57 protein-coding genes (2 of these 57 only partly in view) are annotated in these 57671 nt (G+C 43.8%); 33 read left to right on the forward strand and 24 right to left on the reverse strand.

Going from position 1 to position 57671, the window contains the following annotated elements; genetic code table 11:
* From ACO05V_RS02105 to hepT, 3 genes are all read left to right on the forward strand, one after another.
* Window positions 1-78, forward strand: partial view of an ATP-binding protein gene (locus ACO05V_RS02105; protein ID WP_421847021.1) — the end only. 1251 nt of this gene lie to the left of the window's left edge; 78 of the gene's 1329 nt are visible here — the last part of the coding sequence; its start codon lies beyond the left edge, outside the window; the stop codon is at window positions 76-78.
* Window positions 79-352: 274 nt separating this feature from the next.
* On the forward strand, window positions 353-730 hold the full coding sequence (mntA, locus tag ACO05V_RS02110) for a type VII toxin-antitoxin system MntA family adenylyltransferase antitoxin (protein ID WP_421847023.1): 378 nt from the start codon (window positions 353-355) through the stop codon (window positions 728-730).
* Complete coding sequence (gene hepT, locus ACO05V_RS02115; protein ID WP_421847025.1) at window positions 727-1131, forward strand: type VII toxin-antitoxin system HepT family RNase toxin; 405 nt, start codon at window positions 727-729, stop codon at window positions 1129-1131. Before mntA ends, hepT begins: the two co-directional genes overlap by 4 nt.
* A 13-nt stretch (window positions 1132-1144) precedes the next feature.
* Here hepT and ACO05V_RS02120 read toward each other — a convergent pair whose 3' ends face one another.
* A complete protein-coding gene (locus ACO05V_RS02120; protein ID WP_421847027.1) occupies window positions 1145-1600 on the reverse strand; it encodes an ion transporter in 456 nt (151 codons plus the stop codon).
* Window positions 1572-1976: an ion transporter gene (locus ACO05V_RS02125; protein WP_421847029.1), complete on the reverse strand. Its 405-nt coding sequence runs from the start codon at window positions 1974-1976 to the stop codon at window positions 1572-1574. The genes ACO05V_RS02120 and ACO05V_RS02125 overlap by 29 nt, the downstream gene beginning before the upstream one ends.
* Window positions 1977-2232: 256 nt before the next feature.
* Between ACO05V_RS02125 and ACO05V_RS02130 the strand changes: the two genes are divergently transcribed.
* The 4 genes from ACO05V_RS02130 to ACO05V_RS02145 all read left to right on the forward strand — a co-directional run bounded on the left by ACO05V_RS02130 (window position 2233) and on the right by ACO05V_RS02145 (window position 4364).
* Window positions 2233-2367: an entericidin EcnAB gene (locus ACO05V_RS02130; protein WP_110577088.1), complete on the forward strand. Its 135-nt coding sequence runs from the start codon at window positions 2233-2235 to the stop codon at window positions 2365-2367.
* A gap of 167 nt (window positions 2368-2534) precedes the next feature.
* Window positions 2535-2666 (forward strand): hypothetical protein, encoded by a 132-nt coding sequence (locus tag ACO05V_RS02135; protein ID WP_421847031.1) that lies wholly within the window; start codon window positions 2535-2537, stop codon window positions 2664-2666.
* A gap of 79 nt (window positions 2667-2745) precedes the next feature.
* On the forward strand, window positions 2746-3675 hold the full coding sequence (locus ACO05V_RS02140) for a LysR family transcriptional regulator (protein WP_421847033.1): 930 nt from the start codon (window positions 2746-2748) through the stop codon (window positions 3673-3675).
* A 74-nt stretch (window positions 3676-3749) separates the two neighbouring features.
* Complete coding sequence (locus ACO05V_RS02145; RefSeq protein ID WP_421847035.1) at window positions 3750-4364, forward strand: LysE family translocator; 615 nt, start codon at window positions 3750-3752, stop codon at window positions 4362-4364.
* 22 nt (window positions 4365-4386) lie between these two features.
* Here ACO05V_RS02145 and ACO05V_RS02150 read toward each other — a convergent pair whose 3' ends face one another.
* On the reverse strand, window positions 4387-5196 hold the full coding sequence (locus ACO05V_RS02150) for an AraC family transcriptional regulator (RefSeq protein WP_421847037.1): 810 nt from the start codon (window positions 5194-5196) through the stop codon (window positions 4387-4389).
* A gap of 96 nt (window positions 5197-5292) precedes the next feature.
* Here ACO05V_RS02150 and ACO05V_RS02155 point away from each other — a divergent pair, with 96 nt between their 5' ends.
* Window positions 5293-6495, forward strand: a complete 1203-nt coding sequence (locus tag ACO05V_RS02155) for an MFS transporter (protein ID WP_421847039.1) — start codon at window positions 5293-5295, stop codon at window positions 6493-6495.
* Between the two features lie 4 nt (window positions 6496-6499).
* Here the strand turns inward: ACO05V_RS02155 and ACO05V_RS02160 are convergent, their stop codons facing one another.
* Window positions 6500-7006: a DUF6622 family protein gene (locus ACO05V_RS02160; protein ID WP_421847041.1), complete on the reverse strand. Its 507-nt coding sequence runs from the start codon at window positions 7004-7006 to the stop codon at window positions 6500-6502.
* 23 nt (window positions 7007-7029) lie between these two features.
* Entirely contained in the window at window positions 7030-7890 is an 861-nt protein-coding gene (locus tag ACO05V_RS02165) for an AraC family transcriptional regulator (protein ID WP_421847043.1), read from the reverse strand.
* Window positions 7891-8114: 224 nt separating this feature from the next.
* Here ACO05V_RS02165 and ACO05V_RS02170 point away from each other — a divergent pair, with 224 nt between their 5' ends.
* Window positions 8115-10103, forward strand: coding sequence for an LTA synthase family protein (locus tag ACO05V_RS02170; protein ID WP_421847045.1), 1989 nt, complete (start codon window positions 8115-8117; stop codon window positions 10101-10103).
* 93 nt (window positions 10104-10196) lie between these two features.
* Here the strand turns inward: ACO05V_RS02170 and ACO05V_RS02175 are convergent, their stop codons facing one another.
* Window positions 10197-12071 carry an ATP-binding protein gene (locus ACO05V_RS02175; RefSeq protein WP_421847047.1) on the reverse strand — a complete coding sequence of 625 codons (1875 nt, stop codon included), beginning with the start codon at window positions 12069-12071 and terminating at the stop codon, window positions 10197-10199.
* A gap of 22 nt (window positions 12072-12093) precedes the next feature.
* A complete protein-coding gene (locus ACO05V_RS02180; protein ID WP_421847049.1) occupies window positions 12094-14295 on the reverse strand; it encodes a bifunctional diguanylate cyclase/phosphodiesterase in 2202 nt (733 codons plus the stop codon).
* A 295-nt stretch (window positions 14296-14590) separates the two neighbouring features.
* On the opposite strand from ACO05V_RS02180, the gene gmk reads away from it, so the two are divergent.
* From gmk to ACO05V_RS02200, 4 genes are all read left to right on the forward strand, one after another.
* Window positions 14591-15214, forward strand: a complete 624-nt coding sequence (gene gmk / locus ACO05V_RS02185; RefSeq protein ID WP_421847051.1) for a guanylate kinase — start codon at window positions 14591-14593, stop codon at window positions 15212-15214.
* A gap of 57 nt (window positions 15215-15271) precedes the next feature.
* On the forward strand, window positions 15272-15496 hold the full coding sequence (gene rpoZ, locus ACO05V_RS02190; protein WP_114411399.1) for a DNA-directed RNA polymerase subunit omega: 225 nt from the start codon (window positions 15272-15274) through the stop codon (window positions 15494-15496).
* Between the two features lie 62 nt (window positions 15497-15558).
* A complete protein-coding gene (locus ACO05V_RS02195) occupies window positions 15559-17676 on the forward strand; it encodes a RelA/SpoT family protein (RefSeq protein WP_421847053.1) in 2118 nt (705 codons plus the stop codon).
* Between the two features lie 41 nt (window positions 17677-17717).
* Window positions 17718-18104, forward strand: coding sequence for a RidA family protein (locus tag ACO05V_RS02200; protein WP_072839391.1), 387 nt, complete (start codon window positions 17718-17720; stop codon window positions 18102-18104).
* A gap of 63 nt (window positions 18105-18167) precedes the next feature.
* Here ACO05V_RS02200 and arnF read toward each other — a convergent pair whose 3' ends face one another.
* From arnF to ACO05V_RS02240, 8 genes are all read right to left on the reverse strand, one after another.
* A complete protein-coding gene (arnF, locus tag ACO05V_RS02205) occupies window positions 18168-18551 on the reverse strand; it encodes a 4-amino-4-deoxy-L-arabinose-phosphoundecaprenol flippase subunit ArnF (protein WP_421847056.1) in 384 nt (127 codons plus the stop codon).
* Complete coding sequence (gene arnE / locus ACO05V_RS02210) at window positions 18548-18871, reverse strand: 4-amino-4-deoxy-L-arabinose-phosphoundecaprenol flippase subunit ArnE (RefSeq protein ID WP_421847058.1); 324 nt, start codon at window positions 18869-18871, stop codon at window positions 18548-18550. The genes arnF and arnE overlap by 4 nt, the downstream gene beginning before the upstream one ends.
* Window positions 18868-20523 carry a phospholipid carrier-dependent glycosyltransferase gene (locus ACO05V_RS02215; RefSeq protein WP_421847060.1) on the reverse strand — a complete coding sequence of 552 codons (1656 nt, stop codon included), beginning with the start codon at window positions 20521-20523 and terminating at the stop codon, window positions 18868-18870. Before ACO05V_RS02215 ends, arnE begins: the two co-directional genes overlap by 4 nt.
* A complete protein-coding gene (arnD, locus tag ACO05V_RS02220; protein WP_421847062.1) occupies window positions 20513-21421 on the reverse strand; it encodes a 4-deoxy-4-formamido-L-arabinose-phosphoundecaprenol deformylase in 909 nt (302 codons plus the stop codon). Before arnD ends, ACO05V_RS02215 begins: the two co-directional genes overlap by 11 nt.
* Window positions 21422-21424: 3 nt before the next feature.
* Window positions 21425-23419: a bifunctional UDP-4-amino-4-deoxy-L-arabinose formyltransferase/UDP-glucuronic acid oxidase ArnA gene (gene arnA, locus ACO05V_RS02225; protein WP_421847064.1), complete on the reverse strand. Its 1995-nt coding sequence runs from the start codon at window positions 23417-23419 to the stop codon at window positions 21425-21427.
* A gap of 2 nt (window positions 23420-23421) precedes the next feature.
* Window positions 23422-24408, reverse strand: coding sequence for an undecaprenyl-phosphate 4-deoxy-4-formamido-L-arabinose transferase (arnC, locus tag ACO05V_RS02230; protein WP_421847066.1), 987 nt, complete (start codon window positions 24406-24408; stop codon window positions 23422-23424).
* A 4-nt stretch (window positions 24409-24412) separates the two neighbouring features.
* On the reverse strand, window positions 24413-25558 hold the full coding sequence (arnB, locus tag ACO05V_RS02235; RefSeq protein ID WP_421847068.1) for a UDP-4-amino-4-deoxy-L-arabinose aminotransferase: 1146 nt from the start codon (window positions 25556-25558) through the stop codon (window positions 24413-24415).
* Between the two features lie 216 nt (window positions 25559-25774).
* Window positions 25775-26641 (reverse strand): NAD-dependent epimerase/dehydratase family protein, encoded by an 867-nt coding sequence (locus tag ACO05V_RS02240; RefSeq protein WP_421847070.1) that lies wholly within the window; start codon window positions 26639-26641, stop codon window positions 25775-25777.
* Window positions 26642-26756: 115 nt separating this feature from the next.
* On the opposite strand from ACO05V_RS02240, the gene ACO05V_RS02245 reads away from it, so the two are divergent.
* From ACO05V_RS02245 to ACO05V_RS02255, 3 genes are all read left to right on the forward strand, one after another.
* Window positions 26757-27662 carry a hydrogen peroxide-inducible genes activator gene (locus ACO05V_RS02245; RefSeq protein WP_421847072.1) on the forward strand — a complete coding sequence of 302 codons (906 nt, stop codon included), beginning with the start codon at window positions 26757-26759 and terminating at the stop codon, window positions 27660-27662.
* 8 nt (window positions 27663-27670) lie between these two features.
* Window positions 27671-29752 carry an ATP-dependent DNA helicase RecG gene (gene recG / locus ACO05V_RS02250; protein ID WP_421847074.1) on the forward strand — a complete coding sequence of 694 codons (2082 nt, stop codon included), beginning with the start codon at window positions 27671-27673 and terminating at the stop codon, window positions 29750-29752.
* 129 nt (window positions 29753-29881) lie between these two features.
* Window positions 29882-30574 (forward strand): hypothetical protein, encoded by a 693-nt coding sequence (locus tag ACO05V_RS02255; RefSeq protein ID WP_421847076.1) that lies wholly within the window; start codon window positions 29882-29884, stop codon window positions 30572-30574.
* 45 nt (window positions 30575-30619) lie between these two features.
* On the opposite strand, the gene lrp is transcribed toward ACO05V_RS02255, so the two are convergent.
* A complete protein-coding gene (gene lrp / locus ACO05V_RS02260) occupies window positions 30620-31096 on the reverse strand; it encodes a leucine-responsive transcriptional regulator Lrp (RefSeq protein ID WP_421847078.1) in 477 nt (158 codons plus the stop codon).
* A gap of 552 nt (window positions 31097-31648) precedes the next feature.
* Between lrp and ACO05V_RS02265 the strand changes: the two genes are divergently transcribed.
* The 9 genes from ACO05V_RS02265 (at window position 31649) to phoR (ending at window position 40778) form a co-directional block, all read left to right on the forward strand.
* The gene (locus ACO05V_RS02265) at window positions 31649-32674 is read left to right on the forward strand and encodes an amino acid ABC transporter substrate-binding protein (RefSeq protein ID WP_421847080.1); all 1026 of its coding nucleotides are present in this window, start codon (window positions 31649-31651) and stop codon (window positions 32672-32674) included.
* A 110-nt stretch (window positions 32675-32784) separates the two neighbouring features.
* Window positions 32785-33960: an amino acid ABC transporter permease gene (locus tag ACO05V_RS02270; protein ID WP_421847082.1), complete on the forward strand. Its 1176-nt coding sequence runs from the start codon at window positions 32785-32787 to the stop codon at window positions 33958-33960.
* 10 nt (window positions 33961-33970) lie between these two features.
* Window positions 33971-35071 carry an amino acid ABC transporter permease gene (locus ACO05V_RS02275; RefSeq protein ID WP_421847084.1) on the forward strand — a complete coding sequence of 367 codons (1101 nt, stop codon included), beginning with the start codon at window positions 33971-33973 and terminating at the stop codon, window positions 35069-35071.
* 22 nt (window positions 35072-35093) lie between these two features.
* A complete protein-coding gene (locus tag ACO05V_RS02280; protein ID WP_421847086.1) occupies window positions 35094-35873 on the forward strand; it encodes an amino acid ABC transporter ATP-binding protein in 780 nt (259 codons plus the stop codon).
* Window positions 35874-35968: 95 nt separating this feature from the next.
* A complete protein-coding gene (locus tag ACO05V_RS02285; RefSeq protein WP_421847088.1) occupies window positions 35969-37237 on the forward strand; it encodes an HDOD domain-containing protein in 1269 nt (422 codons plus the stop codon).
* A gap of 6 nt (window positions 37238-37243) precedes the next feature.
* Complete coding sequence (locus ACO05V_RS02290; protein ID WP_421847090.1) at window positions 37244-37804, forward strand: chorismate--pyruvate lyase family protein; 561 nt, start codon at window positions 37244-37246, stop codon at window positions 37802-37804.
* A complete protein-coding gene (ubiA, locus tag ACO05V_RS02295) occupies window positions 37801-38655 on the forward strand; it encodes a 4-hydroxybenzoate octaprenyltransferase (RefSeq protein ID WP_421847092.1) in 855 nt (284 codons plus the stop codon). Before ACO05V_RS02290 ends, ubiA begins: the two co-directional genes overlap by 4 nt.
* Before the next feature lie 84 nt (window positions 38656-38739).
* The gene (phoB, locus tag ACO05V_RS02300; RefSeq protein WP_421847096.1) at window positions 38740-39435 is read left to right on the forward strand and encodes a phosphate regulon transcriptional regulator PhoB; all 696 of its coding nucleotides are present in this window, start codon (window positions 38740-38742) and stop codon (window positions 39433-39435) included.
* Window positions 39432-40778 (forward strand): phosphate regulon sensor histidine kinase PhoR, encoded by a 1347-nt coding sequence (phoR, locus tag ACO05V_RS02305; RefSeq protein ID WP_421847098.1) that lies wholly within the window; start codon window positions 39432-39434, stop codon window positions 40776-40778. Before phoB ends, phoR begins: the two co-directional genes overlap by 4 nt.
* A 99-nt stretch (window positions 40779-40877) precedes the next feature.
* On the opposite strand, the gene ACO05V_RS02310 is transcribed toward phoR, so the two are convergent.
* Together ACO05V_RS02310 and cysZ are read right to left on the reverse strand one after the other, a co-directional pair.
* Window positions 40878-41720, reverse strand: coding sequence for a response regulator (locus ACO05V_RS02310; protein WP_421847100.1), 843 nt, complete (start codon window positions 41718-41720; stop codon window positions 40878-40880).
* Window positions 41720-42499 carry a sulfate transporter CysZ gene (gene cysZ / locus ACO05V_RS02315; protein WP_421847102.1) on the reverse strand — a complete coding sequence of 260 codons (780 nt, stop codon included), beginning with the start codon at window positions 42497-42499 and terminating at the stop codon, window positions 41720-41722. The genes ACO05V_RS02310 and cysZ overlap by 1 nt, the downstream gene beginning before the upstream one ends.
* Before the next feature lie 321 nt (window positions 42500-42820).
* Between cysZ and ACO05V_RS02320 the strand changes: the two genes are divergently transcribed.
* From ACO05V_RS02320 to ACO05V_RS02355, 8 genes are all read left to right on the forward strand, one after another.
* Entirely contained in the window at window positions 42821-44431 is a 1611-nt protein-coding gene (locus ACO05V_RS02320; protein ID WP_421847104.1) for a peptide ABC transporter substrate-binding protein, read from the forward strand.
* A gap of 150 nt (window positions 44432-44581) precedes the next feature.
* The gene (gene oppB, locus ACO05V_RS02325; protein ID WP_421847106.1) at window positions 44582-45502 is read left to right on the forward strand and encodes an oligopeptide ABC transporter permease OppB; all 921 of its coding nucleotides are present in this window, start codon (window positions 44582-44584) and stop codon (window positions 45500-45502) included.
* Window positions 45503-45514: 12 nt separating this feature from the next.
* Window positions 45515-46441 carry an oligopeptide ABC transporter permease OppC gene (gene oppC / locus ACO05V_RS02330; protein ID WP_421847108.1) on the forward strand — a complete coding sequence of 309 codons (927 nt, stop codon included), beginning with the start codon at window positions 45515-45517 and terminating at the stop codon, window positions 46439-46441.
* Between the two features lie 9 nt (window positions 46442-46450).
* Entirely contained in the window at window positions 46451-47440 is a 990-nt protein-coding gene (locus ACO05V_RS02335; RefSeq protein WP_421847110.1) for an ABC transporter ATP-binding protein, read from the forward strand.
* The gene (gene oppF, locus ACO05V_RS02340; protein WP_421847112.1) at window positions 47440-48441 is read left to right on the forward strand and encodes a murein tripeptide/oligopeptide ABC transporter ATP binding protein OppF; all 1002 of its coding nucleotides are present in this window, start codon (window positions 47440-47442) and stop codon (window positions 48439-48441) included. The genes ACO05V_RS02335 and oppF overlap by 1 nt, the downstream gene beginning before the upstream one ends.
* A 185-nt stretch (window positions 48442-48626) precedes the next feature.
* The gene (locus ACO05V_RS02345; RefSeq protein WP_421847114.1) at window positions 48627-49154 is read left to right on the forward strand and encodes a molybdopterin-dependent oxidoreductase; all 528 of its coding nucleotides are present in this window, start codon (window positions 48627-48629) and stop codon (window positions 49152-49154) included.
* A gap of 1 nt (window position 49155) precedes the next feature.
* The gene (locus ACO05V_RS02350) at window positions 49156-50976 is read left to right on the forward strand and encodes an ATP-binding protein (RefSeq protein ID WP_421847116.1); all 1821 of its coding nucleotides are present in this window, start codon (window positions 49156-49158) and stop codon (window positions 50974-50976) included.
* A complete protein-coding gene (locus ACO05V_RS02355; RefSeq protein ID WP_421847118.1) occupies window positions 50973-51308 on the forward strand; it encodes an Hpt domain-containing protein in 336 nt (111 codons plus the stop codon). Before ACO05V_RS02350 ends, ACO05V_RS02355 begins: the two co-directional genes overlap by 4 nt.
* Window positions 51309-51320: 12 nt before the next feature.
* On the opposite strand, the gene ACO05V_RS02360 is transcribed toward ACO05V_RS02355, so the two are convergent.
* The 6 genes from ACO05V_RS02360 to ACO05V_RS02385 form a co-directional block, all read right to left on the reverse strand.
* Window positions 51321-51821: a GAF domain-containing protein gene (locus ACO05V_RS02360; protein ID WP_421847120.1), complete on the reverse strand. Its 501-nt coding sequence runs from the start codon at window positions 51819-51821 to the stop codon at window positions 51321-51323.
* 131 nt (window positions 51822-51952) lie between these two features.
* Window positions 51953-52669, reverse strand: a complete 717-nt coding sequence (phoU, locus tag ACO05V_RS02365) for a phosphate signaling complex protein PhoU (protein WP_421847122.1) — start codon at window positions 52667-52669, stop codon at window positions 51953-51955.
* Between the two features lie 14 nt (window positions 52670-52683).
* Window positions 52684-53514, reverse strand: coding sequence for a phosphate ABC transporter ATP-binding protein PstB (gene pstB / locus ACO05V_RS02370; protein ID WP_421847124.1), 831 nt, complete (start codon window positions 53512-53514; stop codon window positions 52684-52686).
* A gap of 20 nt (window positions 53515-53534) precedes the next feature.
* Window positions 53535-55235 carry a phosphate ABC transporter permease PstA gene (pstA, locus tag ACO05V_RS02375; protein ID WP_421847126.1) on the reverse strand — a complete coding sequence of 567 codons (1701 nt, stop codon included), beginning with the start codon at window positions 55233-55235 and terminating at the stop codon, window positions 53535-53537.
* 11 nt (window positions 55236-55246) lie between these two features.
* Window positions 55247-57508: an ABC transporter permease subunit gene (locus tag ACO05V_RS02380; protein WP_421847128.1), complete on the reverse strand. Its 2262-nt coding sequence runs from the start codon at window positions 57506-57508 to the stop codon at window positions 55247-55249.
* Between the two features lie 132 nt (window positions 57509-57640).
* Window positions 57641-57671, reverse strand: partial view of a PstS family phosphate ABC transporter substrate-binding protein gene (locus tag ACO05V_RS02385; protein WP_421847130.1) — the 3' end only. 938 nt of this gene lie beyond the right edge of the window; the window shows 31 of its 969 coding nt (coding positions 939-969); its start codon lies beyond the right edge, outside the window; the stop codon is at window positions 57641-57643.

Raw genomic sequence — 57671 nt, forward strand, 5'->3', positions numbered from 1 at the left:
CAAGGCTCTTCAGCGTTAGAGCAAACCAATATCGTGATGCCTTTGTATTTCACCCAGTATTTATCACAGAGATGGTAGAAGCGCGTTGCCTTGCAACCCACTATTCGACACACAGTTTTATCATGAGTGGATTCCATAGTATCCATATTTAGCTTTTTTATGAATAATACCTATCGCATAGAACAATATAAGTTTCTTGTATTCTGTTGATATATCATTGTATTTAACTTAGTAACGTAAAAGGTGACAATAAACATAAATAATTTATTTTATTTTCAAAATTCAAACACTTAACTTAATAAACTGAATTCAAATTCAGTTTATTAAGTAATTTGAAACCAAAGGTGGCACTATGCTCGATAGAAATAAGCTCATTCAAGCAATACAACACCTAATGCCAAAGGCTAGGCTGATTTACTTGTTCGGTTCACAAGCCGATGGCAGCTCTACACCCTCTAGTGATATCGACATCGCCGTGCTATTGGATAAAAAAATGGACTCAGTAGCACGCTTTGACCTTCAAGAAACACTCGCAATCGAGCTCAATCAAGATGTCGACTTGATAGATTTACTAACGGCTTCAACCGTCCTACAAAACCAAGTCATAATGAACGGCGTGCTACTTTTTGGAAGCGAAAGCGAGCAAACCAAATTTGAAATGCAGATCATGTCTATGTATCAACATTTGAACGAAGAGCGAGCAGATATATTGCGGGAATATTTAAAATGAACGACTCGATTATTAACAAGTTAGCGACCATTGATCGCTGCCTAGACCGCATTAGAGACGTTTATTCGCTTTCAAAAGATCAATTTGATACAGATTACACTAGCCAAGATTCCATTATTCTGAATCTACAGCGCGCATGCGAAGCTAGCATTGATGCTGCCAATATACTCAATAAACAACACCAAACAGGCATCCCACAAAGTAGCCGAGACAGCTTTGAGCTACTAAAAAAAGCGAGGATACTTTCGGCCCCACTGACCCTAAACCTTCAAAAAATGGTTGGCCTGAGAAACATCGCCGTCCACGACTATCAAACGCTTAACCTAGACATCGTCAAACATATCGTAGAGCACAGATTAGGAGACTTTGAAGACTTTATTGCAGAAATAAAAATGCTTTAATCTAATCCTCCTTCTATTCCTGCGGTTTGTTCATATCCCGACGCAGCGCCTTTAGTTCCAGCTGCAACTGCTGCATTTGCTCTAATAACTGCTGCTGTGTCGCTTTTTCAGCATCAAGTTCCTCTTTGTTATCATCGTCATGTATGGTCTGTACCGCATTGACGATGACAGCAATAAAGAGGTTTAGCATGGTGAAGGTCGCAATCAGAATAAAGGGAATAAAGAACGCCCAGGCGTAAGGGAAGGCTTCCATGACAGGACGCGCGATGCCCATGGACCAACTTTCTAGGGTCATTACTTGGAACAGGGTGTATAAGGAAGCCCCTAGGCTGCCAAACCATTCAGGGAAAGCGTCACCAAATAATTTGGTCACCATAACGGCGGCCACGTAATACACCAACCCCAATACCATGGCGATGGACAACATGCCATTCAGAGATTTAATTAAGGCGCCGACAATTTTTCTCATCGATGGTACGAAGGTCAGCACGCGTAATACACGCAATACTCTGAGCGCGCAATACTGCAAAAGGACCGCTGGCAGGGACTAATGCGATCCCCACGACAATGAAGTCGAACACATTCCAGCCGTCTTTGAAAAAAACCAAACGATGCACAAGCAAACGAATGGTGAGCTCAACAACAAACACCGCCAATATAGCCTTGTCCAGTGCAATTAAAAATGGACCTGCACTTGTCATCACGTCTTTGGAGGTTTCTAATCCGAGAATAACGGCATTGACTAAAATCAACGCCAATAGAATACGCTGTATCGTCGAGTTCTCAATAAACGCCTTTAAACGCTGGCGCGTTGAATTTGTTGGAACAACCGATGTACTGGGCATGTATCACCTCAATCCTAAACTATCCCAAGCTGGGTTAAATTGACGTCATTCTATGACAGAGCTGGATAAGGTCAATCTATTTTGCTGTCAATACATGAACCTGCTTAAGGATTTTTCCTATAAGGTTTACAGTAAGCTGGGAATAAAAAACAGTCTGTAAAAAACCATATGTTCTAAGTTAAATCAAAATAGTGGATCATTCTTTACAAAACTTTTTGCTAATCTGTAATAGCTCATATTAAAGAGAGGTTTAAACATGAAGTTTCCATTATTAGTCATTGCGGTAACACTTGCATTAGCTGGCTGTGCAAATACTTGGGAAGGCGTGAAAGAAGACTCCTCAAAAGCGTACAACAGCACGAAAGAAACGATTCATGAAGCGACTGAATAAGTCGATTTTGTAAGTCATGACAGTATTTAAAAGCCCACTTTTACGCTATGTAAAAGTGGGCTTTTTCACATACAAAGGTCCGCAGAAAACGCATTTTTACAAGCATCAAATAACCATTGGTAAGCTGGGCCGCGATTGGCGTAATAAAGAGATCCTCATGGGTCAGTTTGGACGAGAATAGGCGCATCTGGTACGTTTTTTTAGGCATTTGGTTTTATGGCGATCCAACCTCTTTGCTTCGCTACATGGGCGTGCTGCTGATTATCCTTGGCGTGGTGGTGTTAAAGTTTGCCCATTAAGTTAGGCAATTTACCTTGCGTTATGGTGAGTAAAGCCGAAAAATAAGCCGACTACTCTTCAGCCTGCGAGCCTATCGAGATGATCCACCGCGTTAACCTGAATTTGTTACGTTCGTTAAAGGTACTGCTGGAAGAGCAGCATGTTAGCCACGCGGCCGATAAACTGAATCTGACACAATCGGCGGTGAGCCGCCAACTCAGCCAACTCAGAAGCCTGTTTGCTGATCCCTTGCTCATTCGCGAAGGCAATACGCTGATTCCTACGCCCAAGGCGTTGCAGCTGCAAACGAAGCTGACTCATTGGTTTCTGGAGTTGGATGATTTACTGGTAGAAGAGGCATTCGAACCAGCAAAGTGGCATGGCGAGTTTGTGCTCTCATCCAGCGATTATGTGGCGCAGTATATTTTGCCTGATATTGTCGAGGCCTTGGCAACACAGGCACCAAATGTGTCAATGCAGTATCGTTTATGGCAGCCAGATTTATTGCCTCAGCTTGCCATCTCCGATATTCAGTTGGCATCAAGCATGTCTCCAACGCAACCGGAAGGTGTGTCTTCTGTTCAAATAGGTGAAGACTCCCCTGTTTGCGTCATGAGCCATGCCCATCCTTTGGCAACGCAGGACACTCTGAGCATTGACGATCTGCTCACCTACGCTCATATCAAAGTGATCGGCGGTGGCGATAAAGACAGTTACGTGGATGAGGCGTTAGCCAAGCTAGAAAAGCCCCGCCGCTTTGCACTGAAAGTGCCATTTTTTTATGCGGCAGCGCAATCACTGTGCCAAAGCCAGCATCTTTTGGTGATTCCCGAACACATTGCTCGAAATTTAAAAAACCACTTTTCTCTGACCTATAAACCGCTTCCCATCACCACACCACGCCATAAATACTGGCTCATTTGGCATGCAAAATACGATAATGATCAATCTCATCTGTGGATGAGAAATCTCGTTTTGCAAGTGATGTCGAAAGCCGCTTATTCTATTGGTTATGATTCAAAATCATAAGCACCATGAAAAAAGATGATTTCATATAATACCAAGAGCTTGCTAATCTGCTCCGATCATTAAGGAGCAAGCGTATGTCACTGTCTATTTGGTTTTCCCTGTTTACCATTTGTCTTCTCGGTGCTATGTCGCCGGGCCCGAGCCTAGCAATGGTCATCAAACACAGTTTGGCGGGTGGTCGAGCGAACGGTTTGGCCACGTCTTGGGCTCATGCAACGGGCATTGGCTTATACGCGCTGCTTTCCATGCTTGGTTTGGCGGTAATTTTTCATCAGTTGCCTTTGCTGTTTCAGATCATCAGTTACGCGGGAGCTGCGTATTTGGCTTACCTTGGTTTTAATGCCCTACGTTCCAAAGGCGGCATTGCGGCTAAGTTAGAATCAGGCACTCGCGTTAGTCTATTTCAATCCGCCAAAGAAGGTTTTCTGGTATCGATCTTAAGCCCCAAAATTGCTCTATTTTTTGCCGCGTTATTCAGCCCTTTTGTTGTAGAAGTCCATCAGGTAAGTGGAAAAATGCTCATGGTAGCAACGCCTTGGCTGGTGGATGGTCTTTGGTACACCTTGATTGCGTGCCTGCTATCGAATGCGCGCTTTTTGGAAAAGTTGCGCAGCCAAGCCATGTGGATTGATCGCTTATCTGGCTTAGCATTAATTTTCTTAGCGCTGTATATTCTCACGACGATCTAAGCGATCCGTAACGGGCGCTCTGTCATTCCTTGCCCCAACGTTCAACCCGATATTGCCTTGGCGATTTCCCCAGCGCTTTTTTAAAGAAGGTGATGAAAGCGCGGACAGAATCGTAACCTAGCTCTTCGGAGATGGTTTGAATGGGCATGTTGATCGCCAATTTTTGCAGCGCGAGAACAATGTGAAGCTGGCTTCGCCATTGGCCAAAAGTGAGTTGTACATGGCGCTTAATCATTCGTGCCAGTGTGCGTTCGCTCATGGCAAAGTCGCTGGCCCATTCGCCTAGGGTGCGTTTTTCGTTGGGTCTGGCAATCAGCTCAAGAGCGAGGCGATTTAGTGTCGGCTCGTCGGGAATGGGAAAATCAAACTCTTCTCGCTCAAGTTCAATAAGCTGGTCGAACAAGACATCAACCAGCCGATCTGTGGCAAGGTCGGTTTCTTCATAGCGTTGTTGCGAGTGAAGATGCAATATCAGTTCACGTACAAATGGCGTAACCGTCAAGGTACAAGCCACCTCTGGCAAAGGTAAATCACTACCATCGACAAACAACATGCACACATCGGCATTGGGTGATATCTGGTTGCGATGCATGACATTGCTGGGAATCCAAACCGCGCAACGTGGCGGTACAAGCCACATTTTGTCGTCGATAAAGCTGGTGACAACACCTGTTAGCGGTAAAACCAGTTGGCCTTTTTGATGTTTGTGCCAAGGCGTTTCCTCACTATGTGGTACCGATTGCGAGCGCAATACGAGAACGCGATGTGGATAATGATCCGCAAAACAAAGGTCGGTCAGTGTCTCAAAAATGCTTTTGTCTGTATTTCGCAATTTATTGTCCAAGTCGCTTAATTCAGCAAGCAGAGTAACCCATATAATAGCGAATCGACAATATCTCCCGAAAACCTCTTTTTCGAAATGGACACCATGAAACGATTACATAAATTAGCGCAACACGACGCGGCATTTTTACTTCTGTTTATTTTTCTAGTGGCGTTGAGCTTACGCGGCCCTGTCACGGGCTTGCCGCCGTTATTAGACCGAATCAGTACCGATCTGCATTTAAGCAGTTCGCAATCTGGCTTGCTCACCAGTTTACCCTTGCTGGCGTTCGGCTTTTTTGCGCCTGTGGCATCTTGGTTAACTCGTCACTTTCGCATTGAACGGATCTTGGCGTCGGGCGTGGGTTTGATTGCCATTGGTATGATTATTCGTACTTTTGGTTCGATCAGCACCTTGTATATCGGTGCGATATTTATTGGCGCCGGAATTGCCATTGGTAATGTCTTGCTGCCAAGTTTACTGAAACGCGAGTTTCCGCATTACGTGGTTCAGCTCACGGCGATTTATGTGCTGATGATGAGCATCGGCGGCTTTTTGATGTCGAGCCTTGCGGTGCCATTGAGTTTATATGCCGAACAGCCAAGCTTTGACCTGCCTATGAGTGGTTGGTCGTTTGCTCTGGCATGTCAAAGTGTGTTGATTCTGTTGCCTTTGGTGGTGTGGTTTAGCTGCAAAATAACCCAGCATCAACCGCCGCAAACCGGTAACGTTGAAATACCAACGTCCGTTTGGCGATCTGTAACCGCATGGCAAGTAGCAGGATTTCTAGCAGTAAACTCGCTGGTGAATTATGTGGTGGTGGCGTGGGTGCCGGCTATTTTAATGAGCAATGGCTACACCGACTCGACCGCTGGTTTATATCAAGGTTATTTGCAATTGGCAGGAGCGGTTCCTTCGTTGATTTTAGCGCCGTTTATCCATCGCTTAGGCAGTCATAGACGACTCTGCTTGATTGCTACTGGATTAACGACGTTAAGCTTGGCTGGTTTTTTGTTCATTCCAAGTTGGTCTGGGGTTTGGTCGGTGTCATTTGGTTTTGGTGTCAGTATGGGCTTTATCTTGGGCTTGTCTTTTGTCAGCTTACGAACCAATAGCCCAAAACAGGCGGCGGCACTGTCTGGTATGGCACAGTTGATCGGTTATACGCTCGCAGCTATTGGCCCTGTATTGATGGGTGCTCTGTACGATTGGCAGCAATCATGGACGGCATCGCTCTACGTCATGTTAAGCATTGGTTTAATCTGGATGGCATTGGGCTGGATGGCGAGCCCAAAACCAGAACGTTAATGGCTCAAGGCGAAGTGTAAGCTTGAGTCGGTCGACTCAAGCGCCACAGCCTCACACTACGTGCGGCAAACACTCCGCTGAATACGCCATAAAGCAGCGACAATCCATCAACAACAGATGACATAGTCAGCAAAGAGCTTTGCATTCCTTCCATCACGCCGACCGTGTATTTAATGATAAAAATCCCCAATATAAAAAACAGTGGTCGCCAGCTGCCTTTTATAAAATAGCATTGTGTCGACTCATCAAAACGCGCCTGTTGCGATGGAAAAATCAATACACTAATCAATAGCGTCGCAATAAAGCTGACGCTCCAAAACAGTAGCGAATCAAAAGCACCACCAAAGCTTGATATCACGCCATGCAATGAAAATACGATCATCACAATCGGAAAAATAAAGGCTTTATTTTTCGGTACGTTGCGATCAAGACTTTGCTTTATGCCTAAATAAACAAGCAAGATTAACAGCAACCAAACCCACATTGGGGTATGAGTCAAAATACTTAACATCCTAAACTCCTAGTAAAGGGGATTTATGTAAGAGGCAAATAAATATCGGTTATCAATTCGTGTTCGGGGGTTTCAGGAAAAAAATTCAGCCAATGAAAAAAGCACGGCGCATCCCTTAGTTCTTCGCCGCTATTCGGTAGCCAAGTCCCGTATAACATGCGAACGCTGTCGCTAATATTGTCATGGGAACCATAATGACGTAACACAGCACAACGACCTTCCGACAACGTTTTATTTATAATACCTTCTTCGTTATCGCCAATGGGAAACAAGACTTCTCCGGCAATATCAAAGCGGAAATCTTCTGGCGCTACCTTATCTGGATCATCGTAAATAATACCGAAAGTTCGACTACTAGAAACCGGAGATAAGCCAGTGCGCATTCGCCAGTTGCGAAAAATCGCAGACGATTCCATTACCTGCTCAATAGGACCACGATGCTCAAATACAGCGATGTTTGTTTGCGCAAAATCGACAATATTAGCGTGTAACGTCTGCTTCCTATGGTTCTCAATAGGTCGGTATTCTTGATGCCATTGCAACCAGTTTGGTTGCCGACGAAATTCTGAGGGAGACTGTAAAAAGACTTTTTTGAAGGCTCTAGAGAAAGATTCTGAATGATCAAACTGCGCATTCATGGCGATATCAATAATGCGTTTGTCTTTATTAAAGACCAATTCATAAGACGCCCGCTTCAAACGCAAAAGCTGCACAAATTTAAACACGCCAATGCCCATAAAATGGCTGAACTGCCGATGAAAATGGTATTTAGAAAAACAGGCCACATCGCACAAAGTTTCGACGCTTAAGTCTTCATCCAAATGCTTATAAATGTAATCACACACGGCCATCATGCGTTTTTCGTAATGCTTTATTGATGCCACTTTGTTCGCTCGTTCCGTCTGTCAATTCATTGAGTAACGACAGAATAACCTGTTTACAACAAAGGATGCATGACAGAAGTTGCTCATCTAGCAGATATCTCATTGCGTGGAAAAAGAGCAAAAAGCAAGATTTTATACTCTCACTAGTGATGTTTCTCTCAGCATCCATGATTTATTGAATGCTATAATCGGCGACTATTTAAGTGCTTAGGATAATTTCAGCAATGTATCAGAGTCGAATGCGACCTCTATTGGTCACGTTAACGGTCCAAATTTTTATCATTACCTTGATCTTGATGCTTGGCCGTTATTTCATGCTTCAGTCTTTTGCCTCCCCAGTGGAACTCGCAAAACACAGTGAAGATGTTACACGGATGTGGTCTATTGGTACTCGCTACGACCTCCGAATTGGTGGCATGTTCATGGCACCGTTTTTCTTAATCGGGCTGCTGTTCTGTGCTAACCGTTTTTCTTGGCAATTGTTAAAAGCCATCAGTCCTTTTTTAATGGGCTTGATTATGTTCACCGTGGTCATGGTGACCATCAGTAACTTCTATTATTACCAAACCTACCATAACCATTTCGATATTTTTGCCTTTGGTTTGGCCGATGACGATACCAAAAGCGTGCTGTTGAATATTTGGCAAGATTATCCTGTGATAAAAGGAACCTTATTGGCGTTACTCGCCGGTTTCATCGCGTCTCGTTTAGCCAAATTCACACTGCGAGATAAGTCTCGTAAACCTTGGCATTTAAGCATTTTCATCGTTTATGTGGTGATCGCCTTTATCATTCTATTTGTGGCCTCACGTGGCAGTGTCGGAACCTTTCCATTGCGCCGTGATAATGCGCAGGTGTCACAACTTTTAATTCTCAACAAATTATCGCCAAACGGTTTTATGGCGCTAGACTGGGCGCTGCAAGACAAAAAAGCCGATGCGTCTTTTGCGCCCGTCAGCCATAAAGATGGCCAAACTCTGGAAGCTGATCTGGGCATCAACAGTTTAGCGGCTCGCACGGCTTCGAATCCTTGGCTTGACGCCAACCGTCCCAACGTTGTCATGAACGTGATGGAAAGTTTCGGCAGCAACATGCTGGCGTTTGATAAACCTGGCACCAATGATCTTTTAGGCAGATTACGTCCACATTTTGCAGAAGATTTTGTTTTTAAACGTTTCTTGTCTGAAGATAATGGCACCGCGCCCTCTTTGGCAGCGATGCTTTTCCATAGTCCTTTTGAAAACATTAGCCATAGCTCTGAACAAAAAGTGAAGTTACAAGGCGTACCTTTTAATGTTTACAAAAAAGCCGGCTACAAAACTGTCTTTATTTCCCCTGGAAATATGGCCTGGCGTAACTTAGCCGATTACTTGCCACTTCAAGATGTGGATGCGGTTTATGACCAAAATACGCTCATGGAACGTTATCCTGAAGCGGCTGCTGAATTAGGCGCTTGGGGTGTTCCCGATGACTACGCCTATCGCTTGGCAGAAGCTATGCTGAACGAAAGCAAAGAGCCCATTTTCATTACCATTTTGACCATTAGCAACCATCCACCTTATCAGACGCCACCTCGCTATGAGGCCGCTCCTTTCTCCGCCACTCCTGAAGTCTTGAAGCACTCTGCTGAAGAAGACCTCACGGCACTGGAAGACCTGCTCAAAACCTATCAGTTTGCAGCGGATGCCTTTGGACAATTTGTAACAACAGTTGAGAATTCAAGTGTGGGCGATAAAACGATTATTGCTGCCACCGGAGATCATCAAATGCGACGCTTGAATGCTTTCTATCCTCAAGAACAAGTATTGGATCGTGCGGTGCCATTTTATCTGCATGTACCAAAAGACATCTTGGCGAACACCGATTGGAGTTATGATCCAAATCGTGTCGGCTCGCACAAAGACATCTTCCCAACCTTATACAATTTGAGCTTGTCGGATACCTCTTATCAAGCCATTGCAGGACGAAATATGCTGGCTCCGGTTGATGATGAAAGCCGCGCCTTTGGTTATAACGTCACCTTGTGGATTGATAAAAACGGCGCTTACCCAATGAGTGGTAAAGCGGCATTTTATCCTTGGGAAAGTGAGACTGGCCTGCGAACAACAACCAGCGGTGCTGTTCCCAATAATCAACAACAAACCCGCCAGAAAGCGTTACCAGGATTATTGCGTTGGCAGCTAAGCGCGCAAGTCCGAGGTTTCACTGACTAGCTTGCTTTTACTCTGCTTGAAAAATCAAAAGCCCCAACGACGCTTTGTCGCTGGGGCTTTTTAATAAATTTGAGCCTATCTTATTATTCACAGCTATTCCGAATCAATCTCCACACGCAGAGGTAGAGTAAGCGTAAATATCGTACCGACTCCAACGTCGGATACCACATCGATTCGTCCTTTCATCAGCACATTGACCCACTGACTCACTAAGTGTAACCCTAATCCTGTATGTTGATTGGTTCGGCCCGTCGTGATGAAAGGATCAAATATATGCGCTTTTATTTCGGGTGAAACACCTCTGCCATTGTCGCTAATAACAAGAATGAGGTTATCTTGTTCTTTTTTAGCCGTAAGGGTGATGATGCCTTTATCTAGGCGTTGGAACGCGTGATCTAAGGCGTTATCAATCAGGTTCTGAATGATTTGAGAAATAGCGCCCGGGTAACCCAACATAGCAATGTCTTCAGGGCATTCACTCTCTATATGAATATCGGAGCGCTTCTTCAATATCGGTTTATAAGTAAACAAGATGTCATTAACGACATTATGGAAGAAGAAAGCCTGCACATCCTGCGCGGTTCTATCCGACACAATACGTTTAAAACTAGAAACTACATCCAAGGCGCGAACGAGGTTTTTTTCCGCTATTAGCAGTGATCCATCGATTTTTTCAAGCCCTTCGGAAGGCCGTAGCTTGGATTCTTTATCTAACCATACTTTACAAGAAGATAACGCCATTCTGACGCCACCTAGCGGCGTATGCATTTCATGCGCTAGGCCGGCAACCATCAAGCCTAGTGAGGATAATTTACTACTTTCTACTAGCTCATCCTGAAGATCCACTAAACGCTTATTCGTTAGATTCAATTTGCGGTTAATCTGCTCAGCTTGTGTTTTTTCTTGTTGAACCAGTTTAAGTAACCGATAGGTCTCAAGCTGGGATGTAATTTGCCGCCAAACTAACCAAGCAATAATAGAGAAGCTAATAATAGCAACACAAGCGATAGAAAGAATTATCTTGGTTCGCCATAATGTAAAAGCATCAGAATTTGAGCGAGCCACAAAGTATAAGGATGGCGTTTTCGAATCTTGAACCTCTACCTCTTCATCTATATGCAGCTTCAATAGACTCCACAAGCGTCCATCGTCAAAAACTCGTTCCAATCCGTCCGCTGCATTCATTTCTTGCCAAATAACCGGAAAATGCGTTTTGATATTAAAGCTCATGCTGTCAGGATGAAGTATGCCGCCCCATTCAAGACTTCTATCCGCTGCCAACACCCAGTTGCCATTCGTATCGAGTATTTCTAAATACACACCGCCACTGCTAAAAGTGCGTACAAGCTCAAATAATTTGGTCAAATCATAATTCACTACCAGAATCCCGGGTATCTCACCATTCACTCTGACAACACCACGAACCGTTGGCTGAAAAGGGCGGACGATTTCTTTATTTTCAATATTCAAATCCAAAGAAGAAATATAAACATCGTTGCTGCTGTCCGGTGCATTTTGTACATAATGTCGATCCGATTTGTTTTGTAGTTGATCTTCTGGCACTCGATTAATAACATCGGCTTGAGAGTTGATTCGAATAAGCTCTTGGCCATTCGGCATGATCCAACGAACTTGAGAGATAAGCTTAGAGGTTCGAGCAAATTGACTAAACTCATCCACCACCAATGCTTCCCACTCACTAGGAATTGTTTTTGTACCTTGCGGCAAGGTCGAATCTTGAGCAGATAAGCGCGCGTTAATGCTGTTGCGTAACAATAAAGTAACTCGTTTTATATGCCCCATTTCACGGCTAAAAACACTCGCGCTACGGGACAATACTTCTGATTCATTCCATGCTAGCTGACTGATTTTATTGTCTAAAAAAAACCGATAGCTGCCCCAACTAAGCAATACGATAAAGACAAAAATACCCGACAAATACATAAAAAGTAATGGTCTTTGTGACATCCTTTTACTAAAAATCATACTGTTACAAACCTGTTTGAACCCAGCTGATCGTATCGTCTAACGACATAGGTTTAGCAAATAAGTAACCTTGGCCGTCCTCGCAACCCAAAGCTAACAGATGCGCTTTTTGCTGCTCTGTTTCAATACCTTCAGCAATAACACTCAGCCCTAACGAACTACCTAGCTCAATAATCATCTTCAAAATTTCCCAATCTTTTTCAGACTCTTCCATGCGCCAGACAAAACTGTGATCGATTTTGACGGTTGACACCGATAGCGTAGATAAATAGGCCAAAGAAGAATAGCCAGTTCCAAAATCATCAATATTAACTCGCACACCTAATGTTTTTAGCGCCATTAAATGCTTGTTAATATTGCCTTTTTCTTCAATGAATTGAGATTCAGTAATTTCTAGTTCAATCATTTCACTCGGGACACCCTCTTCTTCAAGAAGCTTTTGAAAGCTTTCAAAATAATTAGGACGAATGATTTCATTGCCAGCAACGTTGACCGAAATCGGCACATTAATACCAATATTTTTCAGTGTATTAATGGCTTGGCAGGACAGCTTCAACATTTGCTGATCCAACTTATCAATCAGACCACTGCTCTCGGCCAAGGCGATAAATTGGTCCGGCGGAATGCTGCTACCGTTTTTATGAGTCCATCGAGCTAATGCTTCAAAACCCACCAACTTATTATCTCTCAAGTTCATCTTAGGCTGAAAATATGCTTTGATTTCATCGTTTAAAATGGCTTCTCGCAGATCTTGTAACAACTCATAGCGTCCAAACATAGCGGACGCCAAGGCTTCAGAAAATGCCAGATAAGATACACCTTCGTATTTCGCTCTTTCTAAGGTGCTCTTGCCAACACTCACTAATTGCTCGGCTTCATAATTTGGAAAGTCGGAAAACTTCACCGAACTAACGGTCAAATCAAGAGAATGTAAGGAGTTTTTCACTTCAACACTGGTATGAATAATATTTTCCAGTGACGCTTCGTTGTAATCCTGATCGTCATATACAATCAACACTAATGTGTCTCGTTCAAGTAAGGCAATATCTACAGTTTTATCAAAGAAGTGACTCAGATACTCATACAAAGACAAGGTGAGTTTATCGCAGTATTTTGAGCCTAATACCGACTCGGTATAGGCCAAATCTTCCACATATAACATTAATAAGGTGGCTTTTTCTCGCTCCCAGGAAAACATGTTGCGAATCTCGCGAACCAGCCAGTTTTTATTATGAATACCTAATGTCGGTTCAATATAGGCCAGCTCAGTTAACTTGTTATGCAAAGCAACATTACGAAAACCAGCACTAATGTTTTCGCAAAATACCTGAAGCAGGTTAATTTCATTGCTGGCAAGGTTTCGATCTAACTTAACCACCACCATGTATTCTCGATCTTCTAGCTCTTTATTCGAAAAATACAACACAGAAAAACCATCCTGAAACACATGACTTTTCTGCGTATTAGCCAGTTCCACGGCTTCTCTTAAAAAAACTTCTTGGATTGCCGATAAAAAATATTGATGAATATGAGACGAGAACTCACCGCAAGCGGCCACAATTAAGGCTTTTTCGAGATGCTCTTCTTCTGGGTGAAAAAAGCACACAATACCGCCGCTGCTCATTTTTAGCAGCAGCCCAATTTCTTCCAAAATAGAGTGTGTATAGTCAGTAATGTCGCTCTTTGAGGCAATTCGTTGACTGGAGGCCAGTAGTAATTGCATACCATGACGAGCTTCCTTCATATCATAAAGATGCTCCCACGTACGCAAATTACTTAATACAATGGTTTGTAAGTGCGCCTGAGTGAGATCTGATTTGCACCAATAATCGTCTATGTCGTATTGACCAATAAGGTCATCTACAGGTGCCATACCAGGCTGACCCGTTAACAAAACAATGCGCACCAAATCGTTGCCAATCACATCCCGAATAGTACGAATTAGACGTAAACCAGCTTCATCTGTCTCCATCACCACATCAAGAAAAATTACCGATATGTCAGGGTTGGCAGCAATCACTGTCGCAGCATCATTAGCAGATGATGCAGTCAGAAACTCGACCTGTTTACCATCATAATTAAGCGCACTAAGGCCGTTCATTAGCGCTTCTTGATAATCAGGATCATCTTCAACGGATAAGACTTTGCAGTAATTTCTTTTTTTAGAAATGGCTTTCAGTGATTTCTTTTCGTAGGGTAAATCCATTGCATTTCCCTTCCTTGTCTTCCATTGTTTATCTGTAGAACGCTTACCTTTGAAGCTTAGTCTTGTTTAAAAAAAACACATCGAGAACAATCAAAAACTTTGTAAAGAATTATTACTGAACATAAAACCAATAGAATTTGACCGAAAAAACCTTGAAAAATCAGTCGATTAGTTTGACAAACATTTCTGTCAAAAAACGCTAATATCGACAATAATACCCAACTAAAAATAGGCATTTTGTTTGTGATATAGTAAAACGCTACAAAGTCAAAATAAGGCGGATTAAAAGAACCCCATGGACAAACATAAAGGCAATTTATTCATCTTATCAGCCCCTTCTGGCGCTGGTAAATCGACTTTATACAAAGCACTGCTCAGTCAAGACAGTAATGTAAGGATTTCAATTTCTCACACTACTCGAGCACCACGTTCAGGCGAAGAACATGGCCGAGAATACTACTTTATCGATGATGAATCTTTCTTGGACATGATTGCCGAAGACGCGTTCTTCGAACACGCTCAAGTTTTTGATCATTATTACGGCACATCGAAAGAATCTATTTTCGGCATGCTAGAACAAGGCTTAGATGTCATTTTAGAAATAGACTGGCAAGGCGCTCGCCAAATACGCCAATTCTATCCCGAAGCCATCGGAATATTTATTTTGCCGCCATCATTGCAGGCGTTAGAAGAGCGTTTAAGAAAACGCGCTACCGACTCAGATGACGTCATTCAGCGTCGTATGGCAAAGGCCGTTAACGAAATGTCACATTATCATGAATACGATTTTGTCATCGTAAATGACGATTTTGATGCTGCGCTTTCACAAATCGCTGCTGTTTTTCAAGCAATGCGCTCAAAAACAACGGTTATGCAGGAAAAAAATGGCAATCTTATAAATGATCTCTTGTCTTTGTGAGAAGCCGTTAAGTAGAATTACCCTTGGAAAAATAGATAACCGAACACAGAGGTCAAAATGGCTCGAGTTACCGTAGAAGATTGTTTAGAAAACGTTGATAACCGCTTTGAACTAGTGATGGTCGCGTCAAAACGCGCTCGTCAACTAGCAACGGGTGGTGAAGACGCAAAAGTGCCTTTAGAAGGCGACAAAGTTACTGTAGTTGCACTACGTGAAATCGCGGAAAACTTGATCAACGCGCACAATATTGATCAACAAAAACGCCCTTTACACGAGTTTTAATCTCTATGGTGTCGCTCATAGCACAATTGTCGCGCTTCCTTTTTGCCTTAGTGAGGTGAGCGATGTATACCATTGAAGATCTAGCGCTGACCTTGAGTCAGTATTTACCTTACGAGCAAGTTGCTAAGGTAAAACGCGCCTATTATTACGCCGAGCAAGCCCATGACGGGCAGCGACGTAAAAGTGGCGAGCCCTATGTCACCCATCCTCTCGCTGTCGCCGAAATTCTGTCGGAACTTCGAATGGATTGTGATGGACTGACAGCGGCCCTTCTGCACGATGTTATTGAAGACACAGGCATCAGCCGTGAAGCGCTTACCGAACAATTTGGTGAAGGCGTTGCGGGACTTGTGGATGGTGTGAGTAAATTAACGCACCTTGAATTCAATAGCCAAATCGAAAAACAAGCCCATAACTTCCAAAAAATGGCCATGGCCATGGCCGATGATATTCGTGTCATCTTGGTTAAATTGGCTGACCGTTTACACAACATGCGCACATTAGATGCCATGCCTGCCCATAAAAAACGCCGTATTGCCCGCGAAACATTAGACATTTATGCACCTATCGCAAACCGTCTGGGTATGTACAAGGTTCGGGTAGATTTAGAATCCCTCGCGTTTCAAGCCTATTATCCAATGCGCGCGCGCATGCTCCAAAAAGCCATCCATAAAAAATATGGCCAGCAGCGCATTAAAGACACCCAAAAGCTTGAAGATACAATTCGGTCAGAACTGGCCGCCGATTACATTGAAGCCAGCATAAGCGTTCGAGAAAAACACATTTACAGCATTTATCAGAAGATGGACAAAAAGCGCCGTTCTTTAGATGAAATCATGGACGTAATGGGCGTACGCATCGTTACGGATCGCCATGACAGCTGCTATCGAATTCTCGGCGTTATTCATGCTCTGTTCAAACCTATCGAAGGCCGCTTCAAAGATTACATCGCGGTTCCAAAATCCAATGGCTACCAATCTCTTCACACAACCGTATTAGGCACCAACGGTATTCCGATGGAAGTTCAAATACGTACTGAAGAAATGGATTTGGTTGCGAACAATGGCATTGCGGCACATTGGGCTTACAAAGTCAGTGGCACTTCTAGTATGCCAAGTAACCATGACCGTGCGACAAAATGGGTGAAAAGCTTATTAGAAATTCAACAAAAAGCACGCAACCCCGTCGAATTTGTTGATAACGTAAAAAGTGATTTATTCCCAGACGAAGTGTATGTCTTTACGCCAAATGGTCAAATCATTGAATTACCTTCCGGCGCAACACCAGTGGATTTTGCCTATGGCGTTCACACTGAAATCGGCAACACCTGTATCTCTTGCCGAATTAACCGCCGACTCGCACCACTAAGTACACAGCTAGAAAGCGGACAAACGGTTGAAATCATTACCGCGAAGAATGCTCAACCAAATGTTGCTTGGTTAAGTTTTGCGATTACCGGCAAAGCGCGCACCAACATTCGTCATTATTTGAAAGACAAGCAGCGCGAAAATGCGATATCTATCGGTCACCGTCTGCTAACGCGCTCTTTAAACGCCTTTAAAACCAATATTGAAGAGCTAACAGCAGAACAAATTGCACAAGTATTAGCCAACCACCAGCTCGAATCCATGGATGACTTACTGGAATCCATCGGCAAAGGCCGTCATGTGGGCTATCTGGTTGCTCGCGAGTTGTTCCCGAACATTGATGAAGATACCTTGGTTACACCGAAATCCTTTAAGGTGAATGGTTCAGAAGGCATGCTTATTTCTTATGCCAAATGTTGCGCACCAATTCCTGGCGACCCAATTGTTGGTTATGTTCAGGTTGATAAAGGCATCATCATTCATCACCTCAACTGCCCTAACGTTCAAGATCATTTGTCTAATCCTGAACGCTTTATTCATATGGCGTGGGGCAAAGATATCGAAGAAGAGTTACACATCAGCCTTATCGTCACTTACATAAATGAGCGTGGCGCGGTGGCAAAAATTGCCAGTTCGATCAGTGATACCGATTTCCAAGTATCAAATCTCGATATTATTGAACGCGGTCGAGTCAGTCGTTTACGATTGAGCATTACTATCTCCAGTCGTATAGGCTTAGCCGATGTTATGCGTCGTATTAAAGCGGTTCGCTGTGTGGAAAAAGTTTCACGCGAAACCATTGTTGGGCGCTGATCCATTTTTACTTACCATTTCCTAGATAAAGGATACTTATTATGTCAAAGCAAGTGATTCACACTGAAAACGCACCAGCGGCTATTGGCCCATACTCACAAGCCGTTCGCGCTGGAAACACAGTATATTTGTCTGGTCAAATTCCTTTGGTTCCTGAAACCATGGAAGTTATCAGCGAAGACATCGTTGAACAAACAACCCAAGTATTCAAAAACCTACAAGCTGTTTGTGAAGCGGCTGGCGGCTCTCTAGAAAACGTTGTGAAATTCAACATCTTCATGACTGACCTGGGCAACTTTGCTACCGTAAACGAAGTAATGATGCAATTCGTTAAACAGCCTTACCCTGCTCGTGCAGCAATGGGCGTTCGCGCTTTACCAAAAGGCGTTCAGGTTGAAATCGAAGGTATCATGGTGTTGGAAGACTGATACCTTCAATTCCATAATTTAAGTCAAAATAAAAAAAGAGGCCGCGGCCTCTTTTTTTTGTTTTTAATGGGAATACTGTTTGGGTTTATAGGTGATCAAGCTCACACCAAACACTATCAAGATACTGCCGAGCATGACAGAAATAGACAAGGCTTCATCGAATAACACATTAGCCAGAATCGTTACCAGTACGTAGCTAATACTTAAACAAGGATAAGCAATGGACAAAGGCAATTTAGATAATGCCAACATCCAGCAACCTAGAGACAAGGCGTAACAGGTTAAACCGACAAAGACTTTGGCAAGGCTGTTGAAATGCTCTAACCAAAACTGAATGTCTAGCCAATCCAGTGTAAACAAAGGCAAACCGCTCATACCAGATTTCATCAAGAGCTGCGCTATGGTGACTAACATCACGCTGGCCGCAATTGCTAACCACGCCTTCATAGCTTACCTCCCAACAAACTCACGCCTGTGATAACCAAGAGAACGCCAAACCACTGACGAAGGCTGACAGGCTCTTTAAACCAGTAACGAGAGGCGAGCATAACCAATACATAGTTTAGACTGAGCATTGGGTAAGCAATACCTACCGGCAACTGCTGTAACACCAAAAGCCATGCTAAAGCACCAAATCCCAAACACGCAATGGCGGATAACAAGAGCCAATTTCGACTTTTGCTATCCAAGCTAACGGCACACTGTTTTTGTAAAATTTGCCCAGTACAAGTTAAGAGCAAGGTCAAAATAACAAGCGCTACTGTCATGGTAATTTAGGGTAAATATATAGGTGGAAATTTCCGCCTTGATATTGTTGTGCGGGAGCAGGAAGCTCCTTAAATACATGAGCGTCCGTTGGATTTGCATAAAATGCCAACACAACTTGCTGCGAATGTTGTCTTTTTTTCAACTGCTCACGGAATTCATCGTAACGGAAGTAACGCTGCTGTTCGCTACGTTTTACGCCGTATTCCAACTCTCCATAAGATTCTAGTAAGTCAATATCACTACGATCTAGGATCCAACCTAGTCCTCCAATCAATCCCGGATAATTCGTTATCACCCAAGCATCCTGATCAATAAGCGAAATATGTTGCTCATAAAAAACTTCTGGATGTTTATTATTCACCACCTTCATTGGCAGAAAAAATGGCAAAAGTAACAGTAAAGCGACCGATGTCCCCGCCAAGAAAAATGGTACTCGGCTAAATTTTTTCATCGGCAGCAATGGCAACAAGGCACAAAAGAAAAAGACTCCAATCGCGAACCAGAAGGTGTAGATCTCTTCAGCTTGATACCCTTCAACTTTTCCTAGTACCTGATATTGAACCAAAACCAGTACCAAAGCGATGCCAGAAAAAGCCAACAAATTGATCCAAACAGACCATTTGATGATGACATGCTTTTGTTTAATCAGTTCTACTAAACCACAGCCAATTAGAATAGCCAATGGCATCATGAGAGGCATGATATAGGTTGCCAGTTTACCTCTGGCAATGGACAACAAAATAAAGGGTAAAACAACACAACAAGCCTGATATAAAAAGAAGCGTTTGTTGTCCTTATCCGCAAAACTCCGAGCAATAGCGTGTGGCGCTAATACAGTCCAAGGAAAAACCGCCAACAACAAAGTTGGGATGTAATACCAAAATGGCGCTAAATGCTGCGCATTATTGGATTCGAAACGACGAATATTTTCGTTCCAAAAGAAAAAGTTCCAATAATCAGGTGCTTGTATAGCGACCGCGATACTCCATGGCAAAGCAATTAAAACCGCAGCTAAAATCGACAAGGTTCCGTAGCCAACCACTTGTTTAAACTGGCGAGTCACAATCATAAACGGCACAATTGCTATTACCAATATAGCCAAACCAACAAAGCCTTTGGTCAAAAAGGCAGCACCACAAAATACGCCAAACAGTAAATAACGACCAACCAAAGCTGAACGATTTTGGCCATTCATGGCAAAATAAAAACTCGCAAAAGCCGCCGCCATCCATAAGGTTAACTGGCTATCTAATGTGTTATAAGTGCCAACACCAAACACCAAGGGGATCGAAAGATAAACCAATGCAGAATAAAAGGCTTTGCGTTCATCTTTGAGTGCAGATTTTACAAAGTAATAGGTAATCCAACCAGTTAAGCCAATAGACAATGCCGGCGCAAGACGCGCAGCGAAATTGGTTTGGCCAAATAATAACTGGCTGATGTTATTCATCCAGTAACCTAATACTGGCTTTTCGAAGTAATCCATGCCCATAAAATGCGGCACGACCCAGTTTCCTGTCGCCAGCATTTCACGGCTTATTTCCGCATACCTTACTTCATCAGGCATCCATAAAGGCGTCAGCCCTAATGGCAAAAGATAAAGAACGACAAAGGCTAACAGCAGTAACCATTTATATTGACTACGATACATAAACGTCTTCTTTCATATTATCTTGCCAACCAACCCAACCTTCACGTCCTAACAAAGTATCCCGTTTTACGTCACAGAGGGTTGTCGCAGCTTGTTCTTCTAGTAATGTCGCCAACGTAACAGGTTGCCACTGGCGTTCTTTAAACATGGCGAGCAACTGTTCAAATTGCTCAGTCATCACAATCCCTTCTACTTCCGCATGAATGGTATAAACAGCACAGGGTTGCTTGTCGATGGCATTGCAAATGTATTCATTAAATCCGGCGATATCACACTCTGTACCAACGACCTCATCAAAGGTGGGGACAGTCACAGGGATTTGCACTGTACCGGCTTTCCCGTTATTCAGACGTGGATAAAAAGGTGTTAGCCCTCTGCAATCACTGTTATAAGCAAATCCGAACGATTCTTTTAAATCAATAACGCGCTGATCAGCACGCCATCCGGGAGCGGCACTACAGCGTACAGGCTCACCAAGAATATCGCTTAAGCTATCGTAACCACGGCGAATGTGGGTCAGCATTTTCTCATCTGACCAACGTTCCGTATTTAATTGCCAACCATGATGATCCCAAGCATGTAGGCCAATTTCATGACCTTGTTTTTGAGTATCCAGAATGGGCTTTACCGCATGTTTGCCAATGACTTTTCCTGGCCAACAAGTACCCGCCAACAAAATATCCAAACCGTATAAGCTGGCGGCATTGGAGCGCAGCATCTTGAGGAGGAACTTAGGTTTAATGAGCCGCCATAAATGGCGGCCCATATTATCTGGTCCCATAGAAAAGAAAAAACTCGCTTTAATATCATGTTTCTCGAGTATTTCTAATAACTTAGGAACCCCCACCAAAGTACCTTTGAGGGTATCCACATCAATTCGCAGTCCAATATTTCTCATTAATTAATCCTGAGAAACGGTCGATTGAATAAAGAAATCAAGCGTTTTCTCAATGGTGTCATCCATATGAGTCGTTGGATGCCAGTCCAACAATTTATTGGCATTTTTGATACTTGGACGACGATGAGAAACGTCTTGGTAACCATCACCGTAGTAACTACGGCTTTCCACGCCTTTAAACCCAGCAAAAGGAGGGAAATTGCCACGCAATGGATGAGCTTCGAATTTCTCAAGTAACGTCTGCGCCATGTCTTTGATACTAGCTTCGTTATCAGGGTTACCGATGTTGATAATTTGGCCATCACAGTTTGAATCTTTATTCTCAATGATGCGGAACAAGGCTTCGATACCATCATCAATGTCGGTGAAACAACGTTTTTGAGCACCACCATCGATCAACTGAATCGGAGTACCTTCAATGAGGTTCAAAATCAACTGGGTAATAGCACGAGAACTACCAATACGAGCTGAATCCAAACTGTCTAGACGTGGGCCCATCCAGTTGAAAGGACGGAACAAAGTGAAACGTAAACCGTCTTTTTGACCGTACGCCCAAATCACTCGGTCTAATAGTTGTTTAGAAACAGAGTATATCCAGCGCTGCTTGTTGATTGGTCCAACGATTAGGCTTGAGGTATCTTCGTCGAACTCGTTATCGCTACACATGCCATACACTTCTGAGGTGGATGGGAAAATAATGCGTTTGTTGTATTTCACGCAGTGACGTACGATTTTTAGGTTTTCTTCGAAATCGAGCTCGAAAACGCGCAATGGGTTACGTGTGTATTCGATTGGCGTCGCAATCGCTACTAAAGGTAAGATCACATCACATTTTTTAATGTGGTATTCCAACCATTCGCCATGAATACTGATATCCCCTTCCACAAAATGGAATCGTGGGTGGTCTAGTACACGACCGATTGCACTAGAGCTAATATCCATACCGTAAACATCATAACCGTCGTCTTTCAAAAGACGCTCAGTCAAATGGTTACCGATGAAACCATTAACACCTAAAATCAATACTTTAGTACGTTTTTTAGCAGACAAAGACAAGCTAGCTTTTGGTGCAAGGCGCATGCCTTGAGTCAAGCTCATTTCACGAGCCAATTGTGAACCGCGTAAGAATAAACCTTGCTCAGATTGTCCTGCTTCGATTTGCAATACGCCATCACCACAAACGACTTGCAGTGGATCTGTACTAATAATGGTGCCCGGCGTTTGATTATTTGTTAGTGAGCTATCTGACGGGGAAACCACTTTAACTTCCCAAACGATAACTTTTCGATCACCGATAAAACTAAACGCACCTGGATAAGGCTGAGTCACTGCACGAGTAAGATTGAATAATTCTTGAGCGCTTTTTTTCCAATCTAATTCACCGTCAGCAGCAGTACGACGGCCAAAATAAGTAGCATCAGCGTCATTTTGTTTAGTGTAAGTCACACTTCCATTAAGCAAAGCTGGCAATACGTTTGCCATCAAAACACCTGATGCGGTGTCCATTTTTCCATGCAAAGTAAGTGCTGTATCGTTTTCTTCAATGTTAACCGTTTGCTGAGCGAGAATATCGCCTTGGTCTGGGCGCGTTGTCATTTTATGTAGCGTTACGCCTGTTTGACTTTCACCATTGACCAATGCCCAGTTAACTGGCGCTCTGCCACGGTATTTAGGCAATAAAGAGCCATGTAGATTAAACGCGCCAAGTTTTGCGCAATCTAACAAATCTTGGCTAAGCATATCGCGGTAATAAAAAGAGAAAATATAATCTGGATCCATCGCTTTAATGCGCTCAATCCATAGAGGATGATTTACTTCATGAGGAGCGAAGACTGGTAGGTTTTTCTCAGCGCATAGCTGCGCTACAGAGGAAAAAAAGCGCTGTTCATCAGGAGAGTCCGTATGAGTAAAAACAGCTTCAATTTCGATGCCAGCTTCTAGAAGCTGGGTAATTCCAGTACATCCAATATTGTGGTAGGCAAAAACAACAGCTTTCATAGTTATGATTTCTCTTTAAAAAGTGGTGAAGAAGTTTGTCCTTTACGAACAACTTTTTGAACAAAATAACGAGGGCGGGCGCGAACATCTTGATACATTCGCCCGATATATTCGCCCAATAATCCCATGCCAATAAACTGTGCGCCAACGAAAATGAAAAGAACGGCAAACAGCGTAAACACACCATCGCCAGACCATTCAGGTCCAAGTAGTAACCTCAACATTAGCAACACAAAAGCAAACAAGAAGCCTGTCGCAGCAATCACACTACCTACGATACTCAGTAAACGCAGTGGCGTGGTTGTCATACAGGTGATCAAGTCGAACATCAGATTGACAAGTTTCATCGCACTGTACTTAGAATCGCCAAACTCACGTTCTGCGTGATCAACATCAATTTCAGTGGTATGACGAGCAAAACTGTTCGCCAAAATAGGGATAAAGGTACTGCGTTCGTGGCATTGCAACATGGCATCGATAATATGGCGGCGATACGCCCGCAACATACAACCGTAATCACTCATTTGCACGCCTGTAGCACGTCGCACACCACCGTTAATGATGGCTGATGGCAAGCGTCGGAATAAGGAATCTTTACGGTGTTTTCGTACTGTCCCAATGACATCAAAGCCTTCATCGGCTTTCGCTACAAGACGAGGAATTTCCTCAGGGGGATTTTGTAAATCTGCATCTAAGGTAATCACCAAATCTGCATCTGAAATTTCAAATCCCGCCATGATGGCAGCATGTTGGCCATAGTTTCGGTTTAACATCACACCGACTATATGACTATCCGGTTGATTTGCCGCTTCTTGAATCAACTCAGCAGAACGATCTCGACTTCCATCGTCTACCAAAATAATGTCGTAATCTCGTTCAATAAGACGACAAGCACTGTCCGTTCGACGTATTAACTCAGGTAGACTCTCTTCTTCGTTAAAAACAGGAATGACAATGGCAACTTTGGCTATAGCCTTTTGACTTGACACTAGATTATTTCTCCACAATCTCATTAATAGCAGTCAATACACGCTGCACATCATGTGCAGTCATATCAGGGAACAATGGAATAGAACATAATCGGCTTGAATTCCATTCGGTATTCGGTAAAGACACATCAGGGAAACGCTGACGGTAATAATGCTGGGTATGTATGCCACGAAAATGGATACCTGAACCAATGTTTCTTTCTTTAAGCCCATCCATGAAATGCTGACGATCAAAGCCGCAAGCATCAGGATCTACGCGTACTATCATCAAATGCCATGCATGGAGATGCGGATAGTCAACTAAAGACAAGGGTTGTAGTGGCGTATTCTTTAAACCCTCAAGATACAAATTCGCAAGATCAGAGCGTTGCTGATTAAGCTTGCCTATGCGAGCAAACTGGCCTAAAGCCAAAGCGGCATTCATATCTGGCATATTGTATTTAAAACCGGGGATCATGACTTCGGCTTGCGGCTTTCTCCCTTGCATCTGACGATCAAAGGCATCCACACCCAATCCGTGAAAACGCAACATTCTCAGTTGCTCAGCCAAAGCATCATCATCGGTGGTAATCACTCCACCTTCGGCGCTGGTAATGTTTTTAATCGCATGGAGAGAAAAAATTGCAGTCCCTCGATGGCCAATTGGCGTATCACCATAATAAGTACCAATGGCATGAGCTGCGTCTTCTACTAAGGGAATGTCGTGACGTGTCGCAATGGCTTTAATCGCATCTAAATCCACTGGCGCACCCGCATAATGTACAGGCACAATAGCGCGGGTTTTAGGGGTAATTGCTTGCTCTAACGATTCGGCAGTCATCATCAAGGTATCTTTGTCGACATCCACAAACACCGGCGTCCCACCCAATAAACAAATAATATTAGCGGTAGAAACCCAAGTTTGAGAGGGAGTAATAACCTCATCTCCAGGTCCTATGCCTAACGCTAGTAAGGTGATATGCATACCCGCTGTCGCTGAACACACAGCAATCGCATGACGGCAACCTAAATAATCACAAAACGCCTCTTCTAATGCGTTGGTTTTAGGGCCCGTGGTAATCCAACCTGAAGACAACACTTCACTAACGGCATCAATGTCCGCTTGATCGATAGCAGGGCGAGAAAAAGGCAAAAAATCAGACGACGGCATAGGCTTAAATGACCCCACAAAAACGTTTTAAGTATTGGCAACTGTCTTTATATAGCTCATGGGTTGTCAATAAATAGTGAAAAATTAATATATCAAAATAGGCTACATTTTCACATTATTATCTAACTATGCATAGATGTAGCAGCAAAGATCCCCTAAATACCTGATTTTATGAGCTGTCAGGTCAGTTTATACCTATAAAATGTCAACTTGATGTCAATTGAGATTTAACGAATTACTCTCCGCTTTTTCCTGAAACTCAGTCACCAAGGCAACATAGCCCGCCACATAACTTGGATGTTGCATACGCCAACCTTGTGACAAAAGATATTGACCTTGAATACGCTTTCCAGAATTCGGAACAAAACCTTCACAGCTACTAACAGCGACTTTGGCTTCAAGGCAAGTTGCCAGCCACAACTTCACTTCCCACATGGAAACAGGCGTTTGATCCGTCACGATCACATGTGCTGGTATGACTTTCTCACTTAAAGCACAGTTTGCCAACAACACCAGAGCAGAGACAGCGTCGTCTCGATGAATGCGATTGGTCCAGCTGTTGTCTCCCCAATCTTTGCCACTTAAAACCGTTTCCAATAATCTAAAACGCCCAGAGCCATAGATACCTGAGCAACGCACTGCCACACTGGAAAATGCAGCTGCTAAAGACAGCTCTGTTTCGACTAGAATCTTTGCGGTCGCTGAGGCTGGTTGTGCTGGCGTAGTTTCATCAATCCACTCACCTTGACTTTGGCCATAAACACTGGTGCTTGATACAAAAAACACCTTCGGTTGCTTAGCCATGTCTTTGTATCGACGAATCAACACCTGGGCTGTATCAAAGTAAGCCGCTCGATACGCTTCTTCATTGCGTCCATTAGGCGTCATGATTAAAAACACCACATCTGCATCAGGCAAGGTGTCGTCGCTCATTTCAACAAGATCACCCGTTATGCCTATTACGCCATCAGGGAAAACCTTTTTTGTGCGACGAATGCCCGTAACAATATGGCCTTGCGCGACTAACTCGGCAGCCAAACCAGAACCCAAGTCTCCGCAACCAGCAATTAAAATCTTTGCCATTTATCCTCCTCCAATCGCCTCAGATATTCTTAGTCACTAAAGAACGAGTATACTTTATCAAATTATGTATTATCATAGTTATTAACAATGAATCAGCCGAACGAAAAGGTGTGTTATGACATTAACGGAATTGAAATACATTGTAATGCTAGCCGAAGAAAAACATTTTGGCCGTGCAGCAGACCGCTGCTATGTTTCACAGCCCACGCTCAGTGTCGCCGTGAAGAAGCTCGAAGAAGAGCTTGGCACAGCCATTTTCGAGCGCAGCAAAAGCTCCGTTTATATCACACCATTGGGCGAGCAAATCATCACTCAGGCCAAGCGAGTACTGGATCAAGCCAGCATGATTAAAGAGCTGGCGACCTCTGGTAAAAATCAATTAAAAGGCCCGCTCAAAGTTGGTGCTATTTATACCATCGCCCCATATCTGTTCCCTTTCATGATTCCGGCACTGCATAGTGTGACATCTGGCATGCCATTAATTATTGAAGAAGATCTCACCGAGAACCTACGTCCTAAACTGCGTAATGGTGAACTAGACGCCATCATAGTGGCGCTTCCGTTCCGTGAACCAGATGTGGTGACACAACCGATTTACGAAGAAGAATTTGTGGTTCTTATGCCAAAGAATCATCCATGGACCAAGCTAACGCACATAGAAACCGACCAGCTTTCTACCGATAATTTGTTGTTGCTTGGCAAAGGTCATTGTTTCAGTGAGCAAGTATTAGAAGCCTGTCCTCTGGTAACAGAAGGCGAATTTGGTGATGGTCGCACTATCGTCAATGGCAGTTCATTAGAAACTATCCGTTACATGGTCGCGTCTGGCTTAGGGGTGACGGTTCTGCCAAAATCCGCCGTCACCAATATTAATCACGATATGTTAGAAGTGCGCCCTTTTACTGAGCCAGCACCGAAACGTACTGTTGCCTTAGCATGGCGAGCCAGCTTCCCGCGCCCGAAAGCCATTGAAGCGGTAAGCCAGTCTATCCGTGATGCTTGCAAGCATCTGAACTTATAGAGAACAGCATGATCGACGGATTAGACACTCAGGATGTTCGTGAGCTAAAAGGTGTTGGTGACGCCATGGCCGAAAAGCTGGCCAAGCTGCATTTGAATACAGTGCAAGACTTGCTGTTCCATTTACCGATTCGCTATCAAGACAGAACGCGCGTTGTTCCCATCGGCATGCTGCGCTTTGGTGACGAAGCCGTGATCGAAGGCCAAGTCACGGGCGCTGAAATCAAAATGGGCAAACGTCGAAGTTTGCTGTGTCGCATCAAAGATCACACTGGCACCCTGTGTTTGCGCTTTTTTCATTTTTCCGCCGCGCAAAAGAAACAACTGGAATCCGGCAAGCGAGTTCGTTGCTTTGGTGAAATCCGTCGCGGCAGCACTGGGTTTGAAATCTATCACCCAGAATACAAAGTCATTGGTGACGACGAAACACAAGAAGAAACCGCGCAACTTACACCTATTTACCCGCTCACTGATGGATTAACGCAAACCAAGATTCGCCAACTGTGTGAGCAAGCATTAGAGCGTTTAACACCCTACAATCTGCAAGAATGGCTACCGGATGAAATCCGCACCCAATTCAGTTTGCCTCCACTGAGCGATGCCATTCACTTTCTGCATCATCCGTCGCGAGAAGCCAACCTCGAATTACTCAGATCGGGAACACATCCCGCGCAATATCGTTTATCTTTTGAAGAGCTTATGGCGCATCAGCTTTCGCTGATTGGTAAGCGCATGAAAGCCAAGCAAGATGCTGCAATCAAGGTAAAAGTGCCCGGCGAATTAAGTCAACGACTCTTACAACAACTCCCCTTTTCACCAACCAATGCGCAAAGTCGAGTATTTCAAGAAATCCTTAACGATCTCGACACAGGGCATCCTATGTTGCGTTTGGTTCAGGGCGACGTAGGGTCAGGTAAAACCTTAGTGGCCGCTTTAGCCGCTGCGTCTGTCGTACAGGCCGGTTATCAAGTCGCCATCATGGCGCCGACGGAAATTCTTGCTGAACAGCATTATATTAATTTTACCCAGTGGTTTGAGCCACTTGGTTTAAAAGTCGCTTGGATGATTGGCAAGCTCAAAGGCAAAACTCGCGAAAAAGAACTTGCTGATATCGCTTCTGGCGCAGCGCAAATTGTCGTCGGCACCCACGCCTTATTTCAAGACACGGTTGAGTTTGATCGTTTAGCGCTCGCCATTATCGACGAACAACATCGCTTCGGCGTGCACCAGCGTATGGCATTACGTGAAAAAGGCATGAAGCACGGTTTCCAGCCTCATCAGCTCATTATGACGGCCACGCCGATTCCAAGAACCTTGGCGATGTCTGCTTACGCAGATCTGGATTGCTCCATCATTGACGAGTTACCACCAGGTCGAACGCCAGTGAATACTATTGTGGTATCGGACCAGCGCCGACAAGAAGTGATTGATCGAGTGAAAAGCGCCTGCGAAGAAGGCAAGCAAGCCTATTGGGTCTGTACCTTGATTGAAGAATCCGAGGCGCTGCAATGCCAGGCGGCTGAAGACACGGCAATTTTACTACAAGAGCAATTGGGGAATTTATCCATTGGCTTGGTGCATGGCCGACTCAAAGCGCAAGAAAAAGCCGACATTATGGCCAGATTTAAAGCCGGTGAAATTCAGCTCTTGGTCGCGACAACCGTCATCGAAGTGGGTGTGGATGTACCAAACTCTAGTTTAATGGTGATAGAGAATCCAGAAAGGCTCGGGCTTGCTCAGCTTCACCAGTTACGTGGTCGTGTTGGTCGAGGGCAAACTGCCAGTCATTGCGTGCTGCTTTATAAAGCTCCGCTAGGACAGCAAGGCAAAGAACGACTTTCTACCATGCGAGAAACCAGCGATGGCTTTAAAATCGCAGAAAAAGACCTTGAATTACGCGGCCCCGGAGAATTACTCGGCACCAGACAAACCGGCCTTTGGGAATTCAAAGTAGCGGATTTGCAGCGCGACAAAAACTTGCTCGATGATGTTCAAAAAGCGGCCTCTCTGTTGCACAGTCGTTATCCTGATCGCGTCTCGCCACTTTTATCTCGATGGTTACCTAATCACGATCAATATTTAAACGTTTAAATCCTCTTCTCGCTTAAATACTCTTCTTATTTAAATAAACGTGGTATTTGCTTGCACATGTGCAAAATTTAATCAAAAATTCCATAGGCTAAAAAGCCCTACTTAATCGATTCGCAAGAAGGAACTGACATGAATGCTTCCAACCAAGCACATCTAACGATCCAAGGCTGCGGCTACCGAATCGAAAATGACAGAGTCATTGTTTCCATTCAGCGCATTGCTAACGATAGAGTCGAAGGCAATCTCAGTGGCACTTTACGTCTACAATTATGTGCGCTTCGTCAAAGTACTGGAGGCTCAGAAACTATCGTGCTCGCTTCAACCACTCTTGGTGAAATGAAAGGACAGCATTTTCTTTCCGATTGCCACTACGACCTGCTTTTCCAACAACCACCCAGCGGTAATTGGCAATTAGCATTACAGCTTAGCGAATGGGACGGGGTAAATTACACCTTGTGTGATTCAGCCTATTTCGACACGCCTTATCAGGTTGAAGTGTCGTCTGATTCCTTTGTCCCAGTGATGGAAAAGGACGAACTTGAGCACGAAAAAGCAGAACCTACGCCGAAAATAGCAACAGAGAGTCCCATCGCCAAAAAACAGAAAGAAGTAAAAAAAAACGCCACTGGTTACGACGATGGCTATCTCATCATCAATAAATCAAAAGTGGACAAGCTTCTAAAAGTAAAAGGCGTCCCCAAAAAAGTACTAGAAAAATTAATAGCAGAACGCCCTTTTCACTCAGAAAAAGCCGTACTTAATGTAAAAGGGATGGGACCGGTGATGTTAGGAAAAATACTCGCAGAATTAACAAAAAAATAGTTAGCATTAAGCCTGCAAAAGCAGGCTATTCACCAACGTTATGTTCTAGGGAATATTAACTACGGTGGTGTTTTTCACCTCTTCCATTGCCACATAAGTACGAGATTCGCGAACATGTGGCAGTGTCAGTAGGGTTTCTCCAAGCAAAAGGCGGTAAGAATCCATATTGGATACACGAGCTTTTAAAAGGTATTCAAAGTCACCTGCAATCAAGTGACACTCCAAAATTTCTGGAATTTCAGCAACGGCGGTTTTGAATTCATTAAAGCCTTCTGGAGACGTTGTCTTGAGACGAATCTCGACAAAAACAAGCAACCCTGCGTCCACTTTCTTTGGGTTAACCAAAGCACAATAACCCGTAATGTAACCGTTACGTTCCAACCGGCGTACTCGTTCCAAACAAGGAGTCGCACTTAGCCCTACACGACTAGCCAACTCTACATTCGATAAACGGCCATTAATTTGCAGTTCTCGAAGAATTTTTTTGTCTAAGCGATCAAGCGGTTTTGCTGAGTTATCCATCTGACGTGGATCTCCTTACATGACTTCAATTGATGCTCAAGTCTACCATGCAGATTACAAATTATGGAAAGCGCTTTATTCAATATATTGCGTGTGGGTATTCGAATTAAGTACAACAATCCGAACAAGGCACCAAAATGATGCAAAAAACTCATCTAGCACAGAATAGATCCACTCCTTTTCCATTGCGCCCTATATTTGTGCAAGAAGAGAGCGTCACTAGCTCTGAGTTCCTTGTTTTTACTAGCTTTAATAAAAAAACATATTCAGCTAAGCTAATTAAAACACCTCTGCTTACATCCTTAAAAAGTGCAAAAATCAAGTATTCCACACAGCTTTCCTGACATTTTATCCTTGACTACTCCTCAAAAGAGTAATTCTATAGGGAGATGTGATGATCTTTTAGAGGAATCATCTACATATATCAAACAACAAGAATAATTAAATGTTGGCACTAACCTTGCTATGTTTTAAGACACGGATTTAAAAATCTGGAATATAAAATCAAGCAAGATAACAACATATATAAAAACGCCTGGGAGGCTCAATATAATGAAATCGAATGTTGGTAAATTACTTTCGACTGCTGCAATCGCAGCAACCATAAGCGCCGGTGCTGCTGCATCAACACTTGAGGACGTTAAAGCAAAAGGCTTCGTTCAATGTGGTGTAAGTAATGGCGTTCCAGGATTCTCTAATGCTGATGATAAAGGCGAATGGTCTGGTATAGACGTTGACGCTTGTCGTGCTGTTGCTTCTGCAATTTTTGGTGATGCTCAAAAAGTAAAATTCACACCACTGTCAGCTAAAGAACGTTTCACTGCTCTACAATCTGGTGAAATTGATATCCTAGCTCGTAACACGACTTGGACTTACACCCGTGACGCTTCTTTGGGTTTAGACTTCACTGCAGTCAACTTCTATGACGGTCAAGGTTTCATGGTTCGTAAAGACCTAGGCGTTAAATCTGCTTTGGATCTTGATGGTGCCACTGTTTGTACAGAGCAAGGTACAACAACAGAGTTGAACATGGCCGATTTCTTCCGTAAAAACAAATTGTCTTATGTACCAGTTGTGGTACAAAAAGCAGACGAAGCGCTTTCAGCATACGACCAAGGTCGCTGTGACGTATACACGACTGATAAATCTGGTCTAGCGGCTCACCGTACTAAACTAGCCAATCCATCTGCTCACGTAATTCTTCCAGAAACCATTTCCAAAGAACCACTAGGTCCTGTTGTTCGTCACGGCGACAACCAGTGGAAAGATATCGTAACTTGGTCTATGTTCGTTCAAGTTAACGCAGAAGAAATGGATATCTCCTCTAAAAACGTTGCTAAGGTCAAAAAAGAAACAAATGATCCAGGCATCAAACGTTTACTAGGTGTTGAAGGCGATATGGGTGCTCAACTAGAGCTTCCTGCTGATTGGGCTTATAACATCATCGCTAACGTAGGTAACTACGGTGAAGTATTTGAGCATAACGTTGGGCCATCTACTCCTGTAGATTTACCGCGTGGTCTTAATGCACTTTGGACTGAAGCTGGCGGCATCATGTACGCGCCACCAGTTCGTTAATACCTAAAGCAAATTATTTCTGCTTGGGTATTTACCCAGCGACTAGAGAGTCGCTGGGTTTCTTCCCCCTTTCTTACACATCTGACGAGCATTTCATTGCCTGAACTAAGATGACCGATAAAACAACTCCGAGTAATAACAGCTTTTTGAATGATGCGGGTAATCGTTCCCTAATTTTTCAAATCTTGCTGCTAGCGTTGGTGGTCTTTGCAGGTTATTACTTATTTAGTAACCTTCAATCAAACCTCGACAAACGAGGGATTTCCACTGGTTTCTCATTTTTCAATGAGCCAGCTGGCTTCCCAATTCTTATGCACCTAATTGAGTATACTGAGGCAGATACATACGGACGAACGTTCTTTGTTGCCTTAATCAATACCTTCGTCATTTCCATATTAGGGATTATATTAGCCACCATTATTGGCGTAATAATGGGCTTAGCCCGCTTATCAAAAAACTGGTTAGTGGCACGTTTAGCAACCGTCTACATAGAGACATTGCGTAACATTCCATTATTGTTGCAAATGTTCTTTTGGTATTTTGCGGTACTTGCCGCACTACCAGCGCCACGTGATAGCTATGAGTTTGCCGACTTTCTACTGAACAAACGCGGCATCTACTCTCCAAACCCAATAACCCAAGATGGCTTCGGCTTGGTAATCTTCGGGTTTATTCTATCGATTTTTGCATCTATTGGCTTGATCATTTGGGCCAAGAAGCGTCAAACCAGAACGGGATTATGGTTTCCAGCTTACTGGTCTTCATTAGGCGTCATTGTTGGTATTACTTTTATCTTTCTAGCGCTGGCTGGTTTTCCAATAGAGTTCGATTTACCAGAAAAAAGCCGCTTTAACGTTACTGGTGGTATGGTGCTGCCGCCTGAATTCGTTGCGGTATTAGTCGCCTTATCAACTTACACTGGTGCTTTTATTGCAGAGATCGTTCGTGCAGGTATTTTGTCCGTTAACTGGGGACAAACTGAAGCAGCTCGCTCTTTAGGCTTACGTGATAGTCTGACACAGCGCCTAATCGTCTTGCCTCAAGCGTTGCGCGTTATTATTCCGCCACTAACAAGCCAATACCTTAACTTGGCGAAAAACTCTTCTTTAGGGGCAGCAATTGCCTACCCTGAATTGGTAGCTGTCGTAATGGGTACAACCCTGAACCAAACCGGTCAGGCAATTGAAACCATTGGTCTTTGTATGTTGGTGTACGGTTCATTGAGTCTATCGATTTCGGTATTCATGAACTGGTACAACAGCAAAATGTCATTAATTGAACGCTAGGAGGCAGACCATGGCTATTATCTTTAAACCATCACCAAGTCTCCCACCACCGGTTACATCGGTTGGTGCTGTGGCATGGGTACGTCAGAATTTATTTTCGTCTCCACTGAATATATTTCTAACCCTTTTTAGCTTATACCTACTGTATTTACTTATTCCGCCTATTGTTGAGTGGGGGATTATCAATGCAACATGGGAAGGCGCTTCAAAAGCGGCTTGTACGGGCGGTGGTGCTTGTTGGGCTTTCGTGGTTGTCTATTTTGATCAGTTTATGTACGGGCTATATCCAGATGCAGAAACATGGCGCATTAATTTGGCCGTGATTCTATTAGTGGTTATGGTTGGTGCTTTTGCCATCAAAACAGTAAATAAGCTGCATCTTTCGATCGCTATTCTCGTTGTTTACCCTATTGTGGCTTACTTCTTATTTGCTGGAGGAGTATTTGGCCTTGAAGTTGTAGAAACTTCTTTATGGGGTGGCCTTTTCCTTACTGTATTACTGGGTGTTATCGGTATTGTGGCTTCTTTCCCTCTAGGGATTGTATTGGCGCTTGGTAGACGTTCAGAAATGCCCATCGCAAAGTCAGTTTGTGTGGTCTTTATCGAAACCATTCGTGCAGTGCCGCTGATTACTATCTTGTTCATGGCGTCAGTGATGATTCCCTTGTTCTTACCTGAAGGTTTGAACTTCAATAAGTTACTGCGCGTCGTTATTGGTATTACCTTGTTCTCTGCTGCTTATATGGCTGAAGTTATCCGTGGTGGTCTACAAGCGATCCCTAAAGTCCAATATGAAGCCGCAGATGCAATGGGCTTAACCTATTGGCAATCCATGATTCTGGTTATTCTGCCTCAAGCATTGAAACTGGTAATACCTGGAATAGTGAATTCATTCATTGCTTTGTTTAAAGACACGACCTTGGTTTATATCGTTGGTATGTTTGACTTCTTGGGTCGAATTCAAGCCGCTAACCATGATTCAAACTGGTTAGGAACAACAGTCGAAGGTTACGCCTTTGCAGCCTTTGTCTATTGGATTATATGCTTTGGTATGTCTCGCTACAGTATGTCAATCGAGCGTAAGTTAGAAACCGGGCACAAGCGAAATTAGTTAGGAATTTGAGGTCTTTATTATGACAAATACAAATATGGCTCGTGCCCAACTTGCGGCAGGCGAACAAACCATCATCGAGTTTAACGATGTGAACAAATGGTATGGTGATTTTCACGTACTAAAAAACATCAACTTCAGCATAAAGAAAGGCGAGCGCATCGTTGTGTGTGGCCCTTCAGGTTCAGGTAAGTCCACGATGACGCGTTGTATCAACCGTTTAGAAGAGCACCAAAAAGGAACGATTCTGGTTGATGGCGTTGAGATGAACAATAACTTGAAGAACATCGAAGCGATCCGTAAAGACGTGGGCATGGTGTTTCAACACTTTAACTTGTTCCCTCATTTAACGATTTTAGAAAACCTGACTTTGGCGCCAATCTGGGTGCGTAAAACACCTAAGAAAGAAGCTGAAGAGATGGCTATGCATTACTTGGAACGAGTGAAAATCGCTAACCAAGCATTGAAATATCCAGGTCAGTTATCTGGTGGTCAGCAACAGCGTGTGGCGATTGCCCGAGGTTTGTGTATGCAGCCTCGTATCATGCTTTTTGATGAGCCTACGTCAGCGCTTGACCCTGAAATGATCAAAGAAGTATTGGACGTAATGGTTCAGTTAGCAGAAGAAGGCATGACCATGGTGTGTGTAACGCACGAAATGGGCTTCGCTAAAACCGTTGCTGACCGTGTAGTTTTCATGGATGCAGGCGAGATCGTTGAAGCCAACGAGCCTCACGAGTTCTTCGACAACCCTCAACACGACCGTACCCAGATGTTCCTAAGTCAAATTTTGAATCACTAATCGTTTAGTATTCAGAACAAGTACTTAAAATCTGTTATATTGACAAAGCCCCTTATTGGGGCTTTTTATGTCAGTTACTTTTAACAGGAAAATGTATGGAACCTTCCTTAGACCTTCAGCCAAACCAAAGATTACGGGTGGTGCATTTAGCTGATCACACTGGTCGTTTGCAGGTTATTTTCCCTGAAAGCAACATGCTTGATATCTCTGCTGTATCCCGTATTACTAAGCGTCGCTTTGAGCCAGTCAGCAACTTTCACAGCTCAGGTGACCCACTTATCAAGCCAAACAGCGTAACAACCATTCTAGAAGCCAGCATGCTAAAAGGGGCGACGTTTTCGATTCGCACCAAGGTGGATGAGCAATATCGCGACATTACCTCCGCAGAACTCGAAAAGATGTTTTCTGGACCACTGAACCGCTTTGAAAATATCTCCATCAATACGCAGCTCATAAAACGCCCTGTAGACAATCACGAAGACGACGAAGAACAAATACTTCAAGCCCTTGGACGATTTCAATCCATTCGACTCAAGCAACGCATCGAAGAAACATTAGAAATCCCTCCTTTGCCAGCGTCATCTCATCGCATTATTCGTCTTTCAGCAGACAAAACGGCGGGTACCGATGAGCTGTGTGAAGTGATTGCTTTAGATCCTAGCTTAGCGGCTCAAGTCATTAGTTGGGCATCATCGCCTTACTATGGCGCACCTGGCTCTATAGAGTCTGTGGAAGATGCAATCATTCGAGTCCTAGGCTTCGATATGGTAATGAACTTAGCACTAGGGCTTTCCATGAGTAATGGCTTCCAAACGCCTGAAGACGGTCCACGCCATTATGAAAATTTTTGGCTCGATTCAGTTTCCAATGCGGTACTAATGGAATCCTTGGCTAAAACAATGTCAGGGCTAAACCGACCTAAACTAGGTCACGCCTATCTTGCGGGCTTACTACATAATTTTGGCTATTTGGCGATTAGTACCATTTTACCGCCACATTTTTCGATTCTGTCTCGATATCAAGAAGCTAATGCGCACTTATCTTCTGAATTAATAGAAATGCAAATACTGCACTTTACCAAGGAGCAATTAGGTTCTTGGTTATTACGCTACTGGAGTTTGCCAGACAACATTTGGACAGCCATTCGCTACAGCAAAAAACCGCACTATTATGGAGAGCATGCCATATTAGCCAAATTATTATATGTCTCACACAAACTCCGCCATAGCGAAGCTATTGAACCATCAGTGCTGTTAGAGATAGGGTTAACCCAAGAAGAAGCAGATAACTGCAGAGACACAATTTACCAAAAGTCTGCGGAACTACATAAGATGGTCGCTTTGATTAACAAAATGAATGCATAGTTAATTATGATGTTAATGAACTCTTCTGCTGCACAGCAATTCGACTATCGTTGGTCATCGGTACAACAGATTAATAAGGTAAAAGTCCCTAAAAAACTATGGCCTTGGCTGATCACACAAGACTCTTTGACGGCAAGACTTAAAAGCCTAGGAACCTTAACGGTTGATGTGCTTGACGATGTTTGGAGCACGCCAACAGCGAGAGAAAGAAAACGCCTAAAGTTGCGCCCTAGAGAAGCAGCACGTATCCGTACTGTCTTGCTCAAAATCGATGGTAAAGCCGTTATTTATGCCCGCTCTATTATTCCAGCCAGATCGTTAAAAGGGCATTGGCGGCAAGTAAAGTATTTAAAAGACAAACCTCTGGGTGGCTACTTATTTCGACATAAAGGGCTTTCCCGAAGCTGCATTGAGGTGACTCAGCTACCAAAACGCCTGTTTCCAAACCAACCAAACGCGTTATGGGCGAGACGCTCTGTGTTCCACCAGTTTGGCCCTGGAATATTGGTCAATGAAGCTTTCTTTAATGAGATTAACCAACTAAAAACGCCGTTTGGATTGTTATGAATAAACTTAAAGACTACGCAGAATTAACTCGATTCAACCGCCCTATCGGCTCATTTTTGCTGATGTGGCCAACGTTGTGGGCACTATGGCTTGCAGCCGATGGCATGCCTGAGTGGCATTTAGTGGTGATCTTCGTCTTAGGTGTTTTCAGCATGCGTTCAGCAGGTTGTGTTATTAATGACTTCGCCGATAGAAAAGTCGATGGCCACGTTGAACGCACGAAGAACCGTCCTTTACCTTCTGGTCGAGTATCCGAAAAAGAAGCGCTGATGCTGTTTTGCTTCTTGTCGATTTTGAGTTTTATCTTGGTGCTATTTACGGATATGAGAACGATTTTACTGTCGTTCGCAGGATTGGGGCTTGCTGCCCTGTACCCATTTATGAAACGATATACTCATCTGCCTCAGCTTTTCCTTGGTTTAGCCTTCTCTTGGGCGATTCCTATGGCCTACAGCGCACAAGGTGGAGACTTAGCGGATCCAGAATTATGGATGCTGTTTGTCGCAAACTGCTTTTGGACTATCGCCTACGATACCTATTACGCCATGACAGATCGTCCAGACGACCTTAAAGTTGGTATCAAATCTACAGCAATCTTATTTGGCCGATACGATTTATTCATCATCGTTTGCCTGCAAGGACTCACCTTATCTTTATTAACTTGGATTGGTCTACTAGCAGGATTACATTGGCTATATTTTGTATCACTCGTAGTTTGCATTGGACTCTTTTATCAACAATTTAAACAAGCCAAAGAACGTGACCGACAAGCTTGCTTTCGCTCCTTTCTAGACAATAATCGTGTTGGTTACTGTGTTTTCATCGGTCTAGTTACAAGCTATTTTATGTAATATATGGCAAAGTTGTGACAATGTAACAGAATTGTCACATCAGATCGTTTTAATGAAACCGTTCCTGAGATGAGGATAAATCCTGTGACCGGTAAAAAAGTATTAATTATTGACGACGAATCTTCCATACGCGAAATGATCGCTATCGCACTTGAAATGGCGGGCTACGAGTATTTGGAAGCAGAAAACATTCAGCAAGGCCATGAAATCATTGTGGATCACCGTCCAGATCTGATTCTTGTCGATTGGATGATGCCCGGCGGTAGTGGCATTGAGCTGACTCGTAGATTGAAAAAAGACCCTACGACGGCCGAAATCCCAGTCATTATGCTGACAGCGAAAAGCGAAGAAGACAACAAGATTCAAGGTTTAGAAGTCGGTGCAGATGACTATATCACCAAGCCTTTCTCGCCGCGCGAATTAGTGGCACGACTAAAGGCCGTGTTACGTCGCGCAACGCCTCAAGGCGTTGACGAACCAATCGAGATCGAAGGTCTGACCCTTGACCCAATTAGCCAACGAGTTACCATAGGCAGCCGTCCCTTAGACATGGGACCGACAGAATACCGTCTATTAAAGTTTCTCATGACCCATCAAGAGCGAGCCTATTCAAGAGCGCAATTGTTGGATCAAGTATGGGGCGGAAATGTCTACGTTGAAGAACGTACCGTTGATGTCCATATACGCCGTTTACGCAAAGCCATTGGTAGCACCCATGATTTCTTGATACAAACCGTACGAGGAACTGGCTACCGCTTCTCAGCAAAAAGGTCCGTATGAAAACAGTTTGGCGAAACACCATTATTACTTGGCTCGCGGGGCTCGCGGCCTGCATTGTAATAGGCTTAGTTATAGGTCAATTATTGGGTGTTTTGTTGCTATACGTTTTAGGCTCTTTGTACTGGCAGCTTTATCAGTTATACCAATTCCATAACTGGCTACGCCATTCAGGAAAAGCGGCGCCACCAGAAACAAGCGGTATTTGGGGAGATGTCTTCGATGCAGTTTATCGCTTACAGAAAAAACAGCGCAAGTCTAAACGCCGCATGCGCCAAGCTCTAACAAGAATTGAAAGCTCCACAACCGCCTTAAAAGAAGGCGTTATCATGGCGGACAACCAAGGCAACTTGGAGTGGTGGAACAACTCGGCGGCGCACTTTCTTGGATTAATGCGCCCGGTTGATCGCGGCCAAGTCATTACCAATATTGTTCGCAACCCAGAGTTTTTCCGTTACTTCAGTCAAAAACGTTTTGGCGAGCCATTAGTCATCAAATCCCCAGCAAAAGACGGCGTGTATTTAGAGATTCAAACCACGCTATACGACAAAAACGACCATCTAATTTTTGTCCGTGACGTGACCCGTTTACACTTGCTAGAACAAATGCGCAAAGACTTTGTTGCCAACGCTTCCCATGAGCTGAAAACTCCGCTAACTGTTATTAAAGGTTACCTAGAAACCCTCGACATGTTCAAGGACAGCCTGCCTAAAAGTATGCAAAAAGGCATTGTAAACATGTCTGAGCAATCAGAGCGGATGGAACAACTTATTGAAGATCTATTGCTGCTTTCTCGCTTAGAAAGTAATGACAAGCGCGAAGAGAACCAATGGCATAAGCTCTCAGACCTAGTAAAAACTATCACTAATGCGACAACGCCCATCTTGACGGACAAGCATACGATTAGCGTGCAAATTCCTGAAGAATCTCGACTGTACGGCTCTTACAAAGAACTCTACAGCGCCTTTTCGAATCTTATTTTTAACGCCATAAAATATTCACCAGATGGTGGCGAAATCACTATAAAATGGGAGTCCAGTGAATTTAATGGTGTTTTCTCTATAAAAGACTCAGGCATTGGCATAGAGCCAAGATACATTCCTCGACTGACTGAACGATTTTTCCGCGTAGACAAAGGACGTGGTTCAAAAACAGGTGGCACAGGTCTTGGCTTAGCCATCGTAAAACACGTTCTACTACATCATGACGCCAAACTACAAATTCGCAGCCAACCCGGTTTTGGCAGTACGTTTTCTTGCCACTTCCCAGCGAATCGAACCAGAAACGATACTATTCCAGCGATAGAGTTTAATATCGACGAAACACCGCCAACAGATCAATTATAAAAAAGGGAAGCATGGCCTCACGCTTCCCTTTTTTAATCTTCAAATCAAACCCAAAAATACTTATAGAGACCTTTGCACGAAGTCACGAGCGAAGGTCTTTTATAAGCTATCAAACAATTGGCTAATAAACGCCTCTTTCTCACTGTCCTGATCAATCAAACTCAAGATAACCGTCAAAAAGGTCGAGTCATGTTTTTTCTCGGTGGTGGCAACGGATTGAATATAATAATTCAAGCGATTCACTACTCCTTTGTACTCCAGATCCAATACAGCTTGTCCTAATACTTGTGGCACAACATCGTCGCTCTTAATAAACATCGTAGCTTCGGTTTTGCTGAATTGAATCACCATGCATCGAAACTGTTTATTTTCAAAACGTACGATAGTTGGAATTTTGACATCCTTTACTGAAACAGCAGGTGCATCAGGATTGGTAAACTTCGTCGCTTGTACAGAATTAGATTTTCCTGCGCCCATTAATACATCTAATGATGCGGAACTGACTCCGCCAGGAGCGCTGGATTCACGCGGCTTTTGAGAGGATAACTTGCGTTCAAGGTTATGCTTTTTCGCCGCTGAAATAACTTTATTTACCAGTTGTTCGCTAGAAAACGGCTTACCAAGATAATCAGTAACGCCCGATTGTACCGCTTCCACCACATGGCTCTTATCGCCACGACTGGTGATCATCACAAATGGTACGTCTTCTTTTTTATATTTCGGTTGTTCTCGACACCATTTAAGCAGCTCAACACCTGTCATTTCAGGCATCTCCCAATCACACAACACCATATCAAATTGCGTCTTTGTCAGCATTTGCTGGGCCTTACGGCCATTCACTGCATCTTCAATCTCGACAGCTGGGAACTGCTTACGCAATGTGCGTCGAATCAAATCACGTGTAAAAGAAGCATCATCTACTACCAATATTTTTAACGACATTACTTAGTTCCATCAGTGCGATCTAACAAGGCAGAAAAATCACCATGTTGCGACCTAAAAACCGAAATCCACAACAACGTAGCAGCGACTACAGCAATCGGCATAACGAATAAATTAAAGAAAGGGATCGTCAAACCGACCATCACTATGCCGCCAAACGTCCAACATAACAAAGGTTTGGAGCGCAATGCCATTCTCATATTATGAAATTTAACCTTATTATTATCAAAAGCATAATCCATATATTGAAGGGATAACATCCAAGCTGAAAATAATAATAACAATACTGGTGCAATCACATTAACAATTGGAATAACAGACAATAACAAAAGTAAAATAAAACGAGGCAAAAAATACAATATTTTCTGACATTCCCTCTGCAAGCTTCGACCAATAATAGCCATAATAACACTCGCGGTTAATGTTTCATCAAAGACTTTCCCCGTTTCTTTTTCCTCTACTTTCTCCGCTAGAAACGCCATGAAAGGCGCCGCTAAAATATTCACGCCGACAGAGAAACTATAGAACAAAAGTACACTAATAACAGCGCCGAAAATCAAATAAAACAGCCAATTCACAAAAGAAATCCACTCTGGTAAATACCCCATCGCGGAGTCCATTAAGGTCTGAAAATAACTAAAGGCGACCATATACAACAAGCCCACCAAAACAAAGTTCGCCAACAAAGGCGCCAATATAAAGAGCCTTAAATCTTTTGAGAGAACCAAAGGAAACGCTTTTAAAAAAGCCCCCGCCGCTTTAAATGGATGTGTAATCACAATGTACCTTTCTTTAAAATTGGTCTTAGTGCCACAGAATATCATGACGACTTTCGCGGCTCCAGAAAGCCTTTCTAATGACCCGCTAAATAAACCAAATTAACTGCGCAGTGCAAACATTTTAAGAGTCTAACAGACCATTTCCATCACTCTTTTATAAAGCTTACATTTATTAGACGCATGACCTGATACGCAATTTCGATTGTGACCTTTTGTAAATTGGTGAACTATGAAACCTTAAGACGAATACAAACCAGTGCTGGTAAGCGTCTGACTATAAAAATTGCACATAAAAGCTAACTAACAAGGGACATAATCAAAATGAAAAAGACATTACTCGCCAGTGCCATCATGGCCACTTCTCTTTTCGCTCTACAAGCCCAAGCGGCAGAAGTACCGGCTGGCGTAGAACTCGCCGCTAAACAAGAACTCGTTCGTGGCGGTGGCTCAGAGCCATCTACAATGGACCCTCAAAAAATGGAAGGCACACCAGCGTCTATTCGTTCGAAAGATCTTTTCGAAGGTTTGTATAACCAAGACGGCGACGGCAACCAAATTCCAGGCGTGGCAAAAAGCTACGATGTAAACGCGGACAACACGCAATACACCTTCCACCTACGCGACGACGCTAAATGGTCCAATGGCGACCCAGTAACCGCTGAAGACTTTGTTTACGCTTTCACACGTGCTGTAGATCCTAAATTGGCCTCTCCATACGCATGGTTCATGGAAATTCCTGCGATTACAAACGCAACTAAAATCATTGCCGGCGAAGCGGATCCTTCCACGCTTGGCGTCAAAGCATTAGACGCCCACACATTCCAAGTATCCCTTGAGCGTCCTGTACCTTACTTTGTGAAAATGACGTCTCACCAAACCATGTTCCCAGTACCTAAAAAAGTGGTCGAGAAATGGGGTGATGACTGGACTAAACCAGAACATATGGTGTCTAACGGTGCCTATAAAATGGACGAATGGATCGTCAACGAAAAAATGGTGTTCACTCGTAACAAAAACTACTGGAATGACGCCAAAACCATCATTAACAAGGTTACCTACTTACCAATTGAATCGCCTAACGCTGAGTTAAAACGCTTCCAAGCAGGTCAAATGGACCTTAGCTATGAGCTACCAAACGACCACTTTAAACAGTTAATGCGAGACATTCCTGATGAAGTTGTCGTTACACCAAAATTAGGTACCTATTACTATCAGTACAACATAACAAAAGCACCATACAACGATGTACGCGTACGTAAAGCCTTGTCTTATGCTATTGACCGTGACGTGATCACAAAATTCGTAACAGGTACAGGTGAAATTCCGGCTTACTCATTCACACCAGAAGTGGTAAATGACTTCTCTCCAGCAACGCCTGAATACGCAACCTGGACACAAAAAGAGCGTAACGAAAAAGCCAAAGAGCTGTTAGAAGAAGCGGGCTACAGCAAAAGTAACCCTCTGTCTTTCAGCTTGCTATACAACACCAACGAAAACCACAAGAAAATCGCTATTGCGATAGCTTCAATGTGGAATAAAACCTTAGGTGTTAACGTTACCTTGGAAAACCAAGAGTGGAAGACCTACATAGAAACGAAAAAACATCAGCAATTTGATGTAGCTCGTGCAGGTTGGGTTGGTGACTACAATGAAGCTTCTACCATGTTGGATCTTCTAACTACGACTCACGGTAATAATGACGGTAAATACAGCAACGCAGAATACGATAAGCTATTACACGATGCGCGTACCATGCAGCACCCAGCCGCGAACTACAACAAAGCAGAAGAAATCGCCATTGAGCAAGATATGGCCGTTGCTCCTATCTACCAATATACAGAAAAACGTTTGGTAAAAAGCTACTTAGGCGGTTACATGCCTAACCCAGAAGACAACGTTTATGTGCGCGATATGTACATCATCAAACACTAAGACTTTGCTTTCTAGATTAAAAAGTACTTAGAAATTAAAAAGTACTTTGTGTTAACACCATGCCCAGCGCAAAAGCGCTGGGCATCTCTTGAATTCCCTACAGGTTCCTAGCATTAGCCGTTATTTATAGCGCCTAATCCGGTAATTTATATGCTGACATTTATTTCAAAACGCATTTTAGAAGCCATTCCAACCTTGTTGATTTTAATCACGGTTTCTTTTTTCTTAATGCACTCTGCTCCAGGCAGCCCATTTACCAGTGAGCGTGCTTTGCCTCCAGAAGTATTGGCTAACATTAACGCCAAATACCATTTAGATGAGCCGGTCATTAATCAATACTTTTACTATCTTGGTGGCTTACTTCAAGGCGATCTTGGACCTTCTTTTCGCTATAAAGATTTCACCATTAATGAATTGATTGGGCAGAGTTTTCCTGTCTCTGCAGAAATTGGCATTTGGTCTTTCTTGGTCGCCCTGCTCATTGGCGTTGGTTGTGGTGTTGTCGCCGCACTGCGCCAAAATTCATGGCTAGATTACAGTGTCATGGGCTTTGCTAACCTCGGCATTGTGTTACCAAACTTTGTTTTAGCTCCATTGTGTATCCTATTTTTCTCTATTTATAATCACTGGCTGCCGCCCGGCGGCTGGAATGGCGGTGCTTGGCCCTATTTGGTGATGCCTGTCATTGCCATGTCCACCAGCTATATTGCTCAGATAGCGCGTATTACACGTGGCAGCATGATAGAAACCATGCATTCCAACTTTATTCGTACTGCGCGAGCAAAAGGTTTACCGAAATATCGCATTATTTTCCAGCATGCATTGCGTCCCGCTATGCTGCCTGTTGTTTCCTACCTTGGTCCTGCATTCGTCGGCATAGTGACAGGTTCTGTGATTGTCGATGTGTATTTTGGTACGGGCGGTATTGGTCAGCACTTCATCAATGGCGCATTGAATCGCGACTATTCCATGGTCATGGGCGTCACCATTCTAGTCGGCACATTAACGATTCTATTCAATGCCATCGTCGATATTTTATACGCTGTTATTGATCCAAAAATTCGCTACTAAGGCCACGCAATTATGATTACTACAAAAGACAAAGTTCAGGCCGTCGAACAGTTCGCCGAAAAAGTGGTGGAAGTCGAAGGTCGCAGTTTATGGCAAGACGCTCGTCGTCGCTTTTTTTCTAACCATGCGGCCGTTACCAGTTTAGTTATTCTGCTGCTTATTACCGCCATTGCTCTACTTGGCCCGTTTTTCAGCCAATGGAATTACGACGATATCGACTGGGAAGCGTTATCTGATATTGGCGTATTGGGTCGACCTAATATTGAAAACGGTCATTACTTTGGTACCGACACCCTAGGCCGCGATATTTTTGTTCGTGCTATGCAAGGCGGTCAAATCTCATTATTAGTCGGCATCATGGGCAGTTTCGTGGCGATCGTCATTGGTACGCTTTACGGTGCCACATCAGGCTACATCGGCGGACGCGTTGACAGTGTGATGATGCGTTTCTTGGAAATTCTTAACTCTTTCCCTTTCATGTTCTTTGTGATCATTTTGATGACTTTGTTTGGTCGCCATATCTTCTTGATCTTTGTCGCCATTGGCGCGATCTCTTGGCTCGACATGGCGCGGATTGTACGCGGTCAAACATTAAGTCTGAAAAACAAAGAATACATCGAGGCCGCTTACGCTTGTGGTGTGTCTACTCCAAAAATCATCTTGCGCCATATTGTGCCAAACGTACTGGGTATTGTGGTGGTTTACGCTACTTTGTTGGTACCGAATATGATCTTGTTAGAGTCTTTTATCAGCTTCTTAGGCCTTGGCGTGCAAGAGCCCATGACCAGCTGGGGTGCATTGATTTCTGAAGGCGCGCAGAACATGGAAATTGCCATTTGGCAATTGGCTTGGCCGCTTGGCTTCCTAGTCGTGACGCTATTTTGTTTTAACTTCCTCGGCGATGGCTTACGCGATGCGCTTGATCCAAAAGACCGCTAAGGAGACTTTATGAGCTTATCAAGTAAAAAGAATTTATTAGAAGTAAATAACCTTAAAGTAAACTTCAGAACGCCCGATGGTTTTGTAACCGCGGTGAATGATCTGAACTTCACCTTAGCGCAAGGCGAAACCCTTGGCATCGTTGGCGAATCGGGCTCTGGTAAAAGCCAAACCGCATTTGCGCTTATGGGCTTATTGGCTGGCAATGGCGTTATTGAAGGGGAGGCGCGCTTTAACGAGCAAAACATTCTTACCCTGAATGAAAAAGCCATGAACCGTATTCGCTCTAAAGAAATTGCGATGATTTTCCAAGATCCAATGACCTCATTGAATCCTTACATGAAAGTCGGCAAGCAGCTAATGGAAGTATTGATGCTGCACAAAGGCATGAGCAAAGCCGAAGCGTTTGAAGCCTCAGTCAAAATGCTCGACGCAGTGAAGATGCCAGAAGCGCGCAAACGCATGAACATGTATCCCCATGAATTTTCTGGCGGCATGAGACAGCGTGTGATGATCGCTATGGCTTTATTGTGCCAACCTAAGCTGTTGATCGCCGATGAGCCAACCACCGCGCTAGACGTCACCGTACAGGCTCAAATTCTGACCTTGCTAAACGAGTTAAAAGACGACTTCAACACGTCCATCATCATGATCACTCATGATCTCGGCGTCGTTGCTGGCTTATGTGACAAAGTACTGGTTATGTACGCCGGACAAACCATGGAATACGGCACAGCAGAAGACGTGTTTTATCGCCCTACGCATCCATATACACAAGGCTTGCTAAAAGCGATTCCGCGCCTCGATGCCGATGATGAGAAGCTCTCAACCATTCCGGGCAATCCACCAAACTTGCTGCATATGCCGCCTGGTTGTCCGTTCCAAGCGCGTTGTGAATTTGCCAGAGATCGTTGTGGGGAAAGCATGCCAGAGCTAAAAGAATTTGCACCGGGTCAACTACGAGCTTGTCATAAATCCGTTGATGGATGGGTCGCCTAATGAACACTGCAAACAATGTATTAATGGAAGTGAACAACTTAAAAGTCCACTTCAACATCAAATCAGACAATGCTTGGCCATGGGAAAAAGGCCACGCCCTAAAAGCCGTGGATGGCGTTAGTTTAACCATTTACGCTGGGGAAACGCTTGGTGTGGTAGGCGAATCAGGTTGTGGTAAATCCACTCTTGCCCGCGCTTTGCTGCGCCTTGTACCGATTACCGAAGGCAATGTGGTTTGGCTTGGACAAGATCTAACGGACTTAGACAAAAAGCAAATGCGCAGCAAGCGTCAAGAATTGCAGATGATTTTCCAAGATCCTTTGGCGTCTCTCGATCCTCGCATGACAGTAGGCGACATCATCGCTGAACCGCTTAGAACCTTTCGACCAGAGTTATCGAAAGATGCGGTAAAAGCCGAAGTTCGTGCCATCATGGATCGTGTAGGTTTATTGCCTAACGTGATTAACCGCTATCCCCATGAATTTTCCGGTGGCCAATGCCAACGTATTGGTATTGCTCGCGCCTTGATTCTTAAGCCAAAGTTAGTTGTGTGTGATGAGCCAGTTTCCGCTTTGGACGTGTCCATCCAGGCTCAGGTAGTTAACCTGTTAAAAGAATTACAGGCTGAAATGGGCTTGTCTTTGGTGTTTATCGCTCATGATTTAAGTGTGGTAAAGCACATTTCTGATCGTGTTTTGGTGATGTATCTAGGCAATGCGGTCGAATTAGCCAGCAAGCGCGCGCTATACGAAAACCCTCAGCATCCATACACCAAAGCCTTAATGTCAGCGGTTCCTGTTCCAGACCCAAAAGTAGAACGCGGTAAAAAAATCCAGCTATTAACAGGAGATTTACCTTCTCCAATAAACCCACCGTCTGGCTGTGTGTTTCGTACTCGCTGTCCTCATGCAAATGAAGGCTGTGCGCAACAAAAACCAACGTTGCAAGTGTTATCGAATGAACATCAAGCCGCCTGTTCTCGTTTAGCCGATATCGCGTAACCAACTAAGATAAAAAACGACCCAAGCCGTTTTGAAGTTGCTCAATTCAGAGCACTCAAAGCGGCTTCTTTGTCTCTAAAATCTTCCACTCTTTCATTTCAACGCTAGTATTAATCATGCAAGCCCGCTATTTTTATCTATTATTATAAAAAATCTGTTATTTAGCAGCGTTAAGGCTTTTATTTATGCGTTTATACTCTCCTTATACAAATCTAAATCTTTTTGTATTACTGTTTTTAAGTGTTATTTCTATGGCGTCTTACGCATCAGATCAGCCACAAGGAAGAATTTTACTGATTGTATCAGGAGCGATAGATGCCGCAACCCCAGAAAAAGAATTGGTTTTTGATTTGGCTATGTTAGGAACCTTGCCACAATATTCCATTGCAACTCATACTCCATGGGCAAAAGGACTGCATACTTACCAAGGTTTTTCTGCTGTCGACCTATTACAACGCTTAGGCAGTTCAGGCACACTTTTACAGATCACCGCTCTGAACGAATACATGACTGAAATTCCGCTGAGCGACTTTGTTGATAATGGCGCTATTTTCGCGACTCACCAAGATGGAAAGCCTATGAGCATAAGAAATCTCGGTCCTATTATGGTGATATATCCATTTGACGAGCATGAAAAGCTTAAATCTGAATTGTTTTATGGTCGTTCAATATGGCAAGTGAATCGCGTTAAAATAATGATGATAACGGAATAGAATGATGCGTTTTTTTCAAAGTAATAACTGGCTATTTAAGTTCAAATTATGGGTGTTGTATGGCTTCATTGCTTTTATTATCGCTGTCACCATTGCTGTATTCGGTATTATTACTTACACAAGTGACAGTTCGAAAAATAACGGTCGACGCATATTCGAAAGTTCATTATGGAATGCATTGCAGTTACAAGTTCAGTCATATCGCTTTCTAAATTATTTAATTGCATTGGACGAGAGTAATTTCCCTCTTAACGGTAAGGCTTTCTTTGAATATGACTTGTTAATGAGCCGAGTAGACTTGCTTAGACAAAGTGACGTGGGTTCTTTGATTCGAACCTTTGAAAACGGACGCACAACCAGACTATTGAATATTATTAATGGTGAATTGGAACTGCTCAGTTTTAATTTATCTAAAATAGAGAGTGGCGACACGTCCTACTTACCAGACTTAATTGAGCGCATTCAACGTCTTGAGGATCAAATTAATGAATTTGTCACTCTCGTTAACAAAGGCAGCAACGAATACATAAGCAATCAACATCGGAGCTTGCAGAAGAACTTAGATGATATTCAACTACTCTCGGTGGCATTGCTGGCTTGCTTGTTATGTTTCTGTTTTTTTACCATCAAAGGACTGGCTGAGCTTAAAAGCGTCATCAATCGCAACAACAATCTCAAGCTTGGCATCCAAACGGTTAACGAGGATAAAGTCGATTTGCTGTCCTTTGTTAACCAAGAAATACGTTCCCCTATTAATGCCATTCTAGGAACGGCTAAAACGTTAAACAACACAACATCGCAAAGTGACACAAAAGAACTTACAAAGCATATTGAAGAGTCAGGCCAACAACTGTTGCAAACCATCGAAATGCTCTCTGATTTCGCGCTTATTGATGCCCAAAAGCTAACACTTATTCCAACCACCGAACATCTACAAAATAGTATTGAGAGTTACCTCGCTATTTTTGAGCCTCAGATGACGCGCAAAAATTTGCAGAGCATCGTCTATATTGACCCCCTTTTGCCTAAATACATCAGCCTAGACTTTATCAGAACCAAAGAAATCATCGTTGCGCTGCTGCAAAATGCCATTACTCATACGCCATCCGGTAGTATCAGCTTACAGATTAGACCCTCATCGCTAAATGCACCTCAAATAACACTAGCGACCGACACACAAGAAACGAGAATTTTACAAATAGCCATCAGAGACACAGGGCTAGGCATGCCAAATGAATTACAACAACATCTAAGAATCAACCCATCTCTCCCAATGCAACAAGAAGGGCCTCTGCCCAGCAAAGTAGGCTTGAGTTTGGCGTTATGTCATAAATTGGTTTATCTAATGGAAGGCGAGCTACATTTTTCCTGTGCCCCACAACAAGGCTGTGAGTATTGGGTAGACATACCTTTCCACATACCAACGCATAGCCCAAGCAGTGACGAAATAATAAAACCACCAAGCTTTCAATGCCCAGACCAGACGCAAGCATTAATCATTGAAACAGACGTGCACCTAGCTAAAATTATTAGTTTGCAGCTGGCAGCGTTTAATATCGATTCGTTTATCTCAAAAGACGGTAGCATGCAAGAATATAAAGACTGCGACCTTGTTATTTTAGGTAATACGCCTAAATTCGAACGCGACGGCTATGACGCACTGCAGCAATGGAAAGCCAAGTCTTGTCCTGTACTTGGCTATAACTCTCAGGCCATAATTCACGCAGAATATCCTATTATTCCAATAAGCTCTCCATTAACTCAAAGCCAACTAGAACCGCTTATTGCCGGGCTATTTTCCTCAAAAGGCACAGAAAAATGATTGATCACGCACACCTAGACTCTCTGATTAAACTACTAGGAAAAGAGACAATTAACCATATACGCTTAGAATTTGTTGATGACAGCAATGAGAAAATAGCTTTGCTATTAAAGGCTTGGGACAACAGAGACTATAAGGAATTGAGGCACGTGAGTCATTCGCTCAAGTCCGCAAGCTTAAACATGGCGATGCAGATGTTTGCTAAACAATGTCAGTTGATTGAAGAAGCCGCGACACAGCAAAACAATCAAGGTATGCAAGCCATCATTGATGACCAGCCAACCATTCATAAAGCATCCCTCAAAGAACTTGAGATGTACTTTTCCAATTAAACAGATCTAAAGTTAGATTGACCAGCTAAAGTCTGTGGCTTCAATAAAAGTCGCCACAAAAGATTCCAAGCCTGCTTGGTCAATCTCAGAAAAACGACCGACCTTTGGACTGTCCATATCAAACACCGCGACCAGCTTGCCGTCGACGACAACAGGAATGACAACTTCACTTGCCGACGCCGCATCACAGGCGATATGACCATCAAAGGCATGCACATCTTCAATACGTTGGGTCTGTAAAGTAATCGCCGCCTTGCCGCACACACCGCGACCAAATGGGATACGAGTACACGCCACTTTGCCGACATACGGCCCAAGCACCAACGCCTCACCGCGAGCGAAATAAAAACCCGACCAATTTAAATCCGTCACGGTTTGCATCACAAAGGCTGAAAACTGCGCAGCATTACAAATAAAATCACGCTCTCCACTGAGCAAAGCGGCTAGTTGAGCATTCAACGCTTGATAAGACTCTTCAACAGAATCTGTAGAGTGGGTTTCTATGGTAAACATCGAATTTCACACCAAATAAAGCAAAAAAACGATAATAACAAAGAGTGAAAACGACAGGGAGGAAATAATAAGAGAATCAACCTCTTGGCGGATGAATAGATTTCATATCACCAAGAGATTGAATATGAGGCTTAGTTCTTAGAACCAACTTCCCCAGTAAGATCATTCACATTCACGTGACGAACATCAACACCTTTCACCATGAAGATTAAATGCTGGCAGGTATGACGAGCATGATCGCCAATGCGCTCTAAGGAACGCAATACCCAAATCACGTTAATCACACGAGAAATACTGCGTGGATCTTCCATCATGTAAGTCACCAAAGAGCGCATCGCCGTGTTGTATTCTTGATCCACAGTACGATCTTGCTTCGCTACCTTGATAGCCGCTTCAATATCTAATCGAGCATAGGCGTCTAAAGAGTCATGAATCATACGAGACACCATTTGACCGATGCGGTTGATCTCAACATAACCACGAGGAGATTCACCTTCATTAATCAGATTCAATGTCAGGTTAGCGATTTTCTTCGCTTCGTCCCCAATACGCTCAAGCTCACTTACTGCTTTACTGATCGACAAAATCATACGCAAATCAGATGCCGCAGGTTGGCGTTTTGCCAAAATACGGCGGCACTCTTCATCAATCAAACCATCTAGCTGATTCACCGTCGCGTCTTGGTTTTTCACGTCTTCCGCCAAAGAACCATTAGCATCAAGCAAAGCTTGAATTGCGTCTTGCACTTGGTTTTCAACAACACCACCCATGGTCAAAAAGTGTTGGCGAAGCAATTCCAGCTCGTTGTTAAACTGCTGAGAAATATGATCCGTTGTTAATTCTTTCATAATGCGTCCTCCGCCTAGCCGTAGCGGCCCGTGATGTAGTCTTCTGTTTGTTGTTTGCTTGGATTAGTGAACAAGGTGTTCGTATCGCCAAACTCAATCAAATCACCCATGTACATAAACGCTGTGTAATCAGATACTCGAGCTGCTTGCTGCATGTTGTGTGTCACAATCGCAATGGTGAACTCGTTTTTCAACTCATGAATCAGTTCTTCGATCTTCAAGGTTGAAATAGGATCCAACGCTGATGCAGGCTCATCCAACAATAATACTTCCGGTTTTACTGCAACCGTACGAGCGATAACTAAACGCTGCTGCTGACCACCCGACATACCCAAAGCGCTTTCGTGTAGACGGTCTTTTACTTCGTCCCACAAAGCCGCAGAGCGAAGTGCCCATTCAACCGTTTCATCAAGCAGACGCTTTTTATTAATGCCTTGAATACGAAGGCCGTAAGCGACGTTTTCGTAAATGCTTTTTGGGAACGGGTTTGGCTTCTGAAATACCATACCAACGCGACGACGTAGCTCAGCCACATCTGTGCCTTTCGCATAGATGTTCTCATCACGTAGGTTAAGTTCACCCGTAATACGGCAACCATCTACCAAATCATTCATGCGGTTAAAACAACGCAATAGCGTTGATTTACCACAGCCAGAAGGTCCGATAAACGCCGTTACCTTTTTCTCTGGAATGACCATGTTAACGCCTTTCAGCGCTTCTTTTTCACCGTAATAAAGATGCAAGTCGTTTACGGCTAGACAAACTGTTTCTTCTTCAATGCGCAACGCCTGTTGGCTACGCTGCATTGCTGAAATATCAATTGAGTGTGTTTTAACGTCGCTCATAATAATCTCTTCTCCGCCGCTTACATTTCCAGCGATTTGTATTTTTCACGTAAATGATTTCGAATCGTTACTGCTGATAAGTTTAGCAAAGCAATAACCACCACAAGCAATAAAGCGGTTGCGTACACAAGTGGTCGTGCCGCTTCAACGTTCGGACTTTGGAAACCAACGTCATAAATATGGAAACCTAAGTGCATGAATTTTTGATCCAAGTGGATGTAAGGATAATTCCCATCCAATGGCAATGATGGCGCCAATTTCACTACACCAACCAACATCAATGGAGCCACTTCGCCCGCTGCACGTGCCACAGCCAAGATAACCCCAGTCATAATTGCTGGACTTGCCATTGGCAATACAACGCGCCATAAGGTTTCGGCTTTCGTCGCACCCAGTGCCAAGCTGCCTTCACGAACATTACGAGGAATACGCGACAAGCCTTCTTCGGTTGCCACAATCACCACAGGCACGGTCAATAACGCTAGCGTAATAGACGCCCACATCAAACCACCGGTACCAAAGGTTGGTGATGGTAAGGCTTCTGGGAAGAACGCTTGGTCAATACCGGAGCCTAAGAAGTAAATAAAGAACCCTAAACCAAACACACCGTAAACGATAGAAGGTACACCCGCTAGATTGTTTACCGCGATACGAATAATACGAGTCACCCAACCTTGTGACGCATATTCACGAAGATAAACCGCGGCAACCACACCAAATGGCGTTACCAGAACCGTCATCAATAGAACCATCATCACCGTACCGAAAATGGCTGGAAACACACCGCCTTCTGTATTGGCTTCACGAGGCTCGTCCGATAAGAACTCCCACAATTTAGTAAAGTAGAAACTCATCTTCTGACCAACGTTCATCGCGTTAGCACGGTAAGCATGTACGATTTTCGCCACTGGCATTTCATGCACAGAGCCGTCCATCACTTGTACAACAAAAGTATCGCGGTTGATTTTGGCATAAAGGTCAATCAAGCTTTGCTGAAGGCCTTTGTACTCTTCATCGTATTGACCACGTTCTGCAGCAAGATCTGCCTCTGCCGCCGGGGTCAATTTGTTTTCTAGTTCTAAACGACGCTGTTCAAGACGAATACGCTCAAGTGCGTAGTTGATCTTACCAATGTCTTTTTTCTCAATTTCATGGATCTCATCGAAAATGGCCGAAGCACGTTCGATGCTTTTCTCAAAGGTATTCCAAGTTGCCATAGCCGAATCAGTTGGCGTCAGATCAGTGGTTTCAGAAACAATTTTGCCATCTTCTTTCACGGCTTTAAGGTAGCCATATAAGTTACCCCATTCACGACGCTCAGCGGTGAATAGCATTTCTGGACGCTTAGAATCCGTTAGATATTCGTCGATTACCCAACGAAAATCCGAACCATAAACATCGCGGTTACCAGTTTTCATCAAAGTACGTTGCATCAGTTGATGACGATCTGGGATGTCGATGCCCGCTTCTCGTAACTGAGCCGCTGGCACTTCCACACTTTCAACACGTTCAGCAACAAGATTGTATTCAGATTCACCTGGCAAAGCGTAATGTGTTTCTACCACATCCGCAGGCCAAAAATGCCCTAAACCACGCACAGCAATCAGCAGTAACAAACCCACGACCATGATGACAGAAATCGCCACCGCGCCAGCATTTAGCCACACCCATGGATCACCAGATTTGACCCATTCAGATACGGACTTTTTCTTCATTTTCATTTGAGTACTCATTATAGCGACCCGTATTTTTTGCGTAGGTGCTGACGCACGGTTTCAGCGATTGTGTTCACTACAAAGGTGAAGATAAAGAGCACAAACGCCGCTAAGAACAAGATACGATAGTGAGAACTACCCACCTCAGACTCTGGTACTTCTACCGCCAAGTTGGCCGCTAGAGTCCGCATACCTTCAAAGATATTGAAATCCATAATTGGCGTATTACCCGTTGCCATCAATACGATCATGGTTTCACCAACGGCACGACCCATACCGATCATGATCGCCGAGAAAATACCAGGGCTCGCCGTAGGCAGTACTACTCGAGTCATGGTTTGCCAGTACGTCGCACCCAACGCCAATGAACCTTGAGTTAAGGCTTTCGGCACACTAAAGATGGCATCTTCGGTAATAGAGAAGATGGTCGGAATAACCGCAAAGCCCATGGCAAAGCCCACCACCAGCGCGTTACGTTGGTCAAAGGTGATACCAAGATCATGAGTAATCCAGCCACGAATATTACCACCAAAGAAGTTCAACTCGATGATTGGACTCATCGCCAAACAGAACCAAGCTAAGAATACAATGACTGGAATAAGCAGCAATGGCTGCCAACCTTCAGGCACTAACCAGCGAATTTGCTGAGGTAAACGCGACCAAATATAAGCAAATAATAGAATGCCAACCGGCAGAACGACGAAAATACTGAACGTCGCCGCTAGGTTTTCTTCTAAGAAAGGTGCAAAGAACAAACCGGCTAAGAAGCCCAAAATTACCGTCGGCAAGGCTTCCATCAATTCGATCACAGGTTTGATCTTACGACGCAATGCAGGCGCCATGAAATAAGCTGTATAGATAGCGCCACAAATCGCCAATGGCACGGCCATCAACATGGCGTAAAACGCAGCTTTTAAAGTACCAAATGCCAATGGCATCAGGCTGTATTTCGGCTCGAAGTCATTGTTCGCCGCAGAAGACTGCCAAGTATAAGTCGGTTCTTGATAACCTTCGTACCAGACTTTGCCCCACAAAGACGACCAAGAGACTTCTGGGTGTTCGTTGTCTACATGGAAGAAGTGTACGCCTTTGTTGTCTTCCAGCAACAAACCGTTTGCCCGTGGCGCAAAGCTTATGAGTCGAGCATTGTCATCGCTCAGCTTTTCGTTCAGGACTTGGCGAGTCGAAGTCGCATTGTAAATCGCCACCAAACCGCGTTCATCAAGCGTTGCAAAACCTTTACGGCGTTGTTCCATTGCCAAATCAACTAAAGCAACAGGTTGTTTAACATCGCGAATAAAAGTGAGTTTTTCTTCATTGGTTTGGTCGTTACGCACGTTGAACCATTGGCTCACTCGACCAGAAGAATCCGCCACCATGATAGAAGACTTACCCAATAGATACGTCATCGAAACAAGTTTGGTATTGGTATCGTTGAACAGAGACATTTCATCTTTGAGTTCAATATTATCGAAATCTCGCAGATCAAATTCACTCATGGCACCAGAACGCGTCGCCACATATAGATAACGCTGATCACCACTCAGTAGCATACTGGCCACATCAGACACGAAAGGTAATGGCTCACTTTGCTCGCTCAGCTCAACTTCGCCAGTGATAAAGTTAGCTTCTTTCGATACCTTAGTAATAGCACTGCTCGAATCACCAATCGCCGCCATCGTTAAGCTGTCGCTGCCATCACGAAGCGCTAACTTCTTAATAGCGAAATTCGCCACATCAACAGGCTCTTCACCATAAGGATATTCAACCACTGGAGTGATTTTACGCTCACCGCCAGGGTAAGAAATTTTGTAGTCGTGTTTTACAATCAGCGCTTTACCGTCTTCATAACCAAACGCCATTAGATGGCTGGTATCAGATTCAACAGCAAAAGCAGTGACTTTTTCAGTACGAAGATTTTTAACTGTGTCGATCACGCTGCCATCAGCAACAGAGAAGAAAACGATACTACCATTACTCGCTACTCGCATACCGACTTCAGCTTGTTCTTCTGTCGTTAGGTAGAGACTTTCACCCTGGTCCTTTGCTGGCAACGTATAGCTTGCCTCAGGTTCGATACTGGCGCTAGAAAACAATGGCGCCACTTCATAAAGTAAATAGAAGCAGATTAGAAGCACAGCCAAAATAACACTGCTACCTCCAACAGCAATACCCATTCCAGCCATACGGTCTTTCAGGGCGCGAATTTTACGATGACGCTTTAAAGCTGGCGTATTAAAGTCCAGTTCAGGCATCTGATGGTCAGTTGATTTAGTCATCCGCATTCATCTTTGTTGTGTGACGTTTCTATTGTGACAATAGTGTGACAGTCTACAGCACAGAGAAAAGTAGGAGAGCGTTTCGGCTCTCCTACTTTTAGCATCTCATCCGTAAGCTCGCTAAGGCGTTACTTAGTTAATACCTAGATCTTTCAGGTATTTG

It is taken from the genome of Marinomonas sp. (assembly GCF_965225885.1).
Classification (GTDB): Bacteria; Pseudomonadota; Gammaproteobacteria; order Pseudomonadales; family Marinomonadaceae; genus Marinomonas.

What these genes read in the sequence shown, in the direction of transcription:
- mntA (WP_421847023.1), top strand. Translation starts at nt 353, where the DNA reads ATGCTCGATAGAAATAAGCTCATTCAAGCAATACAACACCTAATGCCA.
- hepT (WP_421847025.1), top strand. Translation starts at nt 727, where the DNA reads ATGAACGACTCGATTATTAACAAGTTAGCGACCATTGATCGCTGCCTA.
- ACO05V_RS02120 (WP_421847027.1), bottom strand. Translation starts at nt 1,600, where the DNA reads ATGAGAAAAATTGTCGGCGCCTTAATTAAATCTCTGAATGGCATGTTG.
- ACO05V_RS02125 (WP_421847029.1), bottom strand. Translation starts at nt 1,976, where the DNA reads ATGCCCAGTACATCGGTTGTTCCAACAAATTCAACGCGCCAGCGTTTA.
- ACO05V_RS02130 (WP_110577088.1), top strand. Translation starts at nt 2,233, where the DNA reads ATGAAGTTTCCATTATTAGTCATTGCGGTAACACTTGCATTAGCTGGC.
- ACO05V_RS02140 (WP_421847033.1), top strand. Translation starts at nt 2,746, where the DNA reads ATGATCCACCGCGTTAACCTGAATTTGTTACGTTCGTTAAAGGTACTG.
- ACO05V_RS02145 (WP_421847035.1), top strand. Translation starts at nt 3,750, where the DNA reads ATGTCACTGTCTATTTGGTTTTCCCTGTTTACCATTTGTCTTCTCGGT.
- ACO05V_RS02155 (WP_421847039.1), top strand. Translation starts at nt 5,293, where the DNA reads ATGAAACGATTACATAAATTAGCGCAACACGACGCGGCATTTTTACTT.
- ACO05V_RS02160 (WP_421847041.1), bottom strand. Translation starts at nt 7,006, where the DNA reads ATGTTAAGTATTTTGACTCATACCCCAATGTGGGTTTGGTTGCTGTTA.
- ACO05V_RS02170 (WP_421847045.1), top strand. Translation starts at nt 8,115, where the DNA reads ATGTATCAGAGTCGAATGCGACCTCTATTGGTCACGTTAACGGTCCAA.
- ACO05V_RS02175 (WP_421847047.1), bottom strand. Translation starts at nt 12,071, where the DNA reads ATGTCACAAAGACCATTACTTTTTATGTATTTGTCGGGTATTTTTGTC.
- ACO05V_RS02180 (WP_421847049.1), bottom strand. Translation starts at nt 14,295, where the DNA reads ATGGATTTACCCTACGAAAAGAAATCACTGAAAGCCATTTCTAAAAAA.
- gmk (WP_421847051.1), top strand. Translation starts at nt 14,591, where the DNA reads ATGGACAAACATAAAGGCAATTTATTCATCTTATCAGCCCCTTCTGGC.
- rpoZ (WP_114411399.1), top strand. Translation starts at nt 15,272, where the DNA reads ATGGCTCGAGTTACCGTAGAAGATTGTTTAGAAAACGTTGATAACCGC.
- ACO05V_RS02195 (WP_421847053.1), top strand. Translation starts at nt 15,559, where the DNA reads ATGTATACCATTGAAGATCTAGCGCTGACCTTGAGTCAGTATTTACCT.
- ACO05V_RS02200 (WP_072839391.1), top strand. Translation starts at nt 17,718, where the DNA reads ATGTCAAAGCAAGTGATTCACACTGAAAACGCACCAGCGGCTATTGGC.
- arnF (WP_421847056.1), bottom strand. Translation starts at nt 18,551, where the DNA reads ATGAAGGCGTGGTTAGCAATTGCGGCCAGCGTGATGTTAGTCACCATA.
- arnE (WP_421847058.1), bottom strand. Translation starts at nt 18,871, where the DNA reads ATGACAGTAGCGCTTGTTATTTTGACCTTGCTCTTAACTTGTACTGGG.
- ACO05V_RS02215 (WP_421847060.1), bottom strand. Translation starts at nt 20,523, where the DNA reads ATGTATCGTAGTCAATATAAATGGTTACTGCTGTTAGCCTTTGTCGTT.
- arnD (WP_421847062.1), bottom strand. Translation starts at nt 21,421, where the DNA reads ATGAGAAATATTGGACTGCGAATTGATGTGGATACCCTCAAAGGTACT.
- arnA (WP_421847064.1), bottom strand. Translation starts at nt 23,419, where the DNA reads ATGAAAGCTGTTGTTTTTGCCTACCACAATATTGGATGTACTGGAATT.
- arnB (WP_421847068.1), bottom strand. Translation starts at nt 25,558, where the DNA reads ATGCCGTCGTCTGATTTTTTGCCTTTTTCTCGCCCTGCTATCGATCAA.
- ACO05V_RS02240 (WP_421847070.1), bottom strand. Translation starts at nt 26,641, where the DNA reads ATGGCAAAGATTTTAATTGCTGGTTGCGGAGACTTGGGTTCTGGTTTG.
- ACO05V_RS02245 (WP_421847072.1), top strand. Translation starts at nt 26,757, where the DNA reads ATGACATTAACGGAATTGAAATACATTGTAATGCTAGCCGAAGAAAAA.
- recG (WP_421847074.1), top strand. Translation starts at nt 27,671, where the DNA reads ATGATCGACGGATTAGACACTCAGGATGTTCGTGAGCTAAAAGGTGTT.
- ACO05V_RS02255 (WP_421847076.1), top strand. Translation starts at nt 29,882, where the DNA reads ATGAATGCTTCCAACCAAGCACATCTAACGATCCAAGGCTGCGGCTAC.
- lrp (WP_421847078.1), bottom strand. Translation starts at nt 31,096, where the DNA reads ATGGATAACTCAGCAAAACCGCTTGATCGCTTAGACAAAAAAATTCTT.
- ACO05V_RS02265 (WP_421847080.1), top strand. Translation starts at nt 31,649, where the DNA reads ATGAAATCGAATGTTGGTAAATTACTTTCGACTGCTGCAATCGCAGCA.
- ACO05V_RS02270 (WP_421847082.1), top strand. Translation starts at nt 32,785, where the DNA reads ATGACCGATAAAACAACTCCGAGTAATAACAGCTTTTTGAATGATGCG.
- ACO05V_RS02275 (WP_421847084.1), top strand. Translation starts at nt 33,971, where the DNA reads ATGGCTATTATCTTTAAACCATCACCAAGTCTCCCACCACCGGTTACA.
- ACO05V_RS02280 (WP_421847086.1), top strand. Translation starts at nt 35,094, where the DNA reads ATGACAAATACAAATATGGCTCGTGCCCAACTTGCGGCAGGCGAACAA.
- ACO05V_RS02285 (WP_421847088.1), top strand. Translation starts at nt 35,969, where the DNA reads ATGGAACCTTCCTTAGACCTTCAGCCAAACCAAAGATTACGGGTGGTG.
- ACO05V_RS02290 (WP_421847090.1), top strand. Translation starts at nt 37,244, where the DNA reads ATGATGTTAATGAACTCTTCTGCTGCACAGCAATTCGACTATCGTTGG.
- ubiA (WP_421847092.1), top strand. Translation starts at nt 37,801, where the DNA reads ATGAATAAACTTAAAGACTACGCAGAATTAACTCGATTCAACCGCCCT.
- phoR (WP_421847098.1), top strand. Translation starts at nt 39,432, where the DNA reads ATGAAAACAGTTTGGCGAAACACCATTATTACTTGGCTCGCGGGGCTC.
- ACO05V_RS02310 (WP_421847100.1), bottom strand. Translation starts at nt 41,720, where the DNA reads ATGTCGTTAAAAATATTGGTAGTAGATGATGCTTCTTTTACACGTGAT.
- ACO05V_RS02320 (WP_421847104.1), top strand. Translation starts at nt 42,821, where the DNA reads ATGAAAAAGACATTACTCGCCAGTGCCATCATGGCCACTTCTCTTTTC.
- oppB (WP_421847106.1), top strand. Translation starts at nt 44,582, where the DNA reads ATGCTGACATTTATTTCAAAACGCATTTTAGAAGCCATTCCAACCTTG.
- oppC (WP_421847108.1), top strand. Translation starts at nt 45,515, where the DNA reads ATGATTACTACAAAAGACAAAGTTCAGGCCGTCGAACAGTTCGCCGAA.
- ACO05V_RS02335 (WP_421847110.1), top strand. Translation starts at nt 46,451, where the DNA reads ATGAGCTTATCAAGTAAAAAGAATTTATTAGAAGTAAATAACCTTAAA.
- oppF (WP_421847112.1), top strand. Translation starts at nt 47,440, where the DNA reads ATGAACACTGCAAACAATGTATTAATGGAAGTGAACAACTTAAAAGTC.
- ACO05V_RS02345 (WP_421847114.1), top strand. Translation starts at nt 48,627, where the DNA reads ATGCGTTTATACTCTCCTTATACAAATCTAAATCTTTTTGTATTACTG.
- ACO05V_RS02350 (WP_421847116.1), top strand. Translation starts at nt 49,156, where the DNA reads ATGATGCGTTTTTTTCAAAGTAATAACTGGCTATTTAAGTTCAAATTA.
- ACO05V_RS02355 (WP_421847118.1), top strand. Translation starts at nt 50,973, where the DNA reads ATGATTGATCACGCACACCTAGACTCTCTGATTAAACTACTAGGAAAA.
- ACO05V_RS02360 (WP_421847120.1), bottom strand. Translation starts at nt 51,821, where the DNA reads ATGTTTACCATAGAAACCCACTCTACAGATTCTGTTGAAGAGTCTTAT.
- phoU (WP_421847122.1), bottom strand. Translation starts at nt 52,669, where the DNA reads ATGAAAGAATTAACAACGGATCATATTTCTCAGCAGTTTAACAACGAG.
- pstB (WP_421847124.1), bottom strand. Translation starts at nt 53,514, where the DNA reads ATGAGCGACGTTAAAACACACTCAATTGATATTTCAGCAATGCAGCGT.
- pstA (WP_421847126.1), bottom strand. Translation starts at nt 55,235, where the DNA reads ATGAAAATGAAGAAAAAGTCCGTATCTGAATGGGTCAAATCTGGTGAT.
- ACO05V_RS02380 (WP_421847128.1), bottom strand. Translation starts at nt 57,508, where the DNA reads ATGACTAAATCAACTGACCATCAGATGCCTGAACTGGACTTTAATACG.